49 protein-coding genes, 1 pseudogene and 1 riboswitch (1 of these 51 cut by a window edge) are annotated in these 57,022 nt (G+C 69.0%); of the genes and pseudogenes, 32 read left to right on the top strand and 18 right to left on the bottom strand.

What is annotated here, in order from left to right; translation table 11 throughout:
* The 4 genes and pseudogenes from ACFWP5_RS19480 to ACFWP5_RS19495 all read left to right on the top strand — a co-directional run.
* A pseudogene (locus ACFWP5_RS19480) lies at positions 1-782 on the top strand (serine/threonine protein kinase); the annotation flags it as partial.
* Positions 783-798: 16 nt separating this feature from the next.
* On the top strand, positions 799-1,392 hold the full coding sequence (locus ACFWP5_RS19485) for a hypothetical protein (protein WP_384157588.1): 594 nt from the start codon (positions 799-801) through the stop codon (positions 1,390-1,392).
* A gap of 89 nt (positions 1,393-1,481) precedes the next feature.
* Entirely contained in the window at positions 1,482-2,681 is a 1,200-nt protein-coding gene (mqnC, locus tag ACFWP5_RS19490) for a cyclic dehypoxanthinyl futalosine synthase (RefSeq protein ID WP_384157591.1), read from the top strand.
* A gap of 7 nt (positions 2,682-2,688) precedes the next feature.
* Entirely contained in the window at positions 2,689-3,138 is a 450-nt protein-coding gene (locus tag ACFWP5_RS19495) for a hypothetical protein (RefSeq protein ID WP_384157593.1), read from the top strand.
* 96 nt (positions 3,139-3,234) lie between these two features.
* Here the strand turns inward: ACFWP5_RS19495 and ACFWP5_RS19500 are convergent, their stop codons facing one another.
* Positions 3,235-4,284 carry a chitinase gene (locus tag ACFWP5_RS19500; RefSeq protein WP_384157596.1) on the bottom strand — a complete coding sequence of 350 codons (1,050 nt, stop codon included), beginning with the start codon at positions 4,282-4,284 and terminating at the stop codon, positions 3,235-3,237.
* 402 nt (positions 4,285-4,686) lie between these two features.
* Between ACFWP5_RS19500 and ACFWP5_RS19505 the strand changes: the two genes are divergently transcribed.
* The 4 genes from ACFWP5_RS19505 to ACFWP5_RS19520 all read left to right on the top strand — a co-directional run bounded on the left by ACFWP5_RS19505 (position 4,687) and on the right by ACFWP5_RS19520 (position 9,607).
* Positions 4,687-4,995: a hypothetical protein gene (locus ACFWP5_RS19505; RefSeq protein ID WP_384157599.1), complete on the top strand. Its 309-nt coding sequence runs from the start codon at positions 4,687-4,689 to the stop codon at positions 4,993-4,995.
* A 19-nt stretch (positions 4,996-5,014) separates the two neighbouring features.
* Positions 5,015-7,426: a bifunctional polysaccharide deacetylase/glycosyltransferase family 2 protein gene (locus ACFWP5_RS19510; protein WP_384157602.1), complete on the top strand. Its 2,412-nt coding sequence runs from the start codon at positions 5,015-5,017 to the stop codon at positions 7,424-7,426.
* Positions 7,426-8,829, top strand: coding sequence for an acyltransferase (locus tag ACFWP5_RS19515; protein WP_384157605.1), 1,404 nt, complete (start codon positions 7,426-7,428; stop codon positions 8,827-8,829). The genes ACFWP5_RS19510 and ACFWP5_RS19515 overlap by 1 nt, the downstream gene beginning before the upstream one ends.
* 82 nt (positions 8,830-8,911) lie before the next feature.
* Complete coding sequence (locus tag ACFWP5_RS19520; RefSeq protein ID WP_363099606.1) at positions 8,912-9,607, top strand: demethylmenaquinone methyltransferase; 696 nt, start codon at positions 8,912-8,914, stop codon at positions 9,605-9,607.
* Between the two features lie 180 nt (positions 9,608-9,787).
* Here the strand turns inward: ACFWP5_RS19520 and ACFWP5_RS19525 are convergent, their stop codons facing one another.
* Together ACFWP5_RS19525 and ACFWP5_RS19530 are read right to left on the bottom strand one after the other, a co-directional pair.
* A complete protein-coding gene (locus tag ACFWP5_RS19525) occupies positions 9,788-10,102 on the bottom strand; it encodes a PASTA domain-containing protein (RefSeq protein WP_318018114.1) in 315 nt (104 codons plus the stop codon).
* Positions 10,103-10,222: 120 nt separating this feature from the next.
* Positions 10,223-10,729 (bottom strand): GNAT family N-acetyltransferase, encoded by a 507-nt coding sequence (locus ACFWP5_RS19530; RefSeq protein WP_384157610.1) that lies wholly within the window; start codon positions 10,727-10,729, stop codon positions 10,223-10,225.
* A gap of 97 nt (positions 10,730-10,826) precedes the next feature.
* Here ACFWP5_RS19530 and ACFWP5_RS19535 point away from each other — a divergent pair, with 97 nt between their 5' ends.
* Entirely contained in the window at positions 10,827-12,113 is a 1,287-nt protein-coding gene (locus ACFWP5_RS19535; protein WP_384157613.1) for a geranylgeranyl reductase family protein, read from the top strand.
* Positions 12,114-12,137: 24 nt separating this feature from the next.
* Here ACFWP5_RS19535 and def read toward each other — a convergent pair whose 3' ends face one another.
* Positions 12,138-12,764: a peptide deformylase gene (gene def, locus ACFWP5_RS19540; protein WP_384157616.1), complete on the bottom strand. Its 627-nt coding sequence runs from the start codon at positions 12,762-12,764 to the stop codon at positions 12,138-12,140.
* Between the two features lie 249 nt (positions 12,765-13,013).
* Positions 13,014-13,829, bottom strand: a complete 816-nt coding sequence (locus ACFWP5_RS19545; RefSeq protein ID WP_366435955.1) for a C40 family peptidase — start codon at positions 13,827-13,829, stop codon at positions 13,014-13,016.
* A 745-nt stretch (positions 13,830-14,574) separates the two neighbouring features.
* On the opposite strand from ACFWP5_RS19545, the gene ACFWP5_RS19550 reads away from it, so the two are divergent.
* Genes ACFWP5_RS19550 through nuoN form a run of 14 tightly spaced genes read left to right on the top strand, consistent with a single transcriptional unit; the run spans position 14,575 to position 30,516 of the window.
* Complete coding sequence (locus ACFWP5_RS19550) at positions 14,575-14,934, top strand: NADH-quinone oxidoreductase subunit A (RefSeq protein WP_007383963.1); 360 nt, start codon at positions 14,575-14,577, stop codon at positions 14,932-14,934.
* 13 nt (positions 14,935-14,947) lie between these two features.
* A complete protein-coding gene (locus ACFWP5_RS19555; RefSeq protein WP_033282502.1) occupies positions 14,948-15,502 on the top strand; it encodes an NADH-quinone oxidoreductase subunit B family protein in 555 nt (184 codons plus the stop codon).
* Positions 15,499-16,242 carry an NADH-quinone oxidoreductase subunit C gene (locus tag ACFWP5_RS19560; protein WP_384157621.1) on the top strand — a complete coding sequence of 248 codons (744 nt, stop codon included), beginning with the start codon at positions 15,499-15,501 and terminating at the stop codon, positions 16,240-16,242. Before ACFWP5_RS19555 ends, ACFWP5_RS19560 begins: the two co-directional genes overlap by 4 nt.
* A complete protein-coding gene (locus ACFWP5_RS19565; protein WP_384157624.1) occupies positions 16,239-17,561 on the top strand; it encodes an NADH-quinone oxidoreductase subunit D in 1,323 nt (440 codons plus the stop codon). Before ACFWP5_RS19560 ends, ACFWP5_RS19565 begins: the two co-directional genes overlap by 4 nt.
* Positions 17,558-18,409: an NADH-quinone oxidoreductase subunit NuoE gene (gene nuoE / locus ACFWP5_RS19570; protein ID WP_384157627.1), complete on the top strand. Its 852-nt coding sequence runs from the start codon at positions 17,558-17,560 to the stop codon at positions 18,407-18,409. The genes ACFWP5_RS19565 and nuoE overlap by 4 nt, the downstream gene beginning before the upstream one ends.
* Positions 18,409-19,755 carry an NADH-quinone oxidoreductase subunit NuoF gene (gene nuoF / locus ACFWP5_RS19575; RefSeq protein ID WP_384157630.1) on the top strand — a complete coding sequence of 449 codons (1,347 nt, stop codon included), beginning with the start codon at positions 18,409-18,411 and terminating at the stop codon, positions 19,753-19,755. Before nuoE ends, nuoF begins: the two co-directional genes overlap by 1 nt.
* Positions 19,752-22,256, top strand: a complete 2,505-nt coding sequence (locus ACFWP5_RS19580; RefSeq protein WP_384157633.1) for an NADH-quinone oxidoreductase subunit G — start codon at positions 19,752-19,754, stop codon at positions 22,254-22,256. Before nuoF ends, ACFWP5_RS19580 begins: the two co-directional genes overlap by 4 nt.
* 11 nt (positions 22,257-22,267) lie before the next feature.
* Complete coding sequence (nuoH, locus tag ACFWP5_RS19585) at positions 22,268-23,632, top strand: NADH-quinone oxidoreductase subunit NuoH (protein WP_384157735.1); 1,365 nt, start codon at positions 22,268-22,270, stop codon at positions 23,630-23,632.
* Positions 23,625-24,236 carry an NADH-quinone oxidoreductase subunit NuoI gene (gene nuoI, locus ACFWP5_RS19590; RefSeq protein ID WP_384157636.1) on the top strand — a complete coding sequence of 204 codons (612 nt, stop codon included), beginning with the start codon at positions 23,625-23,627 and terminating at the stop codon, positions 24,234-24,236. The genes nuoH and nuoI overlap by 8 nt, the downstream gene beginning before the upstream one ends.
* Positions 24,233-25,078, top strand: a complete 846-nt coding sequence (locus tag ACFWP5_RS19595; protein ID WP_384157639.1) for an NADH-quinone oxidoreductase subunit J — start codon at positions 24,233-24,235, stop codon at positions 25,076-25,078. The genes nuoI and ACFWP5_RS19595 overlap by 4 nt, the downstream gene beginning before the upstream one ends.
* Positions 25,075-25,374, top strand: coding sequence for an NADH-quinone oxidoreductase subunit NuoK (gene nuoK, locus ACFWP5_RS19600; protein ID WP_016437642.1), 300 nt, complete (start codon positions 25,075-25,077; stop codon positions 25,372-25,374). The genes ACFWP5_RS19595 and nuoK overlap by 4 nt, the downstream gene beginning before the upstream one ends.
* A 14-nt stretch (positions 25,375-25,388) precedes the next feature.
* Positions 25,389-27,284, top strand: a complete 1,896-nt coding sequence (nuoL, locus tag ACFWP5_RS19605) for an NADH-quinone oxidoreductase subunit L (protein WP_384157642.1) — start codon at positions 25,389-25,391, stop codon at positions 27,282-27,284.
* A gap of 5 nt (positions 27,285-27,289) precedes the next feature.
* Complete coding sequence (locus ACFWP5_RS19610; protein WP_384157645.1) at positions 27,290-28,861, top strand: NADH-quinone oxidoreductase subunit M; 1,572 nt, start codon at positions 27,290-27,292, stop codon at positions 28,859-28,861.
* Complete coding sequence (nuoN, locus tag ACFWP5_RS19615) at positions 28,858-30,516, top strand: NADH-quinone oxidoreductase subunit NuoN (protein ID WP_384157648.1); 1,659 nt, start codon at positions 28,858-28,860, stop codon at positions 30,514-30,516. The genes ACFWP5_RS19610 and nuoN overlap by 4 nt, the downstream gene beginning before the upstream one ends.
* Positions 30,517-30,574: 58 nt before the next feature.
* Here nuoN and ACFWP5_RS19620 read toward each other — a convergent pair whose 3' ends face one another.
* Positions 30,575-31,114: a hypothetical protein gene (locus ACFWP5_RS19620; protein ID WP_384157651.1), complete on the bottom strand. Its 540-nt coding sequence runs from the start codon at positions 31,112-31,114 to the stop codon at positions 30,575-30,577.
* 253 nt (positions 31,115-31,367) lie between these two features.
* Between ACFWP5_RS19620 and recQ the strand changes: the two genes are divergently transcribed.
* Positions 31,368-33,464 (top strand): DNA helicase RecQ, encoded by a 2,097-nt coding sequence (gene recQ / locus ACFWP5_RS19625; protein ID WP_384157654.1) that lies wholly within the window; start codon positions 31,368-31,370, stop codon positions 33,462-33,464.
* Between the two features lie 402 nt (positions 33,465-33,866).
* Here recQ and ACFWP5_RS19630 read toward each other — a convergent pair whose 3' ends face one another.
* Together ACFWP5_RS19630 and fahA are read right to left on the bottom strand one after the other, a co-directional pair.
* Positions 33,867-34,805 carry a M56 family metallopeptidase gene (locus ACFWP5_RS19630; protein ID WP_384157657.1) on the bottom strand — a complete coding sequence of 313 codons (939 nt, stop codon included), beginning with the start codon at positions 34,803-34,805 and terminating at the stop codon, positions 33,867-33,869.
* 246 nt (positions 34,806-35,051) lie between these two features.
* On the bottom strand, positions 35,052-36,266 hold the full coding sequence (fahA, locus tag ACFWP5_RS19635) for a fumarylacetoacetase (RefSeq protein ID WP_384157660.1): 1,215 nt from the start codon (positions 36,264-36,266) through the stop codon (positions 35,052-35,054).
* A 197-nt stretch (positions 36,267-36,463) separates the two neighbouring features.
* Here fahA and ACFWP5_RS19640 point away from each other — a divergent pair, with 197 nt between their 5' ends.
* A complete protein-coding gene (locus ACFWP5_RS19640; protein WP_384157662.1) occupies positions 36,464-37,750 on the top strand; it encodes an ATP-grasp domain-containing protein in 1,287 nt (428 codons plus the stop codon).
* Positions 37,751-37,779: 29 nt separating this feature from the next.
* Positions 37,780-38,988: an NAD(P)-binding domain-containing protein gene (locus ACFWP5_RS19645; RefSeq protein WP_384157665.1), complete on the top strand. Its 1,209-nt coding sequence runs from the start codon at positions 37,780-37,782 to the stop codon at positions 38,986-38,988.
* A gap of 26 nt (positions 38,989-39,014) precedes the next feature.
* Here ACFWP5_RS19645 and ACFWP5_RS19650 read toward each other — a convergent pair whose 3' ends face one another.
* Together ACFWP5_RS19650 and ACFWP5_RS19655 are read right to left on the bottom strand one after the other, a co-directional pair.
* Positions 39,015-39,701: a formylglycine-generating enzyme family protein gene (locus tag ACFWP5_RS19650; protein WP_384157668.1), complete on the bottom strand. Its 687-nt coding sequence runs from the start codon at positions 39,699-39,701 to the stop codon at positions 39,015-39,017.
* A 3-nt stretch (positions 39,702-39,704) separates the two neighbouring features.
* Positions 39,705-40,439 carry a hypothetical protein gene (locus ACFWP5_RS19655; RefSeq protein ID WP_384157671.1) on the bottom strand — a complete coding sequence of 245 codons (735 nt, stop codon included), beginning with the start codon at positions 40,437-40,439 and terminating at the stop codon, positions 39,705-39,707.
* Positions 40,440-40,503: 64 nt separating this feature from the next.
* Here ACFWP5_RS19655 and ACFWP5_RS19660 point away from each other — a divergent pair, with 64 nt between their 5' ends.
* Complete coding sequence (locus ACFWP5_RS19660; protein ID WP_384157674.1) at positions 40,504-41,052, top strand: hypothetical protein; 549 nt, start codon at positions 40,504-40,506, stop codon at positions 41,050-41,052.
* A gap of 121 nt (positions 41,053-41,173) precedes the next feature.
* On the opposite strand, the gene ACFWP5_RS19665 is transcribed toward ACFWP5_RS19660, so the two are convergent.
* The 6 genes from ACFWP5_RS19665 to ACFWP5_RS19690 all read right to left on the bottom strand — a co-directional run bounded on the left by ACFWP5_RS19665 (position 41,174) and on the right by ACFWP5_RS19690 (position 48,580).
* The gene (locus ACFWP5_RS19665; protein ID WP_384157677.1) at positions 41,174-42,076 is read right to left on the bottom strand and encodes a helix-turn-helix transcriptional regulator; all 903 of its coding nucleotides are present in this window, start codon (positions 42,074-42,076) and stop codon (positions 41,174-41,176) included.
* A gap of 1 nt (position 42,077) precedes the next feature.
* Entirely contained in the window at positions 42,078-43,793 is a 1,716-nt protein-coding gene (locus tag ACFWP5_RS19670) for a protein kinase (RefSeq protein WP_384157680.1), read from the bottom strand.
* 338 nt (positions 43,794-44,131) lie between these two features.
* Complete coding sequence (locus tag ACFWP5_RS19675) at positions 44,132-44,344, bottom strand: DUF397 domain-containing protein (protein ID WP_384157683.1); 213 nt, start codon at positions 44,342-44,344, stop codon at positions 44,132-44,134.
* On the bottom strand, positions 44,341-45,216 hold the full coding sequence (locus ACFWP5_RS19680) for a helix-turn-helix domain-containing protein (protein WP_384157686.1): 876 nt from the start codon (positions 45,214-45,216) through the stop codon (positions 44,341-44,343). Before ACFWP5_RS19680 ends, ACFWP5_RS19675 begins: the two co-directional genes overlap by 4 nt.
* 111 nt (positions 45,217-45,327) lie before the next feature.
* Positions 45,328-46,503, bottom strand: a complete 1,176-nt coding sequence (locus tag ACFWP5_RS19685; protein WP_384157688.1) for an arabinogalactan endo-beta-1,4-galactanase — start codon at positions 46,501-46,503, stop codon at positions 45,328-45,330.
* Positions 46,504-46,573: 70 nt separating this feature from the next.
* Entirely contained in the window at positions 46,574-48,580 is a 2,007-nt protein-coding gene (locus ACFWP5_RS19690) for a beta-galactosidase (protein WP_384157690.1), read from the bottom strand.
* A gap of 242 nt (positions 48,581-48,822) precedes the next feature.
* Here ACFWP5_RS19690 and ACFWP5_RS19695 point away from each other — a divergent pair, with 242 nt between their 5' ends.
* The 5 genes from ACFWP5_RS19695 (at position 48,823) to ACFWP5_RS19715 (ending at position 54,167) form a co-directional block, all read left to right on the top strand.
* Positions 48,823-50,157, top strand: coding sequence for an ABC transporter substrate-binding protein (locus tag ACFWP5_RS19695; protein ID WP_384157693.1), 1,335 nt, complete (start codon positions 48,823-48,825; stop codon positions 50,155-50,157).
* A complete protein-coding gene (locus tag ACFWP5_RS19700; RefSeq protein ID WP_384157696.1) occupies positions 50,154-51,143 on the top strand; it encodes a carbohydrate ABC transporter permease in 990 nt (329 codons plus the stop codon). The genes ACFWP5_RS19695 and ACFWP5_RS19700 overlap by 4 nt, the downstream gene beginning before the upstream one ends.
* Entirely contained in the window at positions 51,140-52,021 is an 882-nt protein-coding gene (locus ACFWP5_RS19705; RefSeq protein WP_384157699.1) for a carbohydrate ABC transporter permease, read from the top strand. Before ACFWP5_RS19700 ends, ACFWP5_RS19705 begins: the two co-directional genes overlap by 4 nt.
* A 204-nt stretch (positions 52,022-52,225) precedes the next feature.
* Positions 52,226-53,254 carry a LacI family DNA-binding transcriptional regulator gene (locus ACFWP5_RS19710; protein ID WP_384157702.1) on the top strand — a complete coding sequence of 343 codons (1,029 nt, stop codon included), beginning with the start codon at positions 52,226-52,228 and terminating at the stop codon, positions 53,252-53,254.
* 106 nt (positions 53,255-53,360) lie between these two features.
* Positions 53,361-54,167, top strand: coding sequence for an HAD family hydrolase (locus ACFWP5_RS19715; protein ID WP_384157705.1), 807 nt, complete (start codon positions 53,361-53,363; stop codon positions 54,165-54,167).
* Positions 54,168-54,283: 116 nt separating this feature from the next.
* Here the strand turns inward: ACFWP5_RS19715 and ACFWP5_RS19720 are convergent, their stop codons facing one another.
* On the bottom strand, positions 54,284-54,757 hold the full coding sequence (locus ACFWP5_RS19720) for a transglycosylase SLT domain-containing protein (protein ID WP_384157708.1): 474 nt from the start codon (positions 54,755-54,757) through the stop codon (positions 54,284-54,286).
* Between the two features lie 3 nt (positions 54,758-54,760).
* A riboswitch (cyclic di-AMP (ydaO/yuaA leader) is annotated at positions 54,761-54,966 on the bottom strand.
* Between the two features lie 231 nt (positions 54,967-55,197).
* Positions 55,198-57,022, bottom strand: partial view of a CocE/NonD family hydrolase gene (locus ACFWP5_RS19725; RefSeq protein ID WP_384157711.1) — the 3' portion only. Its footprint extends 185 nt past the window's final position; the window shows 1,825 of its 2,010 coding nt (coding positions 186-2,010); the start codon falls outside the window, past its right edge — the gene reads right to left on this strand; it ends in the stop codon at positions 55,198-55,200.

Here is a 57,022-nt window from a genome sequence, read left to right on the forward strand (position 1 = left end):
GAGCCGGGGTCGGTACCGCCGAGGCCGGGGCGTTCGGGCCGGCGCCGGTGATGCCCAAGTCACCTGCCGGGCCACCCGGGTTCGTGCCCGAACCCCGTGACGCGCCCCCGTACGACACCGTCCCCCCGGCCTCCGGTCATCGCCCCGGAAAGCTCTCCGTCTCCGTCGCGGCCACGGCGGCTCCGGGCCCCAACGGGCGTGGCCGCAGGGTCGGTTGCGCGGTGGCGCTCTCCATCGCCGGGGCGCTGGCGGTGGTGACGCTGGTGCCGGTGTGGCTGTACTGGTTGCAGCCGGACGGCAAGGGCACGGATTCCTCGGCGGGCACGATCCCCACCTCTTCCTCTCCTTCCGCTTCCGCTTCTACTTCTACTTCTACTTCTACTTCTACGGCGAGCAGCGTGCCGAGCGCGGGTGACGGGTCCTCGCTCCAGTCCGTCCCCGACGCCTACCTCGGCACCTGGCAGGGCGAGGGCACCGCGCTGGGCGGCACGCTCCCCGACGGGACCTTCCGGATCACGATCGCCAAGGTGGGCGTGGGGCAGCGGTTGGGCATCCTCCGCCAGACCGACCAGCTCGGCGGCGTCTGCGACGACGTACTGACCCTGAAGCAGGTCACGAAGACCAGGCTCGTCGCCTCGGCCGCGGGCGCGACGTCGAACCGCGACGTCTGCAACCAGGCCGCCCACACGGTCACCCTCACCCCCGTCGGCGACGACCTCAAATACGTGTCGGACAGTTCCGCCGAGGGCTCCCCGACCGCCCGGTTGTCCAAGGTCAAGTAGGCGTCGGGGCCGTCGAATGGACTACGACCAACTACTGATTGCCCTCGCGGGGGTGTGGGGCGCCCTCGCGGGGGCGGTGGTGGCGCGGGTCGGCCGGCGCGGTGTGGGTACCGCTCTCCTTGTCGTGCTGGTGTGCGTCGCCCTCGCCGCCGCCACCGGTACGCGGCCCGAGCTGGCCGTGTGGCTGCTGCTCGCGCCCGTCGCCGTCCTGTCCGCCGGCGTCGACCTGGCGCTCCCCCTCGCCGGTGCCGCGCTCGCACTCCTCGGTGTCGTCACCTTCGTGCCCGAGCACGCCGGGCACTGGACGACCGCGTTGCGCGGCGGCCTCGCGCTAGGCGCCGGGTACTTCGCGTTGACCCGCCTCGACTCCGGCGGTGGTGGTCTGGGCCTCGGTGAGGTGAGGCTCGCGGTCGGGGCGGGGGTCGTGCTCGGGTGGTACGGGTGGCCGACGGTGATGCTGGGCGCGTTCGCGGGGTTCCTGTTCAGGGCGGTCTACGGGGGTTTCGCGGCCTGGAGGCGGCGGGGCGGCCGGGGGATCGTCGTCCCCTTTGGGCCGTTTCTGCTCGCCGGTGCCTTCCTCGGGCTGCTGGTCGGCGCGTACACGGCCTGAGGTCGGGGCGGGAAATCGGCTGGCGTAGGCTGACAAGGTCTGTCAGCAACCGCTGCCCGTCCGCAACCCTTGACGAAAGGGACCTCCCGGTGACCGAGAAGGCCGAGCTTCAGTCCGTCCTCGACCGTGCCGCCGAGGGCGGGCGTATCACCCCCGAAGAGGCCCTCGACCTCTACCGCGACGCCCCGCTGCACGCGCTCGGCGCCGCCGCCGACGCCGTACGCAAGCGTCGGTACGCGGGTACGGAGCACATCGCGACGTACATCATCGAGCGGAACATCAACTACACGAACGTGTGCGTCACGGCGTGCAAGTTCTGCGCGTTCTACGCAGCGCCCAAGGACACCGCCAAGGGCTGGACGCGGGACCTCGACGACATCCTGCGGCGCTGCGCCGAGACCGTCGAACTCGGCGGTACGCAGATCATGTTCCAGGGCGGGCACCACCCGGACTTCGGCGTCGAGTACTACGAGAAGCACTTCGCCGCGATCAAGGGCGCGTACCCCCAGCTGGTCATCCACTCCCTCGGCGCGTCCGAGGTCGAGCACATGGCCCGGATCAGCGGGGTGTCGGCCGAAGAGGCCATCACCCGGATCCACGCGGCCGGGCTCGACTCCTTCGCGGGCGCCGGCGCCGAGCTGCTCCCGGCCCGCCCCCGCAAGGCCATCGCGCCGCTCAAGGAGTCCGGCGAGCGCTGGCTGGAGATCATGGAGGCGGCGCACAACCTGGGCGTCGAGTCCACGTCGACGATGCTCATGGGCACCGGCGAGACCAACGCCGAGCGCATCGAGCACCTGCGGATGATCCGTGACGTACAGGACCGGACCGGGGGTTTCCGGGCCTTCATCCCGTACACCTACCAGCCCGAGAACAACCACCTGAAGGGCCGCACGCAGGCCACGCTCTTCGAGTACCTGCGCATGATCGCCATCGCCCGCCTCTTCATGGACAACGTCGCCCACATCCAGGGCAGTTGGCTCACGACCGGCAAGGAGGTCGGCCAACTCTCCCTGCACTACGGCGCGGACGACCTCGGCTCGATCATGCTGGAGGAGAACGTCGTCTCCTCGGCCGGCGCCAAGCACCGCTCCAACCGCATGGAGATCATCGACCTGATCCGCAAGGCGGGCCGCGTTCCCGCCCAGCGGACCACGACGTACGAGCACATCGTCGTCCACGAAGACCCGGCGAACGACCCGGTCGACGAGCGGGTCATGTCGCACATCTCGTCGACGGCGATCGAAGGCGGCACGGCTCACCCGGAGTTGAAGCTCCTGTCGGCCAACTGACCTGCCTGTGCTGACGATTCACACGGCGGACGAGGTCCGCCACACCTGGGACGACCCCGCGCCGATCAAGCGCGGGGCCGTCGCCGTCGAGGGCGGGCGGATTGCCGGTGTGGGGACACTGACAGAGGTCCAGGAGCGGTTTCCCGGTGCGCGGGTGCGGAGTTGGCCGGGTGTCCTCGGTCCGGCCCGCGTCCACGAGGGCCCGCTCCCGGAGGCACCGAGCCCGCGTGAGCGCATCCACGCCGTACTGAAGACGGGTGCGACCGCTGTCCTGGCGGAGCACGCCGACTCGCCCGAACTCCGGGCGGCGGCTGCCCGGAACGACGTGGTCGTACTCCCGTGTGAGCAACTGCCGTTGATCAGAGAGAGCGCCCGCGCCGACCTCGCCGTATTCGACGGGACGGGCACCTGCGTCGCAACGGTATGCGCAGGCCGGCTAGTTCACAGACGCCGCTGAGGTCAGCTCTTTCAGGGGTGCGGGGCTGTGACATTCGCGGCTCCGCCGCGCGGGCGCGACCAGCTACAACGGGCCGCCGGCCAACAACGCACCAGGTCACCCCGCGAACGCCTCCGCGAACGCCCCCGAACTCTGCGTCACCCCACTGCAGTCAGTCGCCGCATCATCGTCGGACGACCCGCTCTCACACTGCTGATCCCGGAACGCAGACCACATGGACACCCACGCGATCTTCTTCTCCTCGGCGAACGTCCGTACCTGCGCCGCGTCCGAGAGGGAGAACGTCTCGCCGGAGACGTCGTTCACGCCGATCATCGACGTGAGCGCCATCCCCTGCCAGGCACCCGCGTCCGACAGTCCGAAGACCTTCTTCAGCTGGGTGTGCGTGGCCGTGGCCGAGGTGATCGCGTAGTCGCCCATGTCGGCGGTGTACGTCTCGCCGTAGTTCATCGTCATGATGTTGACCGTGGAGACCTCGACCGCGTTGTCGTTGGCGGACTCCAGCAGCGCCAGGCTGTCGGAGTCGAGGCCGGACGGCATCACGGGCAGGGTGAAGGAGACCTTGAGGCCGCTGCGTTCCTTCTGGAGCAGGGCTATCGCCTTCGAGCGCAGGGCGACCGAGGTCGAGTCGGTCAGCGCGTCGCCCTCGATGTCGAAGTCGGCCTGGGTCGAACCGGCCGCGTCCAGCGCCTCGCCGTAGGCCTTCGCGAGGGCGGTCGCGCTGGTGCAGGTCTCCGCCAGCTCCTTGCCCGAGGCCCCGCCGAAGGACACGCGGACGGTGGCCCCGGACTCCTTGAGTGCCGAGATCCTGGATGTCACGGCCGCGTTGTCGATCGCGGTCGTGCCGTTCCACTCCGGCGTGCAGGTGCTGCCCTTGGCGATGGCGAAGGCGAGGTTGTACGTCGTCGGGGACCCCGAACCGTCCATGTCGGCGGCGGTCGTGACGCTGACGTACGGGGCGTAGGACGTGGTCGAGGTGGAGCCCGACGAAGCCGACGAAGAAGGGGTCGACGACGGTGTCGACGCAGCGCTCTCCGTCGCTTTGGGGGCCGAGTCCGACGAGTCGTCGGAGCTCGAGGAGCATCCGGTGACCGCGAGGGCAAACAAGCAGGTGAGCCCGGCCGCCGGTTTCAGGAAACTCCTCATATGAGCATGCACCCTTTCCGTCTCAGGACGGTGATTTCTGTCTCAGGATGGAAACAGAGTCGGTTTCCGAAGCCTAAATGAAGCACATGGGGCTGTGTCTTACGAAGACAGAGAAAACATAGGAAACCCACGGGCGCCGATGCGCGAAACGGTCAAGTCGGGCGACGAAGCGGAATATCGAGGACACTACCGACACTGGCCGTTCATAAGGCGCTTCCTGGTTTCTCTAAGGGAACGGACAGGCTTCGGCATTTTTCTTGGCGGGCTCACAAGAGAACCAGAGTTTCGGTCACATAAAGGCCGCCTAATGTCTGGGGAATGCAATCCGAGTCCGCCATCGAAAACCGCGCCTCTGCGCGGGGTCGCCGCCGCAAAGGCGGCAACGGGTCCATAGAAGGCCCCGTGTTCGTTGACAACTCCGGCCGCCGGTCAAAGGTGCTGCGCCGGATCGGCCTCCTCATGGGCGCCCTCAGCCTGGGGTACGTGTTCGTACTCGGCATGGCGTTCATGGGCTGGGGCATCTCGATCAACCCCTCCTCGCTGCTGCCGTTCGGCGGCGGCCAGGCCGGTTCGGCTCCCGGCGGTGGCTACGGCCCCGACGGTGGCAGAGGCGGCGTAGCGCCCTCCGGTGTTCCGACGGGCGCCCCGACCGACATCCCCTCGGGCGCCCCCACGGGCGCGGCCCCGTCCTCCTCCGCCACCGCACACTGACCGGAGTGCCTCCGCAGCCATGACTACGACGACTCCCTCACGCGGGCGCCGGCGCGCCCCCACTCGGATGGAGCGCGCGGCCGGCAAGGCCGCCGCACTGCAGAAACCCCGAGTGATCCTCGCCCTGCTGCTTCTCCTCGGCCTCACCTGCGTGATGCTGCTCGACGGCTACCTGCGCGCGGAAGTCGGCGGCGACCAGCGCGTCCGGGACGGGGCGAGCGCCAGCAAGGTCCCCGACAAGGTCCTCAACGGCGGCCCGATCCTGACCTTCCGCAACGGCAAGCCGGTCACCCAGACCATCGCGAAGAAGACCATCGTCCTCACGTTCGACGACGGCCCGAACCCCACCTACACGCCCACCGTCCTGAAGATCCTCAAGAAGTACGACGTCCCGGCCACGTTCTTCCTGGTGGGCTCGATGGTCTCGCGCTACCCGGACATCGTGAAGCAGATGGTTGAGCAGGGCGAAGAGGTGGGCATCCACACCTTCACCCACGTCGACCTCTCCTACCAGAGCGACGCCCGCATCAAGCGGGAGATGGAACAGACACAGCTCGCGCTGGCCGGTGCGGCCGGCATCACGACGACGCTGTTCCGCGCGCCGTACTCCTCGGAGACGGACGCCATCGACAACTACAGCTACCCCGTCTACAAGAAGCTCGGCACCGACGGCTACACGAGCGTCTTCGTCGACACCGACAGCGACGACTGGAAGCAGCCCGGCGTCGCGAAGATCATCAAGTGGGCGACGCCGTCCGGGACTTCGGGCTCCTCGGTGCTCTTCCACGACGCCGGTGGTGTGCGCTCGCAGACCATGAAGGCGCTGCCCACGTACATCGCGAAGATGAAGGCGAAGGGCTACACGTTCACCACCGTGAGCGGTGCCATCGCCAAGAACACCGCCGCCGAGCGGGCGAGCGGGACCGGTGCGGGCGCCGCCGCGGGTGCCGCCGCCGGGACGAGCACCGGCACGGTCGCGGTCGGCGCGCAGCCCTCGGCGGCTCCCTCCGCCGCACCCACGGGCGCGCCCGGCGGCACCGCGCCCGGCGGCGGCCAGACGGTCGGATCGGCCGTCGGCGGCACCGGGACCGGCAACCAGAACGGCACGCGGCGGACCTCCGTCCTCCAGGGCGCCCACCGCGAGGCCACCGGCATGACCCTCTACGAGGGCAAGGCGCTCATCTACGCCGTCAAGGTCGCCGAGTGGGTGGTGCCGGGACTTGCGGCAGGCCTCACCGTCGTCGGCGTCGCCGTCATGGGCCGCTTCGGGATGATGCTGATCCTCGCCCGGCGCCACTACAGACAGCGCAACAAACGCCGGTTCAGCTGGGGACCCACGGTCACCCGCCCGGTGACGGTGATCGTCCCGGCGTACAACGAGAAGGAGTGCATCGCCAACACCCTTGAGTCGCTGGCGAAGAGCACCCACCCGATCGAGGTCATCGTCGTCGACGACGGCTCCTCGGACGGCACCTCCGAGATCGCCCGCGAGGCGGCCCGCTCCTTCGGCATGACGAACGTCCGGGTCATCCGCCAGGAGAACGCGGGCAAGCCGGCCGCCCTCAACAACGGTGTGCGCAGCGCGAGTTACGACATCGTCGTGATGATGGACGGCGACACCGTCTTCGAGCCCGACACCGTACGGCAGTTGGTGCAGCCCTTCGCCGATCCCGAGGTCGGCGCGGTCGCGGGCAACGCCAAGGTCGGCAACCGCAACACGATCATCGGCGCCTGGCAGCACATCGAGTACGTGATGGGCTTCAACCTCGACCGCCGCATGTACGACCTGCTGCGCTGTATGCCCACCATCCCGGGCGCGATCGGCGCGTTCCGCCGTGAGGCGGTGCTCGCCGTGGGCGGCATGAGCGAGGACACCCTCGCCGAGGACACCGACATCACCATCGCCCTGCACCGCGAGGGCTGGCGGGTCGTCTACCAGGAGCACGCCAGGGCCTGGACCGAGGCCCCGGCCTCCCTCAAGCAGCTCTGGTCGCAGCGCTACCGCTGGTCCTACGGCACCATGCAGGCGCTGTGGAAGCACCGCAAGTCCCTTACGGACAAGGGTCCTTCGGGCCGCTTCGGCCGGGTCGGCATGCCTCTGGTGGTCATCTTCCAGATCATCACGCCGGTCTTCGCCCCGCTGATCGACGTCTTCACCGTCTACTCGATGATCTTCGTCGACTTCTGGGCGTCCCTCGGGATGTGGTTCGCGGTGCTCGCCATCCAACTCTTCTGCGCCGCCTACGCGTTCAGGCTGGACCGGGAGAAGTACCGCTACCTGCTGATGATGCCGCTCCAGCAACTGGCCTACCGCCAGATGATGTACCTGGTCCTCATCCACTCCAGCATCACCGCCCTGACCGGCGGCCGGCTGCGCTGGCAGAAACTCAAGCGCACCGGCGAGGTCGGCACACCGGCGGGGGCGAACTGATGAGTTGGGAGCAGCAGCAGGGATACGGCGGCGGCTACGGGCAGCCCCAACAGCCCCAACAGCCGTACGGCTACGAGGGATACGGCCAGCCGCAGCCGTACGGTCAGCCCCAGCAGCCGTACCCGGATCAGCAGCAGCCACATCCCCAACAGCAGCCGTATCCCCAACAACAGCCGTATCCCCAACAGCAGCCGTATCCGCAGCAGTACGCGGCGACGGACTACGGGCAGGGCGCGGGGGCGGGCGTCGTAGAGGAGACGGCGACGCTGCCCTCGGTGGATCCGGAGCCGGGGTCCGAGCCGGAGCCGGTGGCGGCGGAGGCCGTCGCGGAGGTTGTCGAGAAGCCCGGTCCCGTGCCCCAAAAGGCGGGCCGGGACCGGTACTTCGACACCCTGCGGGCCGTCGCGCTGATCCGGGTCGTGACCTACCACACCTTCGGGTGGGCCTGGTGCGGGATGGTGTTCCCCTCCATGGGGATCATGTTCGGGCTGGCCGGGACGCTGATGGCGAAGTCGCTGGAGCGGCCCGCGGTCAAGGTGGTCAAGAGCCGGATGCGGCGGTTGCTGCCGCCGTTCTGGTTCTGGGGCTTCTTCGTGGTCGTGGCGATGATGATCCACGACTGGATGCCGGGCTGGCAGATCGTCTTCTGGGTGGTGCCGGTCGGTGACCCGCCGGGCAACGCCTGGGGTCTGCAGGCCTGGGAGATCCTCTGGTACCTGCGGACGTACCTCTGGTTCGTGCTGCTCTCGCCCGCCCTGCTGTGGATCTTCCGCAAGGCGCCGATCCCGGTGCTGCTGCTGACCCTCGTGCCGATCGTGGTCCTCAAGTTCGTGTGGGCGGGGCCGGACAACCGCTTCGGCAACGCCCTCTGGGACCTGTCGACGTACCTCTTCTGCTGGATCCTCGGCTTCGCGCACCGCGACGGCGTGCTCCAGCGGCTGAAGCCCTTCCTGGTGGTGACCCTGTCGGTCGCCGCGATCGCCTTCGGCGGCTGGTACGCCTTCACGCACCAGGCCGAGGCCGGCGGCACCTACGACCTGGACGAGAGCCCGCTCGCCCAGACCTTCTGGTCGGCCGGCTACGTCATGCTCCTGATGTGGGCCAAGGCGTACTTCAACATCGACTTCGCCTGGCTGACCCGCTTCAAGCGGCTGGACCGGATCGTCACGATCTTCAACGCGCGGGCCGTGACGATCTATCTCTGGCACGAGATCGCGCTGGTGCTCGCCGTGCCGCTGACCGACCAGTTCTGGAAGGTACCCGCCTTCGAGAAGTGGCTGCCGCTGGGGAGCCAGTGGTTCATGTTCGGTATCGGCTGGATCCTGATCGCCGTGTTCATCGTGCTCTGCGGCTGGGTGGAGGACGTGGCGGCGAAGAAGAAACCCAGACTGCTGCCGTCGTGAACCGGATATAGGCGGGATGTAAGTGGGGCCGTACGGGCCGGGCGCCTTCGGTGTGCCCGGTCCGTACTGCCACAATGGGCGCGTGACCCGCGCATCCCTGGACAAGCAGCCGCACGAAGTCGCCTCGATGTTCGACGACGTGGCGGAACGGTACGACCTCACCAACGACGTGCTGTCGCTCGGCCAGGACCGCCGATGGCGCAAGGAGGTCACGAAGGCGGTCGACGCCCGCCCCGCGCAGAAGATCCTGGACCTCGCCGCCGGTACGGCGACCTCGTCGCTCCCCTTCGCCCGCAGCGGCGCCTATGTCGTGCCCTGCGACTTCTCCCTCGGCATGCTCCAGGTCGGCAAGAAGCGCCACCCCTGGCTGCCGCTCACGGCCGGCGACGCGACGAAGCTGCCGTTCAAGGACGACACGTTCGACGCCGTGACCATCTCCTTCGGGCTGCGCAACGTCCAGGACACGGACACCGCGCTGCGCGAGCTGTACCGGGTGACCAAGCCCGGCGGCCGGGTGGTGATCTGCGAGTTCTCGCACCCGACGTGGGCGCCCTTCCGCACGGTCTACACCGAGTACCTGATGCGCGCGCTGCCGCCGGTCGCCCGGACCGTCTCCTCGAACCCGGACGCGTATGTCTACCTCGCCGAGTCCATCCGCGCCTGGCCCGACCAGCCCGCGCTGGCCGAGCGCCTGCGCAAGGCCGGCTGGTCGAAGGTCGCCTATCGCAACCTGAGCGGCGGAATCGTGGCCCTGCACCGGGGCTTCAAGCAGGCCTGAGTACGGCTTCGCGGGCGGGGTTTTGAGCGGGGCTTCGGCGGCGGGGCCTGAGTAGGGCTTCGCGGGCGACGTCTTGAGCAGGGCTTCGGGGGCGGGTGACGTCGGGGTGCCCGAGCGCGCCCGCGCGGCCGCTCTCAGCCCCCTGGCCGACGCCCTCTTAGCCCCCTGCTCGGCCCCCTCTTACCTGATCACCGTCTCGAAGAAGGCGTCGCCCGGCGGCTCGTCCAGCTCGCGCTGCATCCCGCCGCTCGGCGGCCGGGGTATGCGCGGCTCGCGCATACCGCCCCCGCCGTCCCCCTCGCCGAAGTCGAACCAGACGTAGATCACGGAGTCCCGCGGCACCTCGGCGTCGGGCTGCGGGTACTGCCGTACGACGTAGTCGACGACGGCGAGATGGAAGTCGGGCCGGTCCGGCGAGTTGATGAACAGCCCGCGCGACTGGGCCGTCTCGCGCGCGTCCACGGCCATCAGGCCGACGAGCCGTGGCACGCGCACTTCAGGTGTTTTGGGTGTTATGCGCACAGATGTCACCCCCAGCGGTACCGGAAGGGTAACCCCGGTCCGGTCCCGACCGGAAGCATCAAGTGTCGTTCTGTAGCTGACAGTTACTCTGAGTTACAGTTCGAGCCGGTAGCAGTGGCCCTCCTCCTCGCGCGAGGGCGTGGTGAAGACCTCGGCGAGGTGCATGCCCAGCCGTCTGGTCACCGCGATGGACCGGGTGTTGCGGGCCAGCACCATCGCCACCACGCTCGGCACCCCGGCCGCGCGCACCCGCTCCACCGTCAGCTCCGCCGCCGCGGTGGCGTACCCCTGGCCCCAGAACTCCCGTCCCAGCCGCCAGCCGATCTCGATCTCGCCCTTCGGTCCCCAGTCCTGCGGCCACGGCTGGGCGCCGGTGAAGCCGATCACCCGGTCCGTGTCGTCGAGCATGGTCCACAGGCAGAAACCGCGCTCCGCGTCGTGCCGGCGCTGGCGGGCGGTGAGCTCCTCGTAGACGGACAGCTCCGCGGCCTTGCCGCCGTGGAACTCCATGACGTCCGGGTGGTCGAAGGCCCGGTGCCAGGCCACGGCGTCCTCGTCGGTCGGGACACGCAGCCGTACTGCGGGGAGAGCTCGGTTCACGGGGCAGCCCTTCAGCCTGGTGATCAGTGGCGCTGAATAGACTGCCCATGTCCAGTGCCGGTCGGCACGCAGATTGCGAACTTGGGGAGATCCCGCCGTGACCGAGCCCCTCTCCGAAAACACCGCCGATGTGATCGTCGTCGGCGCGGGGCCAGCCGGCTCCGCCACCGCCTACCACCTCGCCAAGTCCGGACTCGACGTACTCCTGCTGGAGAAGACCGAGTTCCCGCGCGAGAAGGTGTGCGGCGACGGCCTCACCCCGCGCGCCACCAAGCAGCTCGTGGCCATGGGCATCGACATCTCCGAGGAGGCCGGCTGGCTGCGCAACAAGGGCCTGCGCATCATCGGCGGAGGGGTGCGCCTCCAGCTGGACTGGCCGGAACTCGCCTCCTTCCCGGACTACGGCCTCGTCCGCAAGCGCGACGACTTCGACGAGCAGCTCGCCCACAACGCCCAGAAGGCCGGCGCCCGCCTCTACGAGCGCTGCAACGTCGGCGCCCCGATCGTCGACGAGCGCACCGGCCACATCACCGGCGTCAACGCCAAGCTCGGCGAGGAGAAACGCGAAGTCACCTTCCACGCGCCCCTGGTGGTCGCCGCCGACGGCAACTCCACCCGCCTCTCCCTCGCGATGGGCCTGCACCGCCGCGAGGACCGCCCCATGGGCGTCGCGGTCCGCACGTACTTCACCTCACCCCGCCACGAGGACGACTACCTGGAGTCCTGGCTGGAACTGTGGGACAAGCGCGGCTCGGGCGAGGACCGTCTCCTGCCCGGCTACGGCTGGATCTTCGGCATGGGCGACGGCACCTCGAACGTCGGCCTCGGTGTCCTCAACACCTCCGACTCCTTCAAGGAGTTGGACTGGCGCGAGGTCCTGAAGGCCTGGTGCGCGTCCATGCCCGAGGACTGGGGCTACACCCCCGAGAACATGACCGGCCCGATCCGCGGCGCCGCCCTCCCGATGGCCTTCAACCGCCAGCCCCACTACACGAAGGGGTTGTTGTTGGTCGGCGACGCCGGCGGCCTGGTGAACCCCTTCAACGGCGAGGGCATCGCCTACGCCATGGAGTCCGGCCAGATCGCCGCCGACGTCATCGTCCAGGCCCACGCCCGCCCGACCCCCACGAGCCGCGAACTGGCCCTGCAGCGCTACCCGCAGGTCCTCAAGGACACCTACGGCGGCTACTACACGCTGGGCCGCGCCTTCGTGAAGCTCATCGGCAACCCGAAGGTCATGAAGATCGCGGCCCAGCGAGGCCTGACGCACCCCCTGCTGATGAAGTTCACCCTGAAGATGCTGGCCAACCTCACCGACCCCACGGGCGGCGACGCGATGGACCGCATCATCAACGGGCTGAGCAAGGTGGCGCCGAAGGCGTAGCGGCGGGCCCGGGCCCGGTGGTGATCAGGCGGTCAGGGCCTTCGTCTTGGCGGTCCGGCGGGCGAACACCTCGTCACGCCGGTCCGCCACCTGTCGCAGCGCCTCCTTGCGGTCCCGCTTGGAGAGCCGGTCCAGATAGACCTGACCGTTGACGTGGTCGGTCTCGTGGGCGAGGCAGCGCGCGAAGTACCCCGTGCCCTCGACGACGAGCGGGTCGCCGTCCTTGTCGAGCCCGCGCACCACGGCCCGGTCCGGACGCGGTACGTCCATCACCGCACCCGGCACCGACAGGCAGCCCTCGCCCTCGTCGAGCAGCCGGCGCCCGGCCGGGTCGAGGGGGTCCAGCACCGGGTTGACGATGTGTCCGACATGTCGGACACCGTCGTCGTCGGGGCAGTCGTACACGAACAGGCGCAGATCGACGCCCACTTGGTTGGCCGCGAGGCCGGCCCCTTCGGCGACGTACATGGTGAGGAACATGTCGTCGATGAGCGCGGCGAGGTCGGGCCCGAACTCGGTCACGTCCCGGCTCGGCCGGTGCAGGACCTCTTCACCGACCTCGGTGACGCGTCGCACGGACCCGCGCCGGGCCTCGGGTGCGGGCCGGGGGTAGGAGTCGACGGGGCTGCCCTGGACGAAGACACGTGGCATGGCTTGCTCTCCTCATGTTTGGCGTTCGGCTGTCTGGTAAGCCGAACCTGAGGACAGAAGCTTTTCAGGGAAGCCGCGAACTTCGGTAGGGAAGTCCCGAACTCCGGCAGGGAAGTCCCGAACTCCGGCCGGGAGGCCGCGAACTCCGGTACCCGGGACGCCCGGAGAGCGTGGAGCGGGCTCGGGGTACGCCGAGGGGACCGCTGCCCCCGAGGCAGCGGCCCCATGCTCACGGCGTCGTGCGCGGGCTCAGAGCACCCGCACCGCACCGGTCGGCATGTCGTACGACAGCGGCCTCTCCACGATGCCGGTGGAGGGGTTCTGCGCGCCGACGAACATGCCGTCGCCCACGTACACCGCCACGTGGTAGGCACTGCCCGCGCTGCCCCAGTACAGGATGTCGCCGGCCTGCAGGTTGCTCAGGGACACCTGAGTACCCGCGGTCGACTGGTCCTGGGAGACACGCGGCAGGCTGATGCCGACCTGCTTGAAGGCGGCTCCGACGAGCCCCGAGCAGTCGTAGGCACTGGGGCCGGTGGCGCCCAGGACATAGGACTTGCCGATCTGGGCCTTCACGAAGGACACGATGGCGGCGGCCGACCCGGTGGCCGTCGACGAGCTCGTGCTCGTGCTCGTGGAGGCGCTTGTGGACGTCGAAGCGGACAGGGTGGTCCGCTCGGAGCTGCGCGAGGCTGCCTGCGCCGCAGCGGCCTTGCGAGCGGCCTCCTGGGCCTTCTTCTTTGCCTCCGCCTTCTTCTTGGCGTCCGCGAGGTCCGCCTTCGCCTGCTTCGCGGCGTTTGCGGCGGCCGTGTCGCGCTCGGCCTGCAGCTGGTAGTTCGCCGCGGCCTGCTGCGTGGCCTCGGCGGACTGGGCGACCTGGGTGGCCAGGTCGGCGGTCAGGGTGGGCAGTTGCAGGGTCTGTGTCGTCTCGGCAGCGTTGGCCGAGGCTGCACCCGCCGCCGCCATGCTGAGAACGCCACCGGCAACTCCGGCACGCACGGCGATGTTCGTCGTCGCGCTGCGGCGGGGTTTCCGGTGGCTGCGTATGTGAGCGGTGTGGGACATGAGACCAACCGGTATCAGGGGCTCCTCCATACCTTCAAGAAACGTGTGCTGCGCCACAATTGTTCAATGCGCACCATGAACCCCGGGTGTGTCGTTCCTTATTGACGCCGTAACGGACATTGCGGACCTGACCGATCAGGGCCGTGATCACGGTCTTTCGTCGGTACGCCCGAATTGCCCGCCGCCTACCACCTGTTGGGACAGGTGGCCAAGCCCCGTTCTCATGCGCCTCTCATGAGTGTGGCGGAGGTCACGGAACGGTTACCGGAATGCGTGCGTCCTGCGTGGGTACCGCGGGCGGGTGACTTCGTGAACGTGTGCACGCGTCCACACCGTGCCGCACGCCTCCCTCTGATGTGTGAACGGGCTTCCACTACCAAGCCGCCGCGTCCAACTCCAATTTGCATGCAAGGGAAGCCTCTTGATATTGAGATGCCGCCCTCGGCCTGCGGTGACGAGCGGAAATGTCACCTCTGGTGATCAGTCGGACGCTTCACGTGTGAAGATCGCCGATCGTCCGACGTGATGATCCATCGCCAGGTGGTGGAGATCACAAAGCTTGTGTAATACCCCGTGTCGCAGATCACAGAGCGCCGGGCATAAGATGCGAGGCAGTTGGGCTTGTGACCTGCTTCACATGTTCGCGATCTTCGTTGGGACGAACGGGGTTTGAGCGGCGCGTGAGGCGGAAGCGGACCCGATGCCATCGCCAGCAGTCAGTGCCGACTGAGAGGAGCGAGGAGCGGTGAACGCGTATGCGCCCATCCTCGTACTGGGAGCCCTCGGGGCAGGCTTTGCGATCTTCTCCGTGGTCATGGCCACGCTGATCGGTCCGAAGCGGTACAACCGGGCCAAGCTCGAAGCGTACGAGTGCGGCATCGAGCCGACCCCCACGCCGGCCGGCGGCGGGCGCTTCCCCATCAAGTACTACCTGACGGCGATGCTCTTCATCGTCTTCGATATCGAGATCGTCTTCCTCTACCCCTGGGCCGTCACCTTCGACGCCCTGGGTGTTTTCGGGCTCGTGGAGATGCTGCTCTTCGTGCTCACCGTCTTCGTCGCGTACGCGTACGTATGGCGGCGCGGCGGCCTGGAATGGGACTGAGGGGCCTTAGAACATGGGACTCGAAGAAAAGCTGCCGAGCGGATTCCTGCTGACCACCGTCGAGCAGGCCGCGGGCTGGGTGCGCAAGGCGTCCGTCTTCCCGGCCACGTTCGGCCTCGCCTGCTGCGCCATCGAGATGATGACGACCGGCGCCGGACGGTACGACCTGGCGCGCTTCGGCATGGAGGTCTTCCGCGGATCTCCCCGCCAGGCGGACCTGATGATCGTCGCGGGCCGGGTCAGCCAGAAGATGGCGCCGGTGCTGCGGCAGGTCTATGACCAGATGCCGAACCCCAAGTGGGTTATCTCCATGGGCGTTTGCGCGTCGTCGGGCGGCATGTTCAACAACTACGCGATCGTGCAGGGCGTCGACCACATCGTCCCGGTCGACATCTACCTCCCGGGCTGCCCGCCACGGCCCGAGATGCTGATCGACGCGATCCTCAAGCTCCACCACAAGATCCAGACCTCCAAGCTCGGTGTGAACGCCGAGGAGGCGGCCCGCGAGGCGGAGGAGGCGGCGCTCAAGGCACTGCCCACCATCGAGATGAAGGGCCTGCTGCGGTGAGCGACGCGAACGGCACCAACGGAGCCAACCCGGAGAAGGACCTGAGCGCCTCCAACCTTCCCGGCCAGCGCGGCGAGGGCGGTGAGGAGATCCGCGTCCAGCGCGGCATGTTCGGCGCCAACAACGGTGGTGACACGTCCGGTTACGGGGGCCTGGTCCGCTCGGTCCGCCTGCCGGGAGCGGCGAGCCGGCCCTACGGCGGATGGTTCGACGAGGTCGCCGACGAGTTGGAGGGCGCCCTGGAGGAACAGGGCCTGCTGCCCGGCAACGCGATCGAGAAGACGATCGTCGACCGCGACGAACTCACCTTCCACATCGAGCGCGAGCACCTGCTGCGCGTCGCCCAGACCCTGCGCGACGACCCGGCCCTGCGCTTCGAACTCTGCACCGGCGTCAGCGCGGTCCACTACCTGCACGACAAGGGCCGCGAGCTGCACGCCGTCTACCACCTGCGCTCGATCACCCACAACCGGCTGATCCGCCTCGAAGTCAGCGCCCCGGACAGCGATCCGCACATCCCGTCCCTGGTCTCGGTCTATCCGACCAACGACTGGCACGAGCGCGAGACGTACGACTTCTTCGGCATCGTCTTCGACGGTCACCCGGCCCTGACGCGGATCATGATGCCGGACGACTGGCCGGGCCACCCGCAGCGCAAGGACTACCCCCTCGGCGGCATCGCCGTCGAGTACAAGGGCGCCCAGATCCCGGCTCCGGACCAGCGGAGGTCGTACTCGTGAGCACGCAGTCAGCATCCGCTCGGGAAACCACCGAGGGCACCGTATATACGGTCACCGGTGGCGACTGGGACGAGGTCGTCCAGTCCGCGGCCCGGGCCGACGACGAGCGCATCGTCGTCAACATGGGGCCCCAGCACCCCTCCACGCACGGTGTGCTCCGTCTGATCCTGGAGATCGACGGCGAGACGGTCACCGAGGCCCGCTGCGGCATCGGCTACCTCCACACCGGTATCGAGAAGAACCTCGAGTACCGCACGTGGACCCAGGGCACCACGTTCGTGACGCGCATGGACTATCTGACGTCCTTCTTCAACGAGACCGCCTACTGTCTCGCCGTCGAGAAACTCCTCGGCGTCGAGGAGCAGATCACCGAGCGGACGAAGATCATCCGGGTGCTCCTGATGGAGCTGAACCGGATGTCCTCCCACCTGGTGTGCATCGCCACCGGCGGTATGGAACTCGGCGCCACCACGATCATGATCTACGGATTCCGCGATCGTGAAATGATTCTCGACATCTACGAGCTCATCACGGGCCTGCGGATGAACCACGCGTACATCCGCCCCGGCGGACTCGCCCAGGACCTGCCGCCCGGCGCGGTGGACCAGATCCGCGAGTTCGTGAAGAAGATGAAGAAGAACCTCCCCGAGTACGACAAGCTCGCCACCGGGAACCCCATCTTCAAGGCCCGTATGCAGGACGTCGGTTACCTCGACCTGGCCGGCTGCATGGCCCTCGGTGCCACGGGGCCTATCCTTCGCTCCACGGGGCTCCCGCACGACCTGCGCAAGGCGCAGCCGTACTGCGACTACGAGACGTACGACTTCGACATCCCGACCGCCGACACCTGCGACTCCTACGGCCGCTTCCTCATCCGCCTGGAGGAGATGCGCCAGTCGCTCAGGATCGTCGAGCAGTGCCTGGACCGGCTGCAGCCCGGCCCGGTCATGGTCGCGGACAAGAAGATCGCCTGGCCCGCCCAACTCGCGCTCGGGCCGGACGGGTTGGGCAACTCGCTCGACCACATCAAGCAGATCATGGGCACCTCCATGGAGGCCCTGATCCACCACTTCAAGCTGGTGACCGAAGGCTTCCGCGTGCCGCCGGGACAGGCGTACGCGGCGGTCGAGTCGCCCAAGGGCGAACTCGGGGTGCACGCCGTGTCCGACGGAGGCACCCGCCCCTACCGGGTCCACTTCAGGGACCCGTCCTTCACCAACCTTCAGGCCATGGCGGCGATGTGCGAGGGCGGCCAGGTCGCCGACGTCATCGTCGCCGTCGCGTCCATCGACCCCGTGATGGGAGGCGTCGACCGGTGACCACCAGTTCTTCGGAGCAGGGCGTCAGTCTGGGCATGCCCCAACTGCCCGCGCCCGCCTACCCGGACGACGTCCGGGCCCGGCTGGAGGCCGACGGGCGGGAGATCATCGCCCGCTACCCGGACTCCCGCTCGGCCCTCCTGCCGTTGCTGCATCTCGTGCAGGCGGAGGAGGGGCATGTCACGCGCACAGGGCAGCAGTTCTGCGCGAACCTGCTGGGCCTGACGACGGCCGAGGTCGCCGCCGTGGCGACCTTCTACTCCATGTACCGGCGCCGGCCGAGCGGTGACTACCAGGTCGGGGTCTGCACCAACACCCTGTGCGCGGTGATGGGCGGCGACGCGATCTTCGAGTCGCTCCAGGAGCACTTGGGCGTCGGCAACGGTGAGACCACCGACGACGGCAAGGTCACCCTGGAGCACATCGAGTGCAACGCGGCCTGCGACTTCGCGCCGGTGGTGATGGTCAACTGGGAGTTCTTCGACAACCAGACCCCGGCCAGTGCCCGTCGCCTCGTCGACGACCTGCGGGCGGGCGCCTCGGTCGAGCCCACGCGCGGGGCGCCGATGTGCACCTTCAAGGAGACCGCGCGGATCCTCGCCGGCTTCCCCGACGAGCGGCCCGGGGCCGTCGAGGCGAGCGGCGGTGCGGGACCCGCGTCGCTGGTGGGCCTCCGCCTGGCCAGGGGAGAGACCGCACCCGCGCGCGTGGTCCATCCGCGGGGCTCCGGTGCTCCGCAGGACCAGTCGCCGACGGCCGAGCACCTCAGTTCGCACGATGCGCCGCAGGACACGTCGGCCTCCGACCCCGCCCACCCGGCGGGGCCTGTCGCCGAGGAGGGGGAGTGATGACCTTGGCACCCGAACTGAAAGACCACAGTCCCGAGAAGCTGCTCGCACCCGTGCTGTCGGCCTTCTGGGACGAGGACGAGTCCTGGACTCTCGACGTCTACCGAAGGCACGAGGGATACGAGGGGCTCCGCAAGGCGCTCGCCATGTCGCCGGACGACCTCATCGCGTATGTGAAGGACTCCGGTCTGCGCGGTCGCGGTGGCGCCGGCTTCCCCACCGGAATGAAATGGCAATTCATTCCCCAAGGGGATGGAAAACCGCACTATCTAGTTGTCAACGCCGACGAGTCGGAGCCGGGTACCTGTAAGGACATCCCGCTCCTCTTCGCGAACCCGCACAGCCTCATCGAGGGCATTGTCATCGCGTGTTATGCCATCAGGTCGTCGCATGCCTTCATCTATCTGCGTGGTGAAGTCGTCCCCGTATTGCGGCGGTTGCACGAGGCCGTGCGTGAGGCCTACGCGGCGGGCTACCTCGGCGAGAACGTCCTGGGCAGCGGGCTCGACCTCCAGCTCACCGTGCACGCGGGCGCGGGCGCGTACATCTGCGGTGAGGAGACCGCGCTGCTCGACTCGCTCGAAGGCCGCCGTGGTCAACCGCGGCTCCGTCCCCCTTTCCCTGCGGTCGCGGGCCTCTATGCGTGCCCGACTGTGGTGAATAACGTCGAGTCGATCGCGTCAGTTCCCGCCATTCTGCAAAAAGGCAAGGAATGGTTCAGGTCGATGGGCAGCGAGAAGTCTCCGGGCTTCACGCTCTACTCGCTCAGCGGCCATGTCACCAGTCCCGGTCAGTACGAGGCACCGCTCGGCATCACACTCCGCCAGCTGCTCGACATGAGCGGCGGCATCCGCGCCGGGCATCGCCTCAAGTTCTGGACGCCGGGCGGGTCTTCCACGCCGATGTTCACCGACGAGCACCTCGACGTCCCTCTTGATTACGAAGGAGTGGGTGCCGCGGGTTCCATGCTCGGCACCAAAGCTCTGCAATGTTTCGACGAGACGACCTGCGTCGTGCGTGCCGTCACCCGCTGGACCGAGTTCTACGCCCACGAGTCCTGCGGCAAGTGCACACCGTGCCGTGAAGGGACGTACTGGCTCGTGCAGTTGCTGCGCGACATCGAGGCCGGCAAGGGCGCCATGTCCGACCTCGACAAGCTGAACGACATCGCCGACAACATCAACGGCAAGTCCTTCTGCGCCCTCGGCGACGGCGCCGCCTCGCCGATCTTCTCCTCGCTCAAGTACTTCCGCGAGGAGTACGAGCAGCACATCACGGGCCGGGGCTGCCCCTTCGACCCGGCCAAGTCCACGGCCTGGGCCGACCGCACGGAGGTGAACGCATGACGGTGACCACGAGCGCTCCCTCCGGAGGGGGCGAAGCGGCGGTCCCGCCCGAGGATCTCGTCTCGCTGACAATCGACGGCGCCGAGATCAGTGTGCCCAAGGGCACCCTGGTCATCCGCGCCGCCGAGCAACTCGGCATCGAGATCCCCAGGTTCTGCGACCATCCCCTCCTCGACCCCGTCGGCGCCTGCCGCCAGTGCATCGTCGAGGTCGAGGGCCAGCGCAAACCGATGGCGTCCTGCACGATCACGTGCACGGACGGCATGGTCGTCAAGACCCAGCTCACCTCGCCGGTCGCGGAGAAGTCGCAGCACGGTGTGATGGAGCTGCTCCTCATCAACCACCCGCTGGACTGCCCGGTCTGCGACAAGGGCGGCGAGTGCCCCCTGCAGAACCAGGCGATGTCCCACGGCAACGCCGAGTCCCGCTTCGAAGGCAGGAAGCGGACCTACGAGAAGCCCGTCCCGATCTCCACCCAGGTGCTCCTGGACCGCGAGCGGTGCGTGCTGTGCGCGCGCTGCACCCGCTTCTCCAACCAGATCGCGGGCGACCCGATGATCGAAATGGTCGAGCGGGGCGCGCTCCAGCAGATCGGCACCGGTGAGGGCGACCCCTTCGAGTCGTACTTCTCCGGGAACACCATCCAGATCTGCCCGGTGGGCGCACTCACCTCGGCGGCGTACCGATTCCGCTCCCGCCCCTTCGACCTGGTCTCCACGCCCTCCGTGTGCGAGCACTGCTCCGGCGGCTGCGCGACCCGCACCGATCACCGGCGCGGGAAGGTCATGCGGCGCCTGGCCGCCGTGGACCCCGAGGTCAACGAGGAGTGGATCTGCGACAAGGGGCGCTTCGGCTTCCGGTACGCGCAGCAGCGCGACCGGCTGCAGACGCCCCTGGTGCGCAACGCGGACGGGGTCCTGGAGCCCGCGTCCTGGCCGGAGGCCCTGGAGGCCGCCGCCCAGGGCCTGTCGGCCGCGCGGAGCAGGACCGGTGTCCTGACCGGCGGCCGCCTCACCATCGAGGACGCCTACGCGTACAGCAAGTTCGCGCGCGTGGCGCTCGACACGAACGACATCGACTTCCGCGCGCGCGTGCACAGCAGCGAGGAGGCCGACTTCCTGGCCGCCCGGGTCGCAGGCCGCGGCCGGGACCTCGACGGCAACGGCGTCACGTACACCTCCCTGGAGAAGGCGCCCGCCGTTCTGCTGGTCGGGTTCGAGTCCGAGGAGGAGGCGCCCGGCGTCTTCCTGCGGCTGCGCAAGGCCTCGCGCACGCACGGGCAGCGGGTGTTCGCGCTCGCCACCCACGCCACGCGCGGCCTGGAGAAGGCGGGCGGCATCCTGCTGCCGGCCGCTCCCGGCACCGAGACCGAGTGGCTGGACGCGCTCGCCAGCGGGGTCGGTCTGGAGGACGACGGAGCCACAGCCTCCGAGGCGCTGCGCGCCGAGGGCGCGGTGATCGTCGTCGGCGAGCGGCTGGCCGCCGTCGCCGGGGGCCTCACCGCCGCCGTACGGGCCGCGTTCGCGACCGGTTCCCGGCTGGTGTGGATTCCGCGCCGGGCCGGGGAACGTGGTGCGATCGAGGCGGGCGCGCTGCCGTCGCTGCTGCCGGGCGGGCGTCCGGCCACCGACCCGCGCGCGCGGGACGAGGTCGCCGTCGCCTGGGGTGTCGCCGAACTCCCGCACCGCTACGGCCGGGACGCCGGCCAGATCGTCGAAGCCGCCGCCGGTGGTGAACTCCGGGCGCTGCTCGTCGCCGGTGTGGAGCCGGGCGACCTGCCCGATCCGGCACGCACGCGTGCGGCACTTCACGAAGTGGGCTTCCTGGTGTCGCTCGAACTGCGGCCCAGTGAGGTCACCGAGCACGCCGATGTCGTCCTCCCGGTCGCGGCGGTCGCCGAGAAGGCGGGCGCCTTCCTCAACTGGGAGGGCCGGGTCCGCTTCTTCGACGCCGCGCTCAAGCCCGACCAGATGACCCGCACCCTCGCCCCGACCGACGCGCGCGTGCTGCACATGCTGGCCGACGCCATGGACGTACACCTGGGTCTGCCCGATCTGCGCACCACGCGCGCGGAGTTGGACCGGCTGGGTGCCTGGGACGGGCCGCGGGCCGGCGATCCGCTGGAGACCGCGGGTGTGCTGCCCCGGCCGGCCGCCGGGGAGGCCGTGCTCGCCGGACACCGGCTGCTGCTCGACCAGGGCGCGCTCCAGGAGGGCGACGAAGCACTCGCCGGGACCCGGCACGCCGCCCACGCGCGCGTGTCGGCCGCCACGGCCGCCGAGGCGGGCGTCAAGGACGGCGACGCCCTCGCCGTGACCGGCGGCTGCGGAACCGTCGAACTCCCGCTGCGGATCACCGAGATGCCCGACCGGGTGGTCTGGCTCCCGCTGAACTCCACCGGCGGGGGCGTCGCCTCCGACACCGGGGCGCTGCCCGGCGCACTCGTCCGCATCGGCCCGGCCACGCTCGCGGGCGAGGCCCCCAAGGAGGTGGAGGCATGAGTCCCTACGGCATGAGCCCGTACCTCGCCGCGGAAGACCTCTCGATGTTCGGCCGAGACCCCTGGTGGCTGGTCGTCGTCAAAGCGGTGTTCTGCTTCGCGTTCCTGATGATCACCGTGCTGTTCTCGATCGTCTGGGAACGCAAGGTAGTCGCCTGGATGCAGCTGCGCGTCGGACCCAACCGGCACGGCCCCTGGGGCATGCTCCAGTCGCTCGCCGACGGCGTGAAGCTGATGCTCAAGGAAGACCTCGTCGTCAAGCGCGCGGACAAGGTGGTCTACATCCTCGCGCCGATCGTCGCGGCCATCCCGGCCTTCATGGCGATCGCGGTGATCCCCTTCGGGCCCGCCGACAACGAGGTGTCGATCTTCGGCCGGCGCACCACGATGCAGCTCACCGACCTGCCGATCGCGATGCTCTTCATCCTCGCGGTCGCCTCGGTCGGCATCTACGGCATCGTGCTGGCGGGCTGGAGTTCCGGCTCCACCTACCCGCTGCTCGGCGGCCTGCGCTCCTGCGCCCAGATGATCTCCTACGAGATCGCGATGGGCGCCGCGTTCGCCTCGGTGTTCCTCTACTCCGGGTCGATGTCGACCTCGACGATCGTTGAACAACAGCACGACCGCTGGTACATCGTCCTGCTGCCGGTCTCCTTCATCATCTACATCATCACGATGGTCGGCGAGACCAACCGCGCCCCCTTCGACATGCCGGAGTCCGAGGGCGACCTGGTCGGCGGCTTCAACACCGAGTACTCGTCCATCAAGTTCGCGCTCTTCATGCTCGCCGAGTACGTGAACATGGTGACGGTCTCCGCGGTGTCGACCACGCTCTTCCTGGGCGGCTGGCGGGCCCCGTGGCCGATCAGCTCCTTCTGGGAGGGCGCGAACCACGGCTGGTGGCCGATGCTCTGGTTCGTCGTCAAGGTCCAGCTGCTGCTGTTCTTCTTCATCTGGCTGCGCGGCACGCTCCCGCGCGTGCGCTACGACCAGTTGATGAAGCTCGGCTGGAAGGTCCTCATCCCGGTCTCCGTGGTCTGGCTGATGCTCGTCGCGACCGTGCGGACCCTGAAGAACGAGAACTACGACTTCGCCGACATCGCCCTCTACGTCGGCGGCGGTGTGCTCGTCCTGCTGTTGCTGTCCTTCATCGCGGACATGTTCCGCCAGAAGGCGAACGAGACCGAGCGGTCCGCCGAGGAACCCGCCGGGTTCGACGCGATGGCGGGCGGATTCCCCGTACCGCCGCTGCCGGGACAGGAGTTGCCGCCGGTGCCTCGGCGCCCCTCGCGCCGCGAGCGGGAGTTGATTGTCAGTGGTGGGTCGGACACTGGCAGTGACGGATCTCTGGATGGAAAGGAGGCGTCCGATGGCTGAGGAGCCAAAGGAGACCGGGCCGAAGAAGCCCGGCTTCCAGAACCCCGTGGCCGGCTTCGGCGTGACCTTCAAGGCCATGTTCAAGAAGCGGCTGACCGAGCAGTACCCGGAGCAGGAGAAGACCACAGCCCCCCGGTTCCACGGACGGCACCAGCTCAACCGCCATCCGGACGGCCTGGAGAAGTGCGTCGGCTGCGAGCTGTGCGCCTGGGCCTGCCCCGCCGACGCCATCTATGTGGAGGGCGCCGACAACACCGACGAGGAGCGCTACTCGCCGGGCGAGCGGTACGGCAGCGTCTACCAGATCAACTACGCCCGCTGCATCCTGTGCGGCCTGTGCATCGAGGCGTGCCCCACGCGCGCGTTGACGATGACCAACGAGTTCGAGCTGGCCGACACCAGCCGCGCCAACCTCATCTACACCAAGGAACAGCTGCTGGCCGGCCTCGAGGACACCATGGTCGACAGCCCGCACGCCATCTACCCGGGGATGGACGAGCAGGACTACTACCGGGGCCTGGTGACGGAGGCCGCGCCCGGCACGGTGCCCCAAGTGGCCGTCTCCAAGGGCGAGAAGCCCGAAGAGGAGGGGGTGGAAGCATGAGCGCGCAGTTCGCCGCCGCCTACTCCACCTCCACCGGCGAGGCCTTCCAGTTCTGGGTCCTCGGCACCGTCGCGGTGATCGGCGCCCTGTCCACGGTCCTCATGAAGAGGGCCGTCCACAGCGCCCTCTCCCTCGCCGGGACCATGATTATTCTGGCGGTCTTCTACCTCGCCAACGGCGCCTACTTCCTGGGCATCGTGCAGATCGTCGTCTACACCGGCGCGATCATGATGCTGTTCCTCTTCGTGGTGATGCTGGTCGGCGTCACGGCCGCCGACTCCCTGACGGAGACCATCAAGGGCCAGCGCTGGCTGGCCCTTCTCTGCGGGCTCGGCTTCGGCATCCTGCTGTTCGCGGGCATCGGCAACGCCTCGCTCACGCAGTTCGACGGCCTGAGCACGGCCAACGCGAACGGCAACGTGGAGGGCCTGGCCGCCCTCATCTTCACGAAGTACGTCTTCGCTTTCGAGATCACCGGCGCCCTGCTGATCACGGCCGCCGTCGGCGCCATGGTGCTCACGCACCGCGAGCGCACCGAGCGGCCCAAGACCCAGCGCGAGCTGTCCGAGCAGCGTGTCCGCGAGGGCAAGCACCTCCCGCCGCTCCCCGCGCCCGGCGTCTACGCCCGGCACAACGCGGTGGACGTCCAGGGCCTGCTGCCCGACGGCACCCCGTCCGAGCTCACGGTCAGCAAGACGCTCCGTGACCGCGGCCAGATCCGCGATGTGTCCCCCGAGGCGCTCAACGACCTGCGGGCCCTGGAGCAGCGCGCCGAGGAGCGCCTGGAGCGCACCGAGATCGAGCCGGCGAACCTCAAGCGGACCGAGGAGGCGTCGAAGTGAACCCCGTCAACTACCTCTATCTCTCCGCCCTGTTGTTCACGATCGGCGCCACCGGCGTGCTGATCAGGCGGAACGCGATCGTCGTCTTCATGTGTATCGAGCTGATGCTCAACGCCTGCAACCTCGCGTTCGTCACCTTCTCCCGGATGCACGGCAACCTCGACGGTCAGGTCATCGCCTTCTTCACGATGGTCGTCGCCGCCGCGGAGGTCGTGGTCGGGCTCGCGATCATCGTGTCGCTGTTCCGTTCCCGCCACTCGGCCTCGGTCGACGACGCCAGCCTGATGAAGCTCTGAGGGGTCGCTGAATCGTGGAGAACCTGATTGCGCTGCTGGTAGCGGCGCCTCTGCTCGGAGCGGTCGTCCTGCTGTGCGGCGGCCGGCGGCTCGACGCCGTCGGCCACTGGATCGGTACGGCCCTGTCGTCCGCCTCCTTCGTGATCGGTGTCGTCCTCTTCACCGACCTGCTGGGGAAGAACGCCGAGCACCGGACGCTCATGCAGCACCTGTGGACCTGGGTCCCCGTCGAGAGCTTCCAGGCGGACGTCACCTTCCGCCTCGACCAGCTGTCGATGACCTTCGTCCTGCTGATCACCGGTGTCGGCTCGCTGATCCACCTGTACTCGGTCGGGTACATGGAGCACGACGAGCGCCGGCGCCGCTTCTTCGGCTATCTGAACCTGTTCCTCGCGGCGATGCTGATCCTCGTCCTCGCCGACAACTACCTGCTCCTGTACGTCGGCTGGGAGGGCGTCGGTCTCGCCTCCTACCTGCTGATCGGCTTCTGGCAGCACAAGCCCAGCGCGGCGACCGCCGCGAAGAAGGCCTTCCTGGTCAACCGGGTCGGCGACATGGGCCTGTCGATCGCGATCATGCTGATGTTCACGACGTTCGGGACCTTCGCCTTCGGGCCGGTCCTCAGCCACGTCGGTGACGCCTCCGAGGGCAAGCTCACGGGCATCGCCCTGATGCTGCTGCTCGCCGCCTGCGGCAAGTCCGCCCAGGTGCCGCTGCAGTCCTGGCTCGGCGACGCGATGGAGGGCCCGACCCCGGTCTCGGCCCTCATCCACGCGGCGACCATGGTGACCGCGGGTGTGTACCTGATCGTCCGCTCCGGAGCGATCTTCAACGCGGCTCCGAACGCGCAACTCGTCGTCACCGTCGTCGGTGCCGTCACGCTCCTGTTCGGTGCGATCGTCGGTTGCGCGAAGGACGACATCAAGAAGGCGCTGGCCGGCTCGACGATGTCGCAGATCGGCTACATGGTGCTCGCCGCGGGTCTCGGCCCCATCGGCTACGTCTTCGCGATCATGCACCTGGTGACGCACGGCTTCTTCAAGGCCGGGCTGTTCCTCGGCGCCGGTTCGGTCATGCACGGCATGAACGAGGAGGTCGACATGCGCAAGTACGGCGGTCTCCGCTCGTACATGCCCATCACGTTCGTCACCTTCGGCCTCGGCTACCTCGCCATCATCGGCTTCCCGGGCCTGTCCGGCTTCTTCTCCAAGGACAAGATCATCGAGGCGGCCTTCGCCAAGGGCGGCACCCAGGGCTGGATCCTCGGCGGCTCGGCCCTGCTGGGCGCGGCCATCACGGCGTACTACATGACGCGCGTGATGCTGATGACGTTCTTCGGGGAGAAGCGCTGGCAGCCCGACGAGAACGGCAACGAGCCGCACCCGCACGAGTCCCCGAAGACCATGACCATCCCCATGATGGTGCTGGCGATCGGCTCGGTCGGCGCGGGCGCCTTCTTCGGGATCGGGAACCGCTTCCTGCACTGGCTGGAGCCCATCACCGGCCACAAGGAGGGCAACTCCCCGGTCAGCGCCCTGACGGTCACCCTGGCCACCATGGTGGTCCTGATCGTCGGCGTCGCGATCGCCTGGGCGCAGTACGGGCGCCGCCCGGTTCCGGCCGTCGCCCCGCGCGGGTCGCTGCTCACCCGGGCCGCCCGCCGCGACCTCCTCCAGGACGACTTCAACCACGTCGTCCTGGTGCGCGGCGGCGAGCACCTCACGCGCTCCCTGGTCTACGTCGACCACACCCTGGTCGACGGCGTCGTCAACGGCACGGCGGCCTCCATGGGCGGCCTCTCCGGAAGGCTGCGCAAGCTGCAGAACGGCTACGCGCGGTCGTACGCGGTCTCGATGTTCGGCGGTGCGGCCATCCTCGTCGCCGCGACCCTGCTGATGAGGGCGGTCTGATACCGATGTCCTTTCCCCTCCTGACAGCGACGGCGGCGCTCCCGGCCCTCGGGGCGGTCGCCACGGCCGCCGTCCCGGCCGCCCGGCGCACCGCCGCGAAATGGCTGGCGCTGATCGTCTCGCTGGCGACGCTCGCGCTGGGCATCACCGTCCTGGTGCGCTTCGACCCGGGCGGCGACCGCTACCAACTCACCGAGTCCCGCGCCTGGATCGCGGACTTCGGGGTCCGCTACGAGCTGGGCGTGGACGGCATCGCGGTCGCGCTCATCGCGCTCACCGCCCTGCTGATCCCGTTCGTGATCCTGGCCGGCTGGCACGACGCCGACCCCCTGGAGACGGGCAACAAGCGCTGGCGGCCCACCCAGGGCTTCTTCGCTCTCATCCTTGCGGTGGAGGCGATGGTGATCATCTCCTTCGAGGCCACCGACGTCTTCCTCTTCTACATCTTCTTCGAAGCCATGCTGATCCCGATGTACTTCCTCATCGGCGGCTTCGGGGACAGCGCCCACGAGCACGGCGACGAGGCGGCGGCCACCCAACGGTCGTACGCAGCGGTCAAGTTCCTGCTCTACAACCTGGTCGGCGGGCTCATCATGCTGGCGGCCGTGATCGGCCTCTACGTAGTGGCCGGGAACTTCTCGCTCGCGGAGATCGCGCAGGCGCGGGCCAACGGTTCGCTGCACATGGCGACCAACACCGAACGCTGGCTGTTCCTGGGCTTCTTCTTCGCCTTCGCGGTGAAGGCGCCCCTGTGGCCGCTGCACACCTGGCTGCCCAACGCGATGGGCGAGGCCACCGCGCCGGTTGCCGTACTGATCACGGCGGTTGTCGACAAGGTGGGCACCTTCGCGATGCTCCGCTTCTGCCTCCAACTGTTCCCGAACGCCAGCAAGTGGGCGACGCCCGTGATCCTCGTCCTCGCCGTGATCAGCATCATCTACGGCGCGCTGCTCGCGGTCGGGCAGCGGGACATCAAGCGGCTGGTGGCGTACGCGTCGATCTCGCACTTCGGGTTCATCGTGCTGGGCATCTTCGCGATGACCAGCCAGGGGCAGTCCGGCGCGACGCTCTACATGGTCAACCACGGCATTTCCACGGCCGCGTTGATGTTGGTCGCCGGGTTCCTGATCTCGCGGCGCGGCTCGCGTCTGATCGCCGACTACGGAGGGGTGCAGAAAGTCGCCCCGGTGCTCGCGGGCACCTTCCTGATCGGCGGTCTGGCCACGCTGTCGCTGCCGGGACTCGCGCCCTTCGTGAGTGAGTTCCTGGTCCTGGTCGGTACGTTCTCGCGCTACCCGGTGATCGGGATCATCGCCACCTTCGGCATCGTCCTCGCCGCGCTCTACACCCTCGTCCTCTACCAAAGGACGATGACGGGCCCGGTGAAGCCCGAGGTCGCCTCGATGCCGGACCTGCGCCCGCGTGAACTCCTGGTCGTCGCCCCGCTGATCGTGCTGTTGATCTTCCTGGGCGTCTACCCGAAGCCCGTCACGGACATCGTGAACCCGTCGGTCAAGCAGACCTTGTCCGACGTGCACAAGAAGGATCCCAAGCCCTCGGTGGAGGCGGCCAAGTGAGCGCAACAGCCGTCCACAGCCTGTGGACAACCGCGGCCACCGCGGCCGACCCGATCTCGAAGATCAACGCCCCGAAGATCGAGTACTGGCAATTGTCGCCGACCTTGGTCATCCTCGGCGCCGCGCTCATCGGGGTGCTGGTCGAGGCGTTCGTCCCGCGCAGAGCCCGTTACCTCACCCAGGTGCTCGTGTCCGCCGTGGCTTTGATCCTCGGCTTCGTGGCAGTGGTGCTGCTGGCGGCCGACGGGTACGGCACCACCAAGGCGCACATCGCGGCGATGGGCGCGATCGCGGTCGACGGGCCGTCCCTGTTCCTCCAGGGCGTGATCCTGTTGTCCGGACTGGTCGGCCTGTTCACCTTCGCGGAGCGGCGGCTCGACCCGGAGGCGCACGGCAACCGGGTCGACTCCTTCGCCGCGCAGGCCGCGTCCGTGCCGGGCAGCGACAGCGAGAAGGCAGCCGTCAAGGCCGGGTTCACCACCACCGAGGTCTTCCCGCTCCTGCTCTTCGCGGTCGCCGGCATGCTGGTCTTCCCGTCGGCCAACGACCTGTTGACCCTGTTCGTGGCCCTGGAAGTCTTCTCGCTCCCGCTCTACCTGCTGTGCGCCCTGGCCCGCCGCAAGCGGCTCCTGTCGCAGGAGGCCGCGGTCAAGTACTTCCTCCTCGGCGCCTTCGCCTCCGCGTTCACCCTGTTCGGCATCGCGCTGCTCTACGGCTACGCGGGCTCGATGTCGTACTCCACGATCGCGCAGGTCGTCGACGGTTCGATCACCAACATCAACCCGGCACTCGCGGACACCATGGGCAACGACGCGCTGCTGCTCATCGGCGCCGCGATGATCGTCATGGGCCTGCTCTTCAAGGTGGGCGCGGTCCCGTTCCACATGTGGACGCCCGACGTCTACCAGGGCGCACCGACCCCGGTCACCGGCTTCATGGCCGCCGCGACCAAGGTGGCCGCCTTCGGAGCGCTGCTCCGCCTGCTCTACGTCGTGCTGCCGGGCCTGCGCTGGGACTGGCGGCCCGTCATGTGGGGCGTGGCGATCATCACGATGCTGGGCGGCGCGATCGTCGCGATCACCCAGACCGACATCAAGCGGCTGCTGGCGTACTCGTCGATCGCCCACGCGGGATTCATCCTCGCGGGTGTCATCGCGACCAGCCGTGACGGCGTCTCGTCCGTGCTCTTCTACCTGGGCGCCTACTCGTTCGTGACGATCGGCGCCTTCGCGGTCGTCACGCTCGTCCGGGACGCCGGCGGCGAGGCGACGCACCTGTCCAAGTGGGCGGGGCTCGGGCGGAGGTCGCCGTTGGTCGCGGCGGTGTTCGCGGTGTTCCTGCTGTCCTTCGCGGGCATTCCGCTGACGGCCGGCTTCGCCGGGAAGTTCGCCGTGTTCAAGGCGGCGGCGGCCGGCGGCGCGGCCCCGCTGGTCGTGGTCGGTGTGCTCTCGTCGGCGATCGCGGCGTTCTTCTACATCCGCGTGATCGTGCTCATGTTCTTCAGCGAGCCGAGGCCCGACGGCCCCACCGTCGCGGTCCCGTCCCCGCTGACCATGGCGACGATCGGGGTGGCCGTGGCGGCCACACTCGTCCTCGGTGTGGCCCCGCAGTACTTCCTCGACCTGGCGAACCAGGCGGGGGTCTTCGTCCGCTGAGCGCAGTGCGAAGGCCCCGGTTCGCTTCGAGCGAGCCGGGGCCTTCGCGTATGCGCGGTCAGACCGTCGGGCAGACGACCCCGGGGTTCCACGCCGCGAACAGGCCCGCCGAGTTGGGCTTGTAGAGCCAGGCGTGCAGGGTGAAGTAGCCGGGGAGCTGGCCCTTCTGGAAGGTCTGCCCGAACAGTGTCGGCGCGGCCTGCCCCGTGTCCTTCACGACCCACTCCACCGCGACCAGCTTGCGCGCGCCGCCGCTGGACGTGCCCGTGTACTCGTTCGTGAACCCGTCCGCGTACACGAGGGCCGCCGGCTTCTGCGGATCGACCGAGTCGATGTTCGCCGGGTTGACGTAGTGGTAGCCCATGCCGCGCTCGGTCGGGTCGGCGACACAGGTGTCGGTGCGGGCGTATCCGTCGGCCGTGGCGAATTTCTCGTACCCGTACTTGGCGGTGGCCTGGGTCGTCTTGCTCAGCTGGGTCCACACGGACGGGTCGGGGTCGGACGCGGCGTGGGCCGGGGCGGCGGTCAGCGCGAAGGCAGCGGCCGTCGCCACCGCGAGGGCGGTCGTGACGGCGCTCTGCAGGGGCCGAGAGGACATGGTGGGGCTCCTTGACTTCTGGAGGCGTCCGCACGCACGGCGCGCCGTCCGTTCGGGGCGTGGCGGGCCTCCGCGGTCCCGCCCGAGCAGCATGTTCCGGCCGTACCGGTCGCGCCATGTGACGGGAGCCATTCGACTGACCGCACCCGGTCACCGCCGCCAGCCTGTGGATAACTCCGACGCTGTCAGCGCGGAGCCCTATCGTGGACGCAGTGGTCGAGGGACGACGTACGGGGGACGAGCGATGCACGGGATGGGCGGGACGGTTGTGACGACCGAAGTACGGACGCCGGCGGCACAGGGCGAGAGCGAGGCGCTGGCCACGCTCCACCGCGTCTTCGGGTACGACAGCTTCCGGGGCGAGCAGGAAGAGGTCATCGAGCATGTGGTGGCGGGCGGCGACGCCGTCGTCCTCATGCCGACCGGCGGCGGCAAGTCGTTGTGCTACCAGATCCCGTCCCTGGTCAGATCCGGTACGGGAGTGGTCGTCTCCCCGCTGATCGCGCTGATGCAGGACCAGGTGGACGCGCTGCGGGCGCTCGGGGTGCGCGCCGGGTTCATGAACTCGACGCAGGACTTCGACGAGCGGCGCGTGGTCGAGGCGGAGTTCCTGGCCGGCGAGCTGGACCTGATCTATCTCGCGCCGGAGCGGCTGCGGCTCGACAACACCCTGGACCTGCTGTCGCGCGGCAAGATCTCGGTGTTCGCGATCGACGAGGCGCACTGTGTGTCCTCGTGGGGTCACGACTTCCGCCCGGACTATCTGTCCCTCTCGGTGCTCGGCGAGCGCTGGCCGGACGTCCCGCGGATCGCGCTCACGGCGACGGCCACGGACGCGACGCACAAGGAGATCACCCAGCGGCTCAACATGCCGAGCGCCCGGCACTTCGTGGCGAGCTTCGACCGGCCCAACATCCAGTACCGGATCGTGCCGAAGGCCGACCCCAAGAAGCAGCTGCTGAGCTTCCTTCGCGAGGAGCACGCGGGCGACGCGGGCATCGTGTACTGCCTGTCCCGCAAGTCCGTCGACACGACCGCCGAGTTCCTGTCGCGCAACGGCATCGAGGCGGTGCCGTACCACGCGGGCCTGGACTCGGGCACCCGCGCGGCGCACCAGTCCCGGTTCCTGCGCGAGGACGGTCTGATCGTCGTCGCGACCATCGCTTTCGGCATGGGCATCGACAAGCCGGACGTACGGTTCGTCGCCCACCTGGACCTGCCGAAGTCGGTGGAGGGCTACTACCAGGAGACGGGTCGTGCCGGGCGGGACGGAATGCCCTCCACGGCATGGATGGCGTACGGCCTGAACGACGTCATACAGCAGCGCAAGATGATCCAGTCGAGCGAGGGCGACGAGGCGTTCCGCCGCCGGGCCGCCTCCCACCTGGAGGCCATGCTCGCGCTGTGCGAGACCGCGCAGTGCCGGCGCGGCCAACTGCTCGCCTACTTCGGGCAGGACCCGGACGTGGCGGGCTGCGGCAACTGCGACACCTGCCTCACCCCGCCGGAGACCTGGGACGGCACGGTCGCCGCGCAGAAGGTGCTGTCGACGGTGGTGCGGCTGCAGCGGGAGCGGGGCCAGAAGTTCGGCGCCCTGCAGATCGTGGACATCCTCTTGGGGCGCCGGTCGGCCAAGGTGATCCAGTTCGACCACGACCAGCTGTCCGTGTTCGGCATCGGCGAGGATCTGGCCGAGGGTGAATGGCGGGGCGTCGTACGGCAGTTGCTGGCTCAGGGGCTGCTCGCGGTCGAGGGGGAGTACGGCACGCTGGTACTCACCGAGGCGAGCGGCACGGTGCTGCGGCGCGAGCGGGAGGTGCCGCTGCGCAAGGAGCCGAAGAAGCCGGCGAGTTCGCGGTCGGGGTCCTCGTCCTCGGGCCGGGGCGAGCGCAAGGCCAAGGCCGCGGCGGTGGAGTTGCCCGAGTCGCTGCAGCCCGCCTTCGAGGCCCTGCGCGCCTGGCGCGCGGAACAGGCTCGTGAGCAGGGAGTTCCGGCGTACGTCATCTTCCACGACGCCACGCTCAGGGAGATCACGACGATCTGGCCCACGTCGGTGGGGCAGTTGGGGGAGATCAGCGGGGTCGGCGAGAAGAAACTGGCGACGTACGGGGAGGGCGTGATCGGGGTGCTGGCGGGGCTGGGCGAGGCGCCGAGCGGGGGCTCGGGGGCGGCTCCGGCGCCGGAGCCCGCGCCAGCTGTAGCGCGGAGTTCGGCGCAGGCGCAGGCCTCGGCGCAGGCGTCGGCACAGGCGTCGGCACCCGCACCGGCACGGGCGGCGAAGGATGTTGACCCCGGGGCGGATTACTGGCCGGAGATGGATGCGGAGCCGGAGCCTGAGGACTGGATATAGGGGCCGGGGCTGGAATGTAGGGGCCGGGATCGGGTGTAGGGAGCCTGGTGCGGTCCTCGGCCCAGGGCCGTCAGTCCGGGACCGGGTGTAGGGAGCCCGGTACAGCCCCCAGCCCAGGGGCGTGAGCCCGGGGCCGTGAGCCCGGGGCCCTCAGTCCAGTGCGTGTTCGGGTCGGCCTTGTCGGCCCGTCCCGTTGGGCGAGTGCGTCGGGCCCGGGCGTCAGTCCGCTGCCGCCGGGCCGGTGCCGTCAGCTGACTGCGGTCAGCGGCCCGGTCGTCAACCCAGGGCCGTCAACTGAGGGTCGTCAGCCGAGGGTCGTCAACTGAGGGTCGTCAACCCAGGGCCGTCAACCGAGGGCCGTCAGCCCAGGTGCGTCAGCGCAGTGACGTCCGTTTGGGCCGCTCAGGCCAAGGCCGTCAGGCCGGGAGCGAACACGATCAGCAGGGGCAGCAAGGGGACCAGGGCCGCCACCGTGGTCGTCAGGGCCCGGTGACGGCGGCCCAGCCTCGGGCGGGGGTCCAGGAGGCGGTCGACGCGTTCGCCGAGGAGGCGGTGGCTGGAGGCGCAGGAGAGGACGCCTCGATGGTTGTTCAGCTCGATCAACGCCAACGCCGTGGTCAGGTGGCCGCATTGGCGGGAGGCGGTGTCGTCGGCGGCCAGCTCGACCAGGCGGTGGGTCTGGTCGCAGAAGTGGGCGAACAGGGGGACGTGCGGGAAGCCCGAGGCCAGTGCGGTCGACAGGTGCAGGAGCCAGTCGTGGTGGGCGCGGGCGTGGCCGCGTTCGTGGGTGAGGACGGCGTCGAGCTGGTGGCCGGTGAGGCGGTGCAAAGCCCCCGTGGTGACGACGAGTTGGGGCGGATGGCCGGGCATCCACCAGGCGTCCGGGTACTCGTCCTCCAGGACGAGGAGGGGACCGCGCGCCGGTGGCAGGCCGGCCGGCAGGTCGGGGGCGCGTTCGCGCAGGTGTGCGCGGGCCTGGCCGCGGCGGCGGCGGGCCTCGGCGAGTTCGCGGGCCAGCATCGCGGTGGTCCAGGCGGCCCCGCAGGCGAGTGACAGCGTGAGGGCGACCGCCCAGACAGGGGCGGCGGAGAGGTCGTAGGCCGCGGTGACGGCCGGGGGAGCGGGGGCGAAGACATGGTCACGGACGGTGTGGAAGACGGCGGCGGCGCCGAGGACCAGGGCGGCCAGACAGCACAGCAGGACCGTGGCGACCAGGCACTGCCACACCCACAGGCCGACCACGGGTTCCCGCTCGGGCCACACGGCCCGGGTGAGCGCGCGCGGAGCCGGCACGGCGGCCGAGAGGGCGACGACGCTCAGCAGGAGCAGGCAGACAGTCATGCCACGGGCTCCGGATCCTGGTCAACGGAACGAACAGAAGGAACGGGAGGAACGGGAGGAACGGAACGAACAGAAGGTGCGGGTGCGGCTGTACCCGAGGGCGGGTACACGACATGTGCGCCGCCCGCCGTCAGTATGACTGCACGGGCGGCCGGAGTCAGGTGTACGGAGACCACCGGACTCATCTCACCCGCCGACCCCCGCGCCACGATCCGCCCGCCGATCCCCACGTCTCAGTCCCGCGTCTCAGTCCCGCGCCACGATCCGGCCGGTGACCTCCCCCAGGCCCACCCGCGTGCCGTCCGCGCCCGGTGCCCACGCCGACAGGGTCACCACGTCCCCGTCCTCCAGGAACGTCCGCTTGCCGTCCGGGAGTTCGAGGGGGTCGCGGCCGTTCCAGGTCAGCTCCAGCAGCGAACCGCGCTCGCGTTCCGTCGGGCCGCTGACCGTGCCGGAACCGTACAGGTCGCCGGTGCGCAGGGAGGCGCCGTTGGCCGTCATCTGGGCGAGTTGCTGGGCGGCCGTCCAGTACATGGTGGAGAACGGCGGCTCGGACACCGTGTGGCCGTTGATCGCGACGGAGACGCGGAGGTCGTAGCCGCCGGGTTCCTCGGCCGAGTCGTCCAGGTAGGGGAGGAGTTCGTGCGTGCGCTCCGGCGGTGTCACCCGCGACTCCTCCAGCGCGTCCAGCGGGGTGATCCACGCCGACACCGACGTGGCGAAGGACTTGCCGAGGAACGGGCCGAGGGGGACGTACTCCCAGGCCTGGATGTCGCGTGCCGACCAGTCGTTGAGGAGGCACAGGCCGAAGACGTGCTCGCGGAAGTCGGCGAGCGCCACCGGCCGGCCCCTCTCCGACGGCGCCCCGACCACGAAACCGACCTCCGCCTCGATGTCCAGGCGGACGGACGGGCCGAAGACGGGCGCCGGGTCGGCCGGGGACTTGCGCTGCCCGGAGGGCCGTACGACATCCGTGCCCGAGACCACGACCGTGCCGGAGCGGCCGTGGTAACCGATCGGCAGGTGCTTCCAGTTGGGGGTCAGGGAGTCGGGCGCGTCGGGGCGGAAGATGCGGCCGACGTTCCGGGCGTGGTTCTCCGAGGCGTAGAAGTCGACGTAGTCCGCGACCTCGAAGGGCAGGTGCAGGGTCACCGCGGAGAGCGGGTGGAAGTACGGGGTGATCGTGTCCTGGTGGGAGGGCACCGTCACCCACGCGGTCAGCGCGCGCCGGACATCCGACCAGGCCGTGCGGCCCGCGGCGAGCAGCGGGGTGAGGGTGGGGTGCGCGAGGAGGGAGACGTACGGCGAGCCGAGCGCGGAGGCCGCGGCGCCCGCGTCGAGCACCTGGTCGCCGAGGCGGACGCCGACGGTCCGTTCGTCCGAACCGGCGGGGGAGAAGACGCCGTACGGAAGATTGTGCGCGCCGAAGGGGTCGCCCTCGGGAAGGTCGAAGGGGGGCATGGGGTGCTGCCTCACTCTCGTGCGTACTCGCATGTGGCCGCGCCATACGTTACGGGTGAGTTGCAGGGACCGGCAGTGTCTAAAGAGTTCGCAATGTCCGAATAAGCCTTGTCGGAAGAGGCAATTCCGGCTTAGCGTCCTTTGGGGGACACGGACGGGGTGGGTCCGGTCCGTAGGGGGGACACGTGGGGGGACCCGTGGCCAAGCGCACCAGCAGCGTGCCTTTCGAGGCCGACCGCGAAGTGCCGGGCCTGATCGTGAAGTTCGGCGACTATCCGCTGCATCACGGCGGGGTGGGCGCGATCCGGAGTCTGGGGCGCCTCGGCGTGCCGATGTATGCGATAACGGAGGACCGTTACACGCCGGCGGCCGTATCCCGTTACCTGGAGCGCGCGTTCGTGTGGCCGACGACCGGCACGGAGGAGCCCGGGCGACTGGTGGAGGGTCTGCTGCGTATCGGGCGCCGTATCGGCCGGCCCACCGTCCTCATCCCCACCGACGAGGAGGCCGCCGTCCTGATCGCCGAGCACCAGGACGCGCTCGGCGACCGCTTCCTCTTCCCGCGCGTGGAACCGAAGTTGCCGCGTCACCTCGCGAGCAAGCAGGGCCTGCACGAACTCTGCGTCGAACACGGCATACCCAGCCCCACGGCCGCCTTCCCGCAGTCGTACGACGACATCGTCGACTTCGCCGAGAAGGCCCGCTTCCCGATCGTGGCCAAGAACAGGGAGGCGTTCGTACGGCGCTCCCAGCCCGCCGTCAACGGTACGACGAAGATCACGACCCGCGAGGGGCTGCTCACGCTGGCCCGGGACTGGGGCGAGCACCCCGGGGTGATCCTCCAGGAGTACCTGCCGAGAGAGGAGGCCGAGGACTGGATCGTGCACGCCTACTTCGACCAGGACTCGACCCCGCTCGCCATGTTCACCGGCGTCAAGGTGCGCTCCTGGCCGCCGCACGCGGGGATGACCGCACATGCGTACGTGGTCGACAATCCGGAACTCGCGGACCTCGCCGCACGTTTCATCAAACAGATCGGCTTCACCGGAATCGTCGACCTCGACCTGCGCTTCGACCGGCGCGACGGTCAGTACAAACTGCTCGACTTCAACCCCCGCATGGGCGCCCAGTTCCGGCTCTTCGAGAACGAGTCGGGGGTGGACGTCGTCCGCGCCATGCATCTCGACCTGACCGGCCGCGCCGTCCCGGAGGGGGAACAGCGCGCCGGCCACCGGTACATCGTGGAGAACATCGACCTGCCCGCCCTCCTCGCCTACCGCCGCAGCGGCTATACGACGCCGCACGCGCCGGCGAAGGCGAGCGGGACGGAGCTGGCCTGGCTCGCGGGTGACGACCTGCGGCCGTTCTTCACGATGCTTGCCCGCTTCGTGCGGCCGGGCGCGAAGCACCTGTATCAGCTGTGGCGCACCAACCGGCGCGGCAGCAGCACCAGCAGTTCGAGCAGTACCTCCAGCACGAAGTGACGAAATTGAATGTCCTGGGGAGGGACTTCGTGATTCAACCGGTAGCAGTCATCGGCGCCGGGCCGTTCGGCCTGTCCACCGCCGCGCATCTGCGGGCACGCGGCATTCCGGTCCGTGTCTTCGGCGAGCCCATGGTCAGCTGGCGCGACCACATGCCCGCCGGGATGCTCCTGAAGTCGACCCCCGCCGCCTCCAGCCTCGACGCCCCGCAGCCCGGCCACAACCTCGTCGACTACTGCGACGCGGCCGGCATCCCCCGCCTGGTCACCGACGAGGACATCATCCCGGTGGAGACCTTCATCGGCTACGGCGAGTGGTTCCAGCAGAAGCTGGTGCCCGAGCTGGAGCGGGTACGGGTCGTCTCCGTGGACCGGAACAAGGACGGCGGCTTCGAACTCAAGCTGGACTCGGGGGAGTTGTTCACGGCGAGGGCGGTCGTGGTCGCGACCGGCCTGTACGGCCTGGCCCACCTCCCGCCGGAGCTGGCAGCCGCTGCGGTCGACGGGCCCGCGCCCACCGGTCCCGTCTCGCACAGTTCGCAGCACCACGACCTGAGCGGGTTCAAGGGCAAGGAGCTGATCGTCGTCGGCGCCGGGCAGTCCGCCCTGGAGACGGCGGCGTTGGCGGCGGAGGCGGGTGCGAATGTGCGGATCGTCTCGCGCGGGAACGGCCGGGTCGCTTTCGGCGCACCGCCCTGGAAGCAGCCGAAGCTGCGCCCCGAGTCGCCGTTCGGACGGGCGTGGTCGCTGTGGGCGCTGAGTTACTACCCCCAGCCGTACCGCTACCTCCCCGAGCAGACCCGGCACTACCTGGTCCGCCGGGTGCTCGGCCCACTCGGTGCGTGGTGGCTGCGCGAGCGGTTCGAGGGGAAGGTGCAGGTCAGCCAGGTCGAGCGGATCGTACGGGCGGAGGCGGGCGGGGCGAACGGCGGCCCGGCGCTCACAGTCGCGACGCCGGGCGGAGGCACACAGCAACTCACCGCCGACCACGTCATCTCGGCGACGGGGTACCGGGTGGACATCGCGGCGATGGACTTCCTGGGGCACGAGTTGCGCACCCAGCTGGCGGTGAGCCGGGGTACGCCGAAGCTCGGTGCGGGGTATGTGTCCTCGGTGCCGGGGGTGTACTTCACGGGGCTGCCGGCGGCGTCGTCGTACGGGCCGGTGATGCGGTTCGTGTGCGGGACGGAGTTCGCGTCGCCGAGGCTGGCGAAGCATCTGGCGTCCGCGCACGGGTAGGTGACGACCGGGGTCGCGACCGGGGCTCAGCTCGTTACGGACCGGATCGATCGGGCGACGCGGAAGCCCACGTCGTCCACGCGGAAGGTGGGGTGGCTTCGGCGTCGTACCGAGGCGCGGCAGCTCCAGTGCTCGTCGAACCAGCCGCCGCCGCGCAGGACCCGGTAGGTGCCGTAGACCTCGGGGTCGTAGAGGTCCCAGCACCATTCCCACACGTTGCCCAGCATGTCGTGCAGGCCCCAGGGGTTGGGGAGTCGGCCGCCCGGTTCGTGGGGCCGCTCCCCGGAGTTGGCGCGGTGCCAGGCGATGTCGTCGAGGGGTCCGTAGCGGGGGCCGCTCGTCCCCGCCCGGCACGCGTACTCCCACTCGGCCTCGGTGGGGAGGCGGTAGCCGTCGGCGGAGGGTTCGCGTACGACGGCCTCGCCGTGGGCGTCGAAGTCGTACGCGGGTGGCAACTCCTCTTGCCGTGAAAGGGAGTTGCAGAAGAGGACCGCGTCCCGCCACGACACGGTCTCCACGGGGAGGCGGTCGCTGCCCTGTGCGGTGCTGGGCCGCTCGCCGGTGACCTGGGCGTACTGCTCCTGTGTGACGGGGAGGGCGCCGAGGTGGAAGGGGGCGAGGTCGACCGTCCAACTGCGTTGCGTGCGGCGGTCGGAGAGGGTGACCTGGCCGGATGGGACGGGGACGAGGTCGATGTGGGTGGTCGTGCCCATGAGTTACGTCAGCTCCGTGAGCATCGGGTTGAGGCGGGCGGCGAGTTGGGGGTCGGAGTGGTCAAGTTCCGCTGCCGTGGCTGTGATTGTCGTGGTGAGCGCGCGGCGGAGTTCCGGTTCCGTGAGGGAGCGGATGAGGGTGGACTCGAGTGGGGTCGTGACCTCGGCCGGTAGCAGGTGGGCGCCTTTTGAGTAGGCGGTGGGGAGGTCGAGGCGTAGGCAGGCCAGGGTGATCAGTTGGTCGCGCAGGGCGTTGATCCAGTGCGCTGCCTGCCAACTATGGCCCCGTTCAAGGCAGATGCGGGCGTGCAGGGCGTGGTGCCAGGCGTAGCCGATCAGGGTGTTGCGGTCGGGTGGGGGGAACGGCGGCTGTTCGTGGGGGGTGCCGAAGAGTGTCTGCCAGGCCGGACCCCGGGCGCCGAACTCCGGTTCCGGGGCGAAGGTGAGGTCCAGCTCCACCCACCCGGGCAGCAGGAACACGCGGATGACGCTGATGCCGCCCACGCCGAGATCCCAGTGGTGCCGGGCGTCGAACTCGTCGTAGATCCACGCCGTCCACCGGTTCACTGTCTCGGCGATCTCGCCGTCGACCGCCAGCACGATGTCCGTGTCCGACCAGCGGTCGCCGGTGCCGGTGGCGTGCGAGCCGGTGTAGGCGAAGCCGACGATCGCGTCGTCGGCTTCGGCGCGGACGAGGAGTTGGGCGCGGGTGCGGTCGCGTTGTTCGGGGGTGAACATGCCTCGATGATGCCTTCCAGGTCTTCGCCACGCGTTGTCAGTGGGGCAGTGCATGATCCGGTGGATGCGCTACACGACGTGGACTTCGGATCGGATGTTCGTCTCCTACCGGCAGTACTACCTGCAGGGCGACGAATTTCTCAGCGAGTACGACGACGCCGACACGGTCAGGCGGATCTTCGCGGGAAACAGCCTGGCGGCAGGGGGCCCGGAACACCTCACGGTGCTCGCGGGCACGCACACCGGCTGGATACGCCTGACCACCCGGCAGCGCGCGGCTGAACCACCGCTGCCGGGCGAGGAGTGGGAGACGGTGGTGGACGTGAGTATCTGCAGTACGAGTGGCGACCTGCGGTTGTTCCGGTGGGGCGGTGACGTCGAGGAGGACGCCGGGAACTTCGCGACGGGCGGCGCGGGTTGGTATCGCGTCCGTGTGCAGGCGCGGGGACGTGATGAAGGCGACGGGCACGCGGGCGACACCCCGGTGGAAGAGCACTTCCTCAGCGTGTGGCCGGCGCCGCCCGAACCCGACACCGTGCACCGTGCGAACGACACGTTCGCCCGCACGCACTATGACCCAACTCGACCTCCCGGCCAGCCTGTTCAGCCCTGAGTGCGGGCCGGTGGTGCGGCGGGTGGTCGGTCGGACAGGTGGCCGGGGTTCAGGCCCTCACGGACCGGGCGACGCGGAAGCTCATCTCGTCGGCGCGGAAGGGCGGGTGACTTCGGGCGCCTCAGCCGAGGGTGGAGGTCTCCGAGTCGGGGTGGGTCAGTCCGTCGCGCGGTGGAGGACAGGACGCACGTAGAGCAGCCAACTTCTCCGCGTCGGTGGTGTCGGACACAGTCGCACACGTGAGGATCCTGAGGTCGGTGCCAGCAGGAACCAGGGTGTCGATGTCGACGGCGATGTCACCCACCAGTGGATGCTCGATGGTCACGTGGTCGCCGGCATAGGGGCCGGCAGTGCCGTTGGACCACAGACGGGCGAAGCGCGGGTTGCTTCGAAGCATGCGCTCAACGAGTGAGGCAAGACGTACGTCATGGGGATGGGCGGCGGCCGTCACACGGAGGTCGGCGACGAGGTCCTCCTCCTGCGCTTCGATGCCTTTTCCTGGCCGAATGGGCCATGCCGCAATCGGTTCCAGTCCTCGGCTGCCGCTCGCCGGGAACGTCCCGGCAACGAGACTGCGCTCGTCCCAACCGTACGCACGGGGATCTCCGATCGCGGCCGTCCACATCCTGTTCCAGCCGAGGATGGTCCAGTCGGCAGCGAAGACCGCGGCGGGAACGTCTCCCAACTGCCGTACAAGTCGCTGCGCACTCAGGGGCATCTCCCTGGAGACCTTCCCCACCGAGGGCGGTACGAGGCCGGCGCAGCGAAACAGATGGTCACGCTCGGACGGGTCGAGGCGCAGTGCTCTGGCCAGGGCGGCGACCACTTGGGCCGAGGGGTTGCGGGCGCGGCCCTGTTCCAGCTGCATCACGTAGTCGGCGGACAGGCCCGCCAAACCGGCCAGTTCCTCGCGGCGCAGTCCGGAGATGCGCCGTTCCCCGCCGACCGCCAGCCCGAAGTCCTGCGGTGACATGCGCTCACGCCAACCGCGCAGAGCCGTGCCGAAGTGGTTCATCGCTGCCATGTCATTGGAGGGTCCAGGTCTGGTTGTCCCAGCCGTTGCATTCCCACAGGACCACCACCGTGCCGCTCGTGCCCCCGAAAACGGTGACGCATTTCCGGGACTGATCAGCCACCAGTTCCGTACCGGAGAAGTGGAATTGCTGGCTGGAGTCGCCGCTGCACGCGCTCAGTTGGATCTCGGTCCGGTCGTCGCTCGCTCCGCCGGCCACGGTCATGCATTTCCCCAACGAGCGGAAGGTGTCCCCCGATCCGGTCTGCCAGTGCTGTGCCGCGGAACCGTCGCAGGTGACATGGACCAGCTGGATTCCCTCGGTCCCGGCGCCGCCGCTCAGGCACTTCTGCGTGGCGGGGACCACCAGGGCGTGGCCGACGACCGGGTCGACCGTTGCGCCGGATCCGCTCTCCTCGGATCCGGCATTGCCTCCGGACCCCGACTCGGATTCCTCCTGCACTGTCGTGGACGTCGGCTGCGAAGAGGCGTGCGGCGTCGGTGACTTGGCGCCGGAACTCGCGGAGTGGGACGCCTTGGGGGAGGAGGTCGTGGGTGCGGATGTGTCCCTGGCCTGTTGGGTGGGGTCGTCGGCCGGGAGCGTGCCGTCCGACGCGGTGACGCTGGTGCTGTTGCTGCTGCTCTTCCCCGTCGGCAGGGTGGTCAGCAGTACGGCGATCGTGATCAACAACGCCGTGGCGACGGCTGCGGCGAGCACGACTGGCTTCTTCGAACGGGCCGGGAACCGGTGCGCCTGCTGGTCGGTCGTGTCGGGCGACGGAGGTTCTGCGGGTGGCTCGGCCGCGGAGGCCTCGTCGGTTCCGCGGTCCGAGTTGAGCCCCGGTGCCGGTGCCGGTGCCGGTGCCGACTCCGACTCCGATCCCGACTCCGGCAGAACAACAGAGGACCCCGCTGCGCCCGCCGGTATTCGCAGCATGCGTTCGGCGTCCTCGGCCGACAGCCGCTCGTCCGGTTTGGCCATGAGCAGGCCCTGGATCAGGGGGGTGAGCGGTCCGGCGCCGCGCACCTCGGGAGGCGGTTCCATGGCGATGGCGTACATCGTCTGCGTCACCGTGTCCCGGAGGAACGGTGAGCGGCCCTCGATCGCTTCGAAGAGCGTCGCGCCCAGTGCCCACAGGTCGGCCTCCGGTCCGGGTCTGGCGCCGACCAGTCGCTCGGGGGCCATGAAGTCGACCGATCCCACCAACTGGCCGGTGCGGGTGAGCGCCGAGGTCTCGGCGGCCTGGGCGATGCCGAAGTCGGTGAGGACCACGCGGCCGTCCTCGGCGAGCAGCACGTTGCCCGGTTTCACGTCCCGGTGCAGGACCCCGGCCCGGTGCGCGGCCCGTAACGCGGCGATCACGCCCCGGCCGATCCGGGCGACCTCGTCGAGCGGGACCGGGCCGTGCTCCTTGATCAGGTCGGCGAGGGTGGTGGAGCGCACGTACTCCATCACGATGGTGGGCCGGCCCTCGTCGTCCACGACGTCGTGGACCACGACGACATTGGAGTGGCTGATCCGGGCGGCGCTGCGGGCCTCGCGCCGGGCGCGTTCGAAGAGGGTGGCGAGTTCGGCGTCGTCGAGTTGGGGCTGGGGGTGGAGCTTCTTGACGGCGACCTGGCGGTCGAGGAGTTCGTCGTGGGCGCGCCACACGGTGGCCATGCCGCCCCGACCGATGCGGTCGAGGATGCGGTATCGGCCGGCGATCAGCCGTCCTTCGTCGGACACCGTGGGTTCCTTTTCTCTGCTTCAGGGACCGATCCGGCCGACGGTGCCACGGCGTTCTTCCGGCCGACTGCACGCCCAACGGCTCCGCACCTGCGGCTTGTTGAGGAGCATCGTGGCAGCGAAGGGTCCGGAAGCAGCCGCTTTCCACGGCGCGCCGGGCCCGGTTGTCGCGCGCGGGGCGGCGCCGCCATCTCACGGCACGAAGGTCCGACGACCGTGGTCGACGAACTCGCCGGGCCTTCGCGTGCCGATCATCCTCTACGGGGACGGCAGCCGCCAGCGGTCAGGGTAGGGACAGCAGTACTACCCACGGCATTGCTCCAACCCCAAGGGTGGGGCTAGTCGTTCGAGTCGTAGGGAACGAAGTCGGTCCAGGTGGTGGGGGCGAAGGTGAGGCGGGGGCCCTGGGTGTGGTGCTTGGAGTCGCGGATGTGGATGGTGCCGGGGGTGGTGGCCACCTCGACGCAGTCGTTCGGGTCGCTGGTGTCGCTGAAACTGCTCTTGAACCAGTGCAGTTCGGAAGCGTCTCCGTCGGGGGCCTTGCGCATCATGTCTCTCCCAGTAGTTGCTCAATGAAGGCCAGGGACTCCCGTGTGCTCAGAGCCTCGGTTCGGATAATTCCATAGCGCAACTCAAGGATCCGCAACTGCTTCAGGTCGGAGACAAGACGACCGCCGTACCCGTCATCCATGCGACCGGTTGCTGTACCGTCCCCGAACTTCAACACCTGGATCCGCCCTCCCATCCCGGGATGGTCCCAGCGGTCCGTCGGCAGCACCTGGATTTGGACGTTCCGCAACTGGGACATTTCCACGACGTGTTCGAGCTGCCTGCGCAGTACGTCCTTGCCCCCGACCGGGCGCCTCAACGTCACCTCTTCCAATACGAAGCTGAGTTCAGGAGCAGGCGAGCGTTGGAAGATCTTCTTCCGGGCCATGCGCCCGGCGACCGCCCGCTCCAACTGGTTTTTCGGAAGCGCGGGCCGTTGCGATCCGAGCAGCGCCGACATGAACTCCTCTGTCTGCAGCAGGCCATGCAGAGCGTGACTACCGTACGAGAGCAGTTCGACCGCGCTGGCCTCGAACGTCGCCAAGTCCCGCACCCTCTTCGGATACCGAACCTTCTCCACGTCCTCCTTCATCGCCGAGATCAGCCCATCCGCCCCCAACACCTCGTCCGAGGTGTCCAGATACTCGGGCCGGGGAATCCGCCTGCCGCCCTCGATCTTGCGGACCATGTCCTCGCTGTAACCGACCCTCACCGCGAAGTCAGCGGTCCGCATCCCCACCGCCTCGCGCCGGAGCTTCAACTGGCGCCCCACCGTGGCGACCACGGCGAGGCCCCACTCGTCGTCCGGGTCGACCTCCCAACCCGGCTCGTCCGCCTCGCTGTTGAGCTGCTCCGGCTCACTCTCGACACTCATCCCGCGCCCTCCGTCGTACGACCGTGCCGCGACGGCCACTACCCGTACGAACTGTCCCAGCCACCCGGACAGCACCGGACAAACACCAGACAAGTCACCCCACGAGCAGCTCTACGACCGGTAGCCGCCCAGCGTCCGCAGCCCCGGCAGCGCCCTGTCCTGGAAGTCGAACAACGCCAGGTTCTCCCACGCGTTGCCGGACGTCGGGTCGGTCGGGTCCCAGCCGTCGCCCTTGCGATACGTCCAGACCCCCTCCCAATAGCAGTAGCCCAGGCCCTTGTTGCCGGGAACGTTCGCCATCAGGTCCGCCACTGTGCGCAGCCACGCCGCCTGGCCCGCCGGTGTCGCCGGATAGCCCTCCGTGAGCTGCGAGGGGTCGTACATGATGTCGTTCGTCGCGTCCTCGCTCTGCAGCGTGAACGGGTACGCCGTCTCCGCGATCAGCACCGGCTTGTCGTAACGGGCCGCCAGATCCGCCAAGTTGGCCGCCGCGGCCTCCGGAGCGCCGTGCCAGAACGGGTAGTACGACTGGGCGATGATGTCGAAGTCCACGCCGTCGGCGACCACGTTGTCGTACCACCAACGTGACGTGCCGTTGTCGCCGCCCGAGGCGATGTGGAGCATCGTGCGGATGCGCGGTGTCGTGTCGCGCGCCGCGTTCAGGCCTGCCTTGAGGAACGTGGTCAGGTTGCCCCAACCCCCGCCGTCGTCACCCCAGTTCTTGCCGGTGGGCCAGAGGACGCCACCGTTGATCTCGTTGCCGATCTGGACGAGGTCGGCCGGGGTGCCCTGGCGGCGCAGGGCGCCCAGGACGTCGGCCGTGTGGTCGTAGACCGCCCTCGTCAGGCCCGCCACATCCAGGTCGGCCCAGGCCGCCGGCTTGGTCTGGTGCGACGGGTCGGCCCACGTGTCGGAGTAGTGGAAGTCGACCCAGATGCCGATGCCCGCCCGGCGCAACCGCTTCGCCAACGGCAGGATGTGCTTCTTGTTGTTGTAGCCGTCGGCCGGGTTCACCCAGACCTTGAGACGGGCGTGGGTCACACCGGCGTCCGCGAGGATCCGGATGGGATCGTCGCGGCGGCCGTCCGCACGGCGGTACACGGCACCGAACGCCTCGTCCTTGGGGAGCGACGAGATGTCCATCCCCCGGATCTCCAACCGGCGCCGGTCCGACGCACCTCCGGTCGAGGTACCGGTACCGGTGCTCGCCACGGCCGGTGCCGCGCCCAACACCGGTACCGCGAGCGCGGCCGCACCCGCCGCCGTAAGAACACTGCGTCTACGCATAACGAAGTTCCCTCTCAATGACAGCAATTGACAGCAACGGCAGAACTGAGCTGCCCGGCAACGGAGTTGGTCAGCGCGGGTCCCGGAACACCTCCACCCCGCCCGCCGGCACCGCCGCCCGACTCCCGTCCGGCAGCACCACCTTCACCTCGCCCCCGGTGTGGTTCACCGCGAAGCGAAACGTCCCCGACTCGCCCTCCCGTACGACGAGTTCGACATCGCGAGGCAGGTCGACCGGCGTGATCCCGGCGTCCGCGAGGGCGAGGTCCACCACGGCCGCCAGATCCGCACCGGTGAGCCGTGTCGCCAAGTACCAGGCCGCACCGGACCCCAGCGCGTACCGGGTCAACGCGGGCCCTCCCGCCGTACGCCCGTCGGCAAACACCGCGACCGTCTCGCAACCGGCCCCCGGCACCACCACCTCCGACCACAGATCCGCCACGTACGACGAACCGTCCGCCCCCCGAACCGACACCGTCTCGCCCGGCAGCAACGGATCGAACTCCTCGACGGTCAGCCCGAGTACGTTCCGCAGCGCCCCCGGATACGCGCCCGGATGCAGCGTGTCGTTCTCGTCGACGATCCCGGAGAAGAAGGAGACCAACAGCGTCCCGCCCCGCGACACGTACCTCTCCAGATCGGCACCCACCCCGACCGGCGCCGCGTACAACTGCGGTACCACCAGCAGCGGATACCGCTCCGGGTCCAGGTCCCCCAACCCGGTCGGCGGCAGGAAGTCGACCGTCAAGTGCCGGTCGTACAAGGCCTCGTAGAACGAATCCAACCGTTCCCGCGCGTCCAGATCCTTGCTCGGCCGCCACTCCAGGCTCTGCGCCCACCAGGAGTCCCACGACCACACCATCGCCACGTCACCCCGCGTCCGCGTACCCCGCAGACCGGCCCGGCTCAGGCCCGCGACGCGTCGGCCGAGGTCGGTGACCTCGCGCCAACCCCGGTTGTCGGTACCGGAGTTCGCCAGCATCGCGGTGTGGAACTTCTCCGCGCCGGACTGCGACTGCCGCCACTGGAAGAACATCGCGCCCTCGGAGCCCCGGGCCACGTGCCCGAGTGAGTTCCGCGCCATCTCACCGGGACGCTTCGCCGGGTTGTACGGCTGCCAGTTGACCCCGGACGTGGCGTGTTCCAGCAGCAGCCACGGGCCGCCGTCCGCCACCGAGCGCGTCAGGTCGGCGGCCAGCGCCAGGTTCACGTGGGTGCGGCGGCCGTCCGTCATCAGGTAGTGGTCGTTGGTGACGAGGTCGACCTCCTTGGCCCAGGCCCAGTAGTCGACGGTCTGGCCCTGGCTCGGCGCGACCATGAAGTTGGTGGTGACGGGGACGCCGGGGGAGAGGCGGTGCAGGATGTCGCGCTCGGCCACGAAGTTGGCGCGGGCCTGGGCGTCGGCGAAGCGGTGGTAGTCCAGTTGCTGGGTGGGATTGCATACGGACGGGGTCGCGCGGGGCGGAGTGATCTCCTCCCAGTCCCCGTACTGCTGGCCCCAAAACGCCGTTCCCCAGGCCTGGTTGAGGGCGCCGAGCGTGCCGTAGCGCACACGCAGCCAGTCCCGGAAGGCCGTCGCGCAGGTGTCGCAGTAGCAGGCGAGGACGGGGGCGCCGTACTCGTTGTGGACGTGCCAGAGCACGACGGCGGGGTGGCTGCCGTAGCGCTCGGCGAGGGCCGTCGTGATCGTGGCCGCGGCCGCCCGGTAGTCGGGGTTGGAGTGGCAGATCGCGCCGCGCGAGCCGAAGGCCAGGCGGACGCCCTCGCGCGTCACCGGGAGCGCGTCGGGGTGCGCGCGGTAGAACCACGCAGGCGGTACGACGGTCGGCGTGCCCAGGTTCACGGAGATCCCGGCCGAGTGCAGCAACTCGACGACCCTGTCGAGCCACTCCCAGTCGTACTCACCGGGACGCGGCTCCATGCGGGCCCAGGAGAAGACGCCGAGGGAGACGGCCGTGACACCGGCCTCCCGCATCAGCCGTACGTCCTCCTCCCAGACCTCCTGCGGCCACTGCTCGGGGTTGTAGTCACCTCCGAAGGCGAGCGGCAGACGGTCGTGGGGGGCGGGGGACGGCATGGGTTCACTCCCGGGGGTCGGTGACTGAGGCGGCCACAGCACGGCTGAAACGCGGCCGTTTCTGTGATCGTGCACATGGATGGTTGCGGCGTCCATCCGTCAGCAACAAGTAGGTAACCCCAGGGTTCATCCATTGACAAGGGTCCGAAACAATTCTCTACTGTGCACGGTCACAGAGCCGTGCAGAGCATGCGGGACATCCGATGGGACATCGGGGGCCGGCTCGCACTCAGTCAGGGGAGATGAAGATGTCGATCCACCGCCACCAGTTCAGCAGGCGCAGCATTCTTGCCGGGGCGGCAGCCGTAGGCCTCACGGGCACTCTCGCCGCCTGCGGCGGTTCCGACGACGACTCCGGCAAGAGCAGCGGGCCCGTCAAGCTGACCTACTGGACCTGGGCGCCGAACATGGAAAAGGTCGCCGCGATCTGGAACAAGAAGAACCCGGACATCACGGTCACCGTCTCCAAGCAGGCCGCCGGCAAGGACATCGTCTCCAAGCTGATCACCGCGAAGAAGGCGGGCAACGCCCCCGACCTCATCCAGGTCGAGTACCAGTCGCTGCCGACGCTGGTCTCGAACGACGTCCTCGCGGACATCTCGAAGTACGCGAAGTCCGCCAAGTCCCAGTTCGCAGAGGGACTTTGGAGCATGGTCACGCTCGGCACCGACGCCGTGTACGCGATACCGCAGGATTCCGGGCCGCTGATGTTCTTCTACCGTGAGGACCTGTTCAAGAAGCACAACCTGACGGTCCCGGCGACCTGGGACGACTTCGCCAAGACCGCCCGCGCCGCCAAGAAGGCGGTCCCGGACGCGTACTTGACGACGTTCTCGTCCAACGACCCTGGATTGTTCGCCGGGTTGGCGCAGCAGGCCGGTGCCAAGTGGTGGACCGTGGAGAGCGGCGGCAAGTGGACCGTCGGCATCGACGACGCGGCCACGAAGAAGGTCACCGACTTCTGGGGCGGTCTCGTCCAGGAGGGCGCGATCGACAACCAGCCGATGTACACGCCGGCTTGGAACAACGCCCTGAACAAGGGCACCCACCTCGGCTGGGTCTCCGCCGTGTGGGCGCCCGGTGTGCTCGTCAGCTCGGCCCCCGACACCAAGGGCAAGTGGCGCATGGCGCCGCTGCCGCAGTGGAGCGCGGGCGAGGACGTCACCGGCAGCTGGGGCGGCTCCTCCACCGGCGTCTCCACCGACTCCAAGCACGCCGAGGCCGCGACCAAGTTCGCGAACTGGCTGAACACCGACCCGGAGGCGCTCGCCGCCCTGGTCAAGGAGGCGGGCATCTACCCGGCGGCCACCAAGGGCCAGTCCGGCTCGGTGCTCACCACGCCCGCGTTCTTCCCGAACCAGACCGACTTCTACGACACGGCCGCGAAGATCGCCGCCACCACGGCCGCGTCCGCCTGGGGCCCGAACGTCCAGGTCGCCTACGACACCTTCAGCGACGCGTTCGGCACGGCCACCAAGGCGAAGAAGTCGGCGCAGTTCGACTCCGCGCTCGCCACCATGCAGTCGAAGACCTTCACCGACATGAAGAAGCAGGGCTTCAAGGTGACCGAGGCATGACCAGCACTCCGCTCAAGGGCTCCGACCGGCTGACGGCCGGGCCCTTGGCGGACGGCACCGCCACCTCCGTCCGCCCCCGCCGCCTCCGTCGCCGTGGCCGCAGCGCGCCGTACTGGTTCCTCGTACCGGCCGTGCTCCTGTTCGCCGCCTTCACCGTCGTGCCCATCGGGTACGCGGTGTGGCTCAGTCTCCACAAGGTCCAGGTCAAGGGCATCGGCCTCGGCAAGGGCGCCCGCCAGCAGGTCTGGAACGGCATCGGCAACTACACCGACGTCCTGAACGACTCCGAGTTCGGCCACAGCGTCCTGCGGGCCTTCGGCTACGGCCTGATCGTCATCCCCACGATGCTCGGTCTGGCGCTGGTCTTCGCGCTGATGCTGGACACCCCGCAGGCGCGCAGCGCCAAGTTCGCCCGGCTGGCGATCTTCCTGCCGTACGCGGTGCCCGGCATCATCGCCGCGCTGATGTGGGGCTTCCTGTACCTGCCGACGGTCAGCCCCTTCTACTACCTGCTGCGCGAGTTCAACCTGCCGCAGCCGGACCTGTTCGACGGCGGCAACCTGTACCTGTCCTTCGCGAACATCGCGGTGTGGGGCGGCACGGGCTTCAACATGATCGTCATCTACACCGCCCTGCGCTCGATCCCGCAGGAGATCTACGAGGCCGCCCGCATCGACGGCGCGTCCGACCTGAAGATCGCCCTGCGCATCAAGATCCCGATCGTGATGCCGTCGCTGGTGCTCACGTTCTTCTTCTCGGTCATCGCCACGCTCCAGGTCTTCACCGAGCCCATGGCGCTCAAGCCGCTGACCAACGGCCTCTCCAGTTCCTGGAGTCCGCTGATGGCCATCTACGACGCCGCCTTCCTCAGGTCGGACATCTACGGCGCCTCCGCCACCGCCGTGGTGCTGGCCCTGGCGACCTTCGCGCTCTCCTTCACGCTGCTGCGCGTCTCCGACCGCTACACCCGGGAGGACCGGGCATGACCCCCCTCACCCTCACCGCCACCGACGCCCGCCCGGGCCCCGCGAAGGCGAAACGCACCGCATGGGTGCCCACCCTCGTCCTGGCCCTCGGCTCGCTGTACTGCCTGATCCCCGTGGTCTGGGTGGTCATCGCGGCCAGCAAGGGCCGCGGCGAACTGTTCTCCACGTTCACCTTCGCCCCCGGCACCGGCTTCCTCGACAACCTCAGGCAGCTGAGCTCGTACCGGGACGGCATCTACTGGGAGTGGATGGTCAACTCCCTCTTCTACGCGGGCGGCGGCGCCCTGCTGTCGGCGGCGGTCTCGGCCGCCGGCGGCTACGCACTGGGCCGGTTCGCCTTCAAGGGACGGGAGTTCGTCTTCAAGCTGATGCTGGCCGGTGTCCTGGTCCCGAGCATCGTGCTGACCGTCCCCCAGTACCTCCTCCTGTCGAAGCTGGGCCTGGCCGACTCGTACTGGTCGATGCTCCTGCCGTCGATCCTCTCGCCCTACGGCGTCTACCTCGTCCGCATCTACGCGGCGGCCTCCGTGCCCGCCGAACTCCTCGAAGCCGCCCGCATGGACGGCGCCAGCGAGTGGCGGATCTTCTCGCGGATCGCGGTGCCGATGATGATGCCTGGGCTCATCACGGTGTTCCTGTTCCAGTTCGTCGGCATCTGGAACAACTTCCTGCTGCCGTACGTGATGCTCGCGGACGACACCAAGTTCCCGCTCACGCTGGGCCTTTACACCCTGCTCAACCAGGGCGCCTCGCAACCGGCGCTCTACACCCTGGTCATCATGGGCTGTTTCCTCGCGATCCTGCCGCTGATCGCGCTCTTCCTGGTGATCCAGCGGTTCTGGTCACTGGACCTGCTGAGCGGATCGGTCAAGGCGTGAGCGCTCCGCTGGAAGTGCCGTGATGGGCCGTCACTCGTCCGCGGCGCCGTCGTGGCTGGTCGCGCCCACGCGGCGGTAGCCGCACATCGAACGCAGCCCCGCGCCCCTTCAGGGCGCGGCCGAACCGCTGCCGACTTCGCGCGACCTGCCCAGGAACCGGGCGGACCCCCCACAGCCGACCGCCCCCCACCACGAACGAGGAACATGACGACGAGCTCGAACGGCCGCCGCAAGCCGCCCACCATCCACGACGTGGCCCGCGAGGCGGGCGTGTCGCGGGGCACCGTCTCCCGGTTCCTGAACGGCGGCCACTACGTCTCGCCCGCCGCGCGCACCGCGGTGGAGACGGCGATCAGGAAGACGGGCTACGTCGTCAACCGGCACGCCCGCTCCCTGAGCACCGGACGGTCGGACTCGGTGGCGTTCCTCCTCACCGAGCCGCAGGAGAAGTTCTTCGAGGACCCCAACTTCAATGTCCTGCTGCGGGGCTGCACCGAACACCTGGCCCGCCACGACATCCCGCTGCTGCTGATGCTGGCCTCTTCAAAGGACGAGCGCCGCCGACTGACGAGGTACATCACCTCGGGCCACGTGGACGGCGTTCTCCTGGTCTCCAACCACAGCGGCGACCCGGTCGCGTCCGAACTCCGGGACGCGGGCATCCCGTTGGTGGCCTGCGGCAAGCCGCTCGGCACCGCCTCCAAGTACAGCTACGTGGCCGCCGCCGACCGCGACGGCGCCCAGGAGATGGTCCGCCATCTCATCGCGGGCGGCCGTCGCCGCATCGGCATGGTCACCGGCCCGCTCGACGCCCCGGGCGGCCCCGACCGCCTGGCCGGCTACCGCGACGTCCTCACCGAGGCGGGCCTGCCCCACGACCCGACCCTCGTGGTCGAGGGCGACTACCGTCGCACGGGCGGCGAGGAAGCGGCCCGCAGACTCCTGTCCCAGGCCCCCGACATAGACGCGGTCTTCGTAGCTTCCGACCTGATGGCGCTGGGAGTCGTCAACACCCTGCAACAGTCCGGCCGTTCGGTCCCGGATGACATCGCTGTCGGAGGCTTCGACGACTCGGCGGCGGCCACCGCCATCACCCCGGCCCTCACGACCATGCGCCAGCCCTACGACCGGATCAGCGCCGAGATGGTGCGGATGCTGCTGGCCCAGATCGCCGGCGAGGACACGGCGGGCGTGATCCTGCCCACCGAACTGGTGATCCGGGAGTCGGCATAACCGCCGTAACTGTCAAACCAACCGGAACACGGGTCAACGCATGTGTAGGCGTGAGCCGTCCGGTTCGTGTCGAGTCGGTGGGGCTTTCCATCCGTATTCTCTGATCATGGCCGCACCCCACGCATATGCACTGATCGCCACCGACCTGGACGGGACGCTGCTGCGCGGCGACGACACACTCTCCGACCGGTCCCTCGCCGCGCTGCGGCGGGTGGCGGCGGCAGGTGCACGGCATCTCGTCGTCACCGGCCGGCCCGCCCCGAGGGTGCGGCCCCTCCTCGACGACCTCGGCTCCAGGGGGCTCGCGGTGTGCGGACAGGGCGCGCAGTTGTACGACGCCGGCGCGGACCGTCTGCTCTGGTCGGTCACCCTGGACCGGGAGTTGGCGGAGACCGCGCTGGGCAAGATCGAGGCCGAGGTGGGCCAGGTGTACGCGGCGGTCGACCAGGACGGCGTGGACGGCCTCACCCTCATCGAGCCCGGCTACTTGATGCCGCACCCCACGCTCCCCGCGGTACGGGTCGGCCGACGCGACGACCTCTGGGCGGAACCCATCAGCAAGGTGCTGCTCCGTCACCCCGCCCTGGCGGACGACGAGTTGGCGTCCACGGCTCGCTCGGTGGTCGGTTCCCTGGCCTCGGTCACCATGTCGGGCCCCGGCACCGTCGAACTCCAGCCACTCGGCATCACCAAGGCGACGGGCCTGGCCCTGGCCGCCCGCCACTTGGGCCTCACCCCGTCCGACACCATCGCCTTCGGCGACATGCCGAACGACATCCCGATGTTCGACTGGGCAGCCCACGGCGTGGCAATGGCCAACGCCCACCCCGAACTCAAGGCGGTGGCCGACGAGGTGACGCTGTCGAACGAGGACGACGGCATCGCGGTGGTACTGGAAAGACTGTTCAGCTAGAACGCGCCCCTGAAAAGGGGCCCGAAGGGCCTTTTCAGGGGCGCGGGGAACTGCGCGACCAGCCACGACGATGGTGTCACTCAAAACACAAACCCGTCGTGGCTGATCCAACGGTTCTAGTAAGCCCCGTACACGTTGTCGATGGAGCCGTACACAGCCGCCGCGTAGTTGCAGGCGGCGGTGATGTTCGCGACCGGGTCGTACGAGTCGAACGACGTCCCCGCCACGTGGTACGCGTTGAACGTCGGGTCGATCACCTGAAGCAACCCCTTCGACGGCGTACCGGCCACCGCGTTGGAGTCCCAGTTGTTGATGGCGTACGGGTTGCCGGAGGACTCACGGATCACGTTCCGGTAGATCCCGTTGTACGTACCCGGAATCCCCTTCTGCGCCATGATCGCGAGCGACTCACGGATCCACCCGTCAAGGGTGTTGGGGTACCCGGCGGCAGTGGTCGAACTGGTCGACGTGGTGGCGGCCGACGCGGTGGTCGCACCGACGACAGGCAGGGCGAGTATCGCCACACCCGTGCCGGTGACGACCAGGCGGCGGACAAGGCGGGCGCGGCGGGACTGAGCGGTTGCAGGCATGACGAGGTTCCTCTCCGTCGCCTGCGAGGTGAGCTGTCGGGTTCGGGCTGGGAGGTGCCCGGCCAGGCCCTTGCGGACGTGACTTAACCCCAAGCCGTTCCGGTCGCGACGACCGGTCCGGCGACTTACCTGGTTCCCCCGCTCCTGCCGTGCGAGATGTGTTCGTGGCTGGGATGCCGGGCGGCGGCAGGATTCGGCGTTCCGCTCGACAGGCCGGGAACGTATGCGAGAGCACATGTCCGGAACAAGTGGCGGAATCACACCTAACCCCTATTGACCTTGGTCTGAGGCGTATGGGGCACTTGATCCTTTGCGTGAGCCAAGGGTCAACTGTCAAACGCCATAAGGGGAAACGCGGGCAGACCGGGACACAGGTCGCGCACAGAAATGAGTGACCCAACTCACGGGAGGATTAAGAACGGCAAATCGGGCATTCGACCTCAACTGGCAGTTCTCGGAATCCTTTTCTCCCATGTCCGATGAAAGATCACCTCTTCGCCCTCGGTGCAGATGACCTCGTTGGAGGTAATAAAGTCCGTTTCGTCGCAAGTAATCTCCGACCGCGTGCGCACGCTCGTGTCCCAGGCCGCCTCCGGCCGGTGCAGCCGGATCGACCAGTCCGAGCGGGTGCGCGCCGACAACGGGTCCGACTCGTCGATCGTGTACGTCTCCAGCGCGTCCTCGGTGAACTCCAGTCCGTCCGGGTACACGCGCGTGCCGCCGTACCGGGGGTCCACCTCCAGCCGCCACTCGCCCTTCGCCACATCCCGCACGACCAGCCGCTCGGGGCGCGGTTCGTCAAGGGTGGCCGGGTAGTTCACCCCGAGTGGCTCGGCCTCCTCGGGCTCCTCGAAGCGGATGTCGTCGGTACGGAGGTCGTCGGTCAACTCGTGCTCCCGCACGGGGAGTTCGAGCGCGCTCCCCTCCGGGTCCAGCGTGAAGCCCGCCGCCGACTCCGGCTGCGGCCAGATCCACGGCCAGTACGCCGACGACACCGCGAGCCGGATGCGATGCCCGGGCGGGAACGCGTGCCCGATGCCGTTCAGCTCGAAGGTCACGTCCTCGGTGGCACCCGGCGTCCACGGCACCGCCCGGTCCCGCCCGTGCCGCGCCGACAGGTTCAGCACACCCCGGGTGACCAGGGTCGAGGAGCCGTCGGGGGCGACGTCGCACAGCCGCGCGATCACCTGCCCGCGCGGCACCTCGCAGGTCAGCCGCAGCCGCACCCCCGGCCGCCCCAGCACCCACGTCTCGGCCGGCACCTCGAACTCGAAGCACGCGGAGCGCGCGTCCTCGTCCCGCTGGTCCGGCGGCAGATCGGCGTCGTTCCCGAAGGGGAAGAAACGGCCCGCGTCCACACCGGTGTGCATGGGGGAGCGGACGATCACGGGGGCGCCCCGGAGGCCGTACGTCGTCGTCTTCACGTGCGGCGAGGGCCACGCGGGCTCGCCGACCCAGCGGCCCGGAAGGGAGTCGTAGACCGTGGCCGGAGGGTGGGAGTCGCTGACGTAGGCACGCAGGAGGGGGTCCGCCATCACCCCCGTGTCGATGCCCTTGAGGTGCTGGTCCCACCAGCGGAGGGTCTCCTGGAGGAAGCCGATCGCGGGGCCCGGCGGCAGGCCGCGGTCGGGGTACTGGTGCGACCAGGGGCCGACCAGGCCGCGCACGCGGTCCGGCGGGAGGTGCTCGACGAGCCGCAGCACCGTGTCGCGGTACGGGTCGTGCCAGCCGCCCACCGCGAGGACGGCCGCGTCGATCGCGCCGTAGTCCTCGCAGACGCTGCCGTGGCGCCAGTAGTCGTCGCGGATCTGGTGGGCGAGCCAGGTGTGGATGAACGGGTCGATCTGTTCGAGGCGTTCGAGCCACATGTCGCGCCAGATCAGGCCCGCGTACTCGGGGTCCGGCGGGCGGGCGACGAAGGCGAGCATGGTGGCCGCCCAGGCGTGCAGGTCGACCGCGAGGGCGGAACCTCCCATGTAGTGCACGTCGTTGTCGTAGCGGTCGTCCGTGGAGCAGACCGTGACGATCGCCTTGAGGGGCTCGGGCGCGAGGGCCGCGATCTGGAGGGAGTTGAAGCCGCCCCAGGAGATGCCGAACATGCCGACCTTGCCGGTGCACCAGGGCTGCGCGGCAAGCCAGTTGACCACCTCGACGCCGTCCGCGAGTTCCTGTGCGTCGTACTCGTCGCCGGGTGCGCCCTCGCTGTTGCCGTGCCCGCGCACGTCGACGCGGACGGAGGCGTAGCCGTGGCCCGCGTACCAGGGG

The sequence above is a fragment of the Streptomyces sp. NPDC058469 genome (assembly GCF_042721125.1).
Lineage (GTDB): Bacteria > Actinomycetota > Actinomycetes > Streptomycetales > Streptomycetaceae > Streptomyces.

What these genes read in the sequence shown, in the direction of transcription:
- ACFWP5_RS19580 (WP_384157633.1), top strand. Translation starts at nt 19,752, where the DNA reads ATGACGGTGACCACGAGCGCTCCCTCCGGAGGGGGCGAAGCGGCGGTC.
- ACFWP5_RS19715 (WP_384157705.1), top strand. Translation starts at nt 53,361, where the DNA reads ATGGCCGCACCCCACGCATATGCACTGATCGCCACCGACCTGGACGGG.
- ACFWP5_RS19685 (WP_384157688.1), bottom strand. Translation starts at nt 46,503, where the DNA reads ATGCGTAGACGCAGTGTTCTTACGGCGGCGGGTGCGGCCGCGCTCGCG.
- ACFWP5_RS19610 (WP_384157645.1), top strand. Translation starts at nt 27,290, where the DNA reads ATGTCCTTTCCCCTCCTGACAGCGACGGCGGCGCTCCCGGCCCTCGGG.
- nuoF (WP_384157630.1), top strand. Translation starts at nt 18,409, where the DNA reads ATGACCTTGGCACCCGAACTGAAAGACCACAGTCCCGAGAAGCTGCTC.
- fahA (WP_384157660.1), bottom strand. Translation starts at nt 36,266, where the DNA reads ATGCCCCCCTTCGACCTTCCCGAGGGCGACCCCTTCGGCGCGCACAAT.
- ACFWP5_RS19545 (WP_366435955.1), bottom strand. Translation starts at nt 13,829, where the DNA reads ATGTCCCACACCGCTCACATACGCAGCCACCGGAAACCCCGCCGCAGC.
- def (WP_384157616.1), bottom strand. Translation starts at nt 12,764, where the DNA reads ATGCCACGTGTCTTCGTCCAGGGCAGCCCCGTCGACTCCTACCCCCGG.
- nuoI (WP_384157636.1), top strand. Translation starts at nt 23,625, where the DNA reads ATGGCTGAGGAGCCAAAGGAGACCGGGCCGAAGAAGCCCGGCTTCCAG.
- recQ (WP_384157654.1), top strand. Translation starts at nt 31,368, where the DNA reads ATGGGCGGGACGGTTGTGACGACCGAAGTACGGACGCCGGCGGCACAG.
- nuoH (WP_384157735.1), top strand. Translation starts at nt 22,268, where the DNA reads ATGAGCCCGTACCTCGCCGCGGAAGACCTCTCGATGTTCGGCCGAGAC.
- ACFWP5_RS19510 (WP_384157602.1), top strand. Translation starts at nt 5,015, where the DNA reads ATGACTACGACGACTCCCTCACGCGGGCGCCGGCGCGCCCCCACTCGG.
- ACFWP5_RS19690 (WP_384157690.1), bottom strand. Translation starts at nt 48,580, where the DNA reads ATGCCGTCCCCCGCCCCCCACGACCGTCTGCCGCTCGCCTTCGGAGGT.
- ACFWP5_RS19680 (WP_384157686.1), bottom strand. Translation starts at nt 45,216, where the DNA reads ATGAGTGTCGAGAGTGAGCCGGAGCAGCTCAACAGCGAGGCGGACGAG.
- ACFWP5_RS19555 (WP_033282502.1), top strand. Translation starts at nt 14,948, where the DNA reads ATGGGACTCGAAGAAAAGCTGCCGAGCGGATTCCTGCTGACCACCGTC.
- ACFWP5_RS19675 (WP_384157683.1), bottom strand. Translation starts at nt 44,344, where the DNA reads ATGATGCGCAAGGCCCCCGACGGAGACGCTTCCGAACTGCACTGGTTC.
- ACFWP5_RS19595 (WP_384157639.1), top strand. Translation starts at nt 24,233, where the DNA reads ATGAGCGCGCAGTTCGCCGCCGCCTACTCCACCTCCACCGGCGAGGCC.
- ACFWP5_RS19665 (WP_384157677.1), bottom strand. Translation starts at nt 42,076, where the DNA reads ATGGCAGCGATGAACCACTTCGGCACGGCTCTGCGCGGTTGGCGTGAG.
- ACFWP5_RS19500 (WP_384157596.1), bottom strand. Translation starts at nt 4,284, where the DNA reads ATGAGGAGTTTCCTGAAACCGGCGGCCGGGCTCACCTGCTTGTTTGCC.
- ACFWP5_RS19620 (WP_384157651.1), bottom strand. Translation starts at nt 31,114, where the DNA reads ATGTCCTCTCGGCCCCTGCAGAGCGCCGTCACGACCGCCCTCGCGGTG.
- ACFWP5_RS19630 (WP_384157657.1), bottom strand. Translation starts at nt 34,805, where the DNA reads ATGACTGTCTGCCTGCTCCTGCTGAGCGTCGTCGCCCTCTCGGCCGCC.
- ACFWP5_RS19700 (WP_384157696.1), top strand. Translation starts at nt 50,154, where the DNA reads ATGACCAGCACTCCGCTCAAGGGCTCCGACCGGCTGACGGCCGGGCCC.
- ACFWP5_RS19650 (WP_384157668.1), bottom strand. Translation starts at nt 39,701, where the DNA reads ATGGGCACGACCACCCACATCGACCTCGTCCCCGTCCCATCCGGCCAG.
- ACFWP5_RS19720 (WP_384157708.1), bottom strand. Translation starts at nt 54,757, where the DNA reads ATGCCTGCAACCGCTCAGTCCCGCCGCGCCCGCCTTGTCCGCCGCCTG.
- ACFWP5_RS19705 (WP_384157699.1), top strand. Translation starts at nt 51,140, where the DNA reads ATGACCCCCCTCACCCTCACCGCCACCGACGCCCGCCCGGGCCCCGCG.
- ACFWP5_RS19660 (WP_384157674.1), top strand. Translation starts at nt 40,504, where the DNA reads ATGCGCTACACGACGTGGACTTCGGATCGGATGTTCGTCTCCTACCGG.
- ACFWP5_RS19695 (WP_384157693.1), top strand. Translation starts at nt 48,823, where the DNA reads ATGAAGATGTCGATCCACCGCCACCAGTTCAGCAGGCGCAGCATTCTT.
- ACFWP5_RS19515 (WP_384157605.1), top strand. Translation starts at nt 7,426, where the DNA reads ATGAGTTGGGAGCAGCAGCAGGGATACGGCGGCGGCTACGGGCAGCCC.
- ACFWP5_RS19485 (WP_384157588.1), top strand. Translation starts at nt 799, where the DNA reads ATGGACTACGACCAACTACTGATTGCCCTCGCGGGGGTGTGGGGCGCC.
- ACFWP5_RS19655 (WP_384157671.1), bottom strand. Translation starts at nt 40,439, where the DNA reads ATGTTCACCCCCGAACAACGCGACCGCACCCGCGCCCAACTCCTCGTC.
- ACFWP5_RS19710 (WP_384157702.1), top strand. Translation starts at nt 52,226, where the DNA reads ATGACGACGAGCTCGAACGGCCGCCGCAAGCCGCCCACCATCCACGAC.